Below are 57671 nucleotides of genomic sequence, written 5' to 3' on the forward strand. Positions count from 1 at the left end.
CAGGTGGCTCAACAACCGCGTCGAGAATTCGCACCTGCCGTTTCGACGAAGCGAAAGCGCCATGCAGCGTTTCAGGCGCATGCGAAGTTTACAGAAATTTGCCGCCGTCCATTCTTCCGTCTACAACCACTTCACTAGGAAAGATCGCTAGCCAACCGAGACACATTCAAGCTGACGCGCACCGCCGCTCTTGCCGAGTGGCGCATGCTTGGTACTGCATAAAGGACAGCTTTACTGGCCTAGTTGATACTAGTTCGAATTTGTCTGACAGCACCCCTTGTCGTCCGTCTGTAACTGGATTGCATGACTTGAATTGCCCGCTGAGTACGCAAAAGCGAAGCATAGCTTTGCGACATTTTTCAAAAGGTTTGTTCGATATTCTAAGATTATTCCACTTACTGGAAAAAGTTGAATGCTAGTCGTTCAGCGTAACTGTGCCAATACATCTTCCGCGGCCCTTAACCCTTCTAGGTGTGCGCCACTGACCGAGCATTGTTGGTTGGGATGCGTTGCTTCACCGGCGAAATGCACCCACTCGGCATGAGGCCGGCGTAGGACAGCGCGTTGGTTGTGGCCTCCTGGTCTGGCTCCAGCGTAAGAACCACGCACATAAGGTTCATTCCGCCAGGCGGTCGCGTACCCCTTGATGAAGTCCTTTCTGATAGCCGTACCAAAGAAGCCAACCAGAGTCTCGAGCGCGTGCTCTATGGCACTTTCAGGTCCTGCGTTCTGCAAGTCTTTGGAAAAGCTTCCAGAGCTTTCAAAGCTGGTTAGACCGGTGTTTGAGATGTCGCAAAGAAAACCGCCTCCGCGGGACACGCCCGAGGCGTCGGGCTCTAAGCGATATGTCAACCAAGTATCGGATTGCACAGGCAACACATTGGGTTGGAAAAGTAGCCCCGCGTGATTGTAATCGCCCATTGTGACAAGCTCGAGCGCTGCCCGCCGGTCGGATCCGAGCGGGGGATCAAAGCGAATGATGTCTTCGGCTAGAACCCCAACGGAAGCTGTTACGACTACGGTGCGAGCTTTAATGTTGCCCTTCGCCGTCGTTATGTGCACGCCATCCGCGAAAGATTTTATTTCTGTGACTGGTGTGTCCAGTCTGATTGGCAGACCCCGTGCAGTGCATGCAATGAGATGTCCAAACCCTTCACGGCAAAACCAGTCGTCACCGCCTTCCCAGGCACTGATGTCTCGCAACGATGTGTCCGGCAAATCTCTGGCAAGTGACAACGCAAATGTCATCGCTGCTGTAAAGGACCAAGGTCCTTTGTTTTCCCAAATATCAGCTAGGGATCGATCTGTTGGAATTCCGGTGCTTGCCTCAATTTCTGCATCGATGCGCGCCGCCTCATTTATCGCGTCATGAATTTCATCGACTTCGTCCCAAAGAACAGCATCATCCTCTAAGCCATAAGTCATCGCGCTGTCCGGGGCCGCATAGAGATCAAGACCAAGTGCGAGACCCGGGGCTTTCAGAGCGTTTACATGTTCGGTGTGCATCCAGTGCGCACCCATGTCGAACGGAACACCAAAGATTTCCGTATCCGTGTGTGTACGCCCTCCAACGCGGTTGGATGCCTCGACGCAGACAACCGAGAGACCTGCCGATTTGAGGGCGCGAGTAGCCGAGATTCCCGCAGCTCCGGCGCCAACGACAACGACGTCAAAATCATGAGCACTCAATGATTTCGCTCCAACAAATAAAGTGACTTGAGAGACAATTTCCGGAGTGAGCTTCCGCTTCTTCGGTTTCTTGAGACCTTACAGGGTTCTGAATTGTCTAAGAATTTTGTCATTTGCGCAGAAGCGGTCATGCGTTGATGCTTGAGCTTAATTCGCAAACAAATTTTGGAATTGAAACGCCCTCATATCTAGCCAAATCGAGCGGATCTTCCGTGTCAAACTTGCTGCACCTTCGGTATATTTCCAGCATCTCGGCAGAAAGCTTGCCGTTCTTAAAAAAATACATCGCTGCGGCATACCTTGTGGCGCCAGAATCAGGCGTTCCGATCGTCGTTGTCAGGAACTGCCTTTGAGTTTCTGCTTCCGACGTTTTGAAAACACCTTTAGTCACGATTTCGTCTCAGCCAACAATTCATCATTCAACGAGGCAACTTCATCCTCTCCCGGCGTTACTTCAGAGTTATAGATGGGTAGTATTTTTCTCAAATGGTCGTGATGGGAGCGCACGCCGTACTCAAGATCAGAAAGATAGAAGCCCTCAAAAGCCTCTGAAGCCATGGCTTCGTTTGACCATATCGTAAGCTGAATATCTTCTTCCACTGTTTCTCGATCAATCCGAGCGGCAAGGTACCGCGCCGCTTTTTGTTGGCGGTCTTCGTTTGGGTTTCGGTATGTTGCGCTTCGAAGGATGGACTTTTCTGTCGTGACTGGAAATTCCTGATAAAACAGGGTTGTCTCAGGCGTGACTGCTATTACTGCATTCGGAAAAATGCCGTAGTAGAGCCAAGTTTTGTGCAAATGCTCAGGTAGGTGAGGCTGTGGCTTTGTGAATTTCTTGTAATTGCGAACAGCCCACCTTCGGCCCTTCGTCGGAGTGAATTTTCCATCGGAGCGTGAGATGCCATCGACATATGGTTCGTCTGCATAAGTCGAGCCATATAAGTCCTGAAGGGCAGGGTGCGCGAGAGGGACATGATATCCTTCGTTGTCGACATCTCTGATTGATTTCCAGTTTACCGGAGTTTCCTCCGTCCATATTCCGTCCGTCGGAACATGTTCGGCCATTTTGTAGGCAGAGATTTCCTGTTCAATCGGGGCAAGAAGTTCCGCTACCGATGGCTGGGGGCCGGGTTTGAATCGGATAAAGACAAAGCCCTGCCAGATTTCCATTTCGATTTCTTTCAGGCCAAACTCGTGCTTGTCGAGATCGGGGAAGGACTCGGGGCGGGCGGCGCCACGCAGTGTTCCATCAAGATTGTAAACCCAGCCGTGAAATGGGCAGACCAGAGCGTTCGCACATTTTCCTTGTTCTTTGGACACGAGCCGAGAACCGCGATGACGACAAACGTTTAGAAACGCGCGGATGTCCGAATTGTTAGCTTTCAAAATCAGAGCGCGTTCGCCGCACATATCAAAACACAGGAAACTACCGGGTTCCGGAATATCCGAAATATGGCAGGCGATTTGCCAGTGAGTTTTGAAGAGTTCGCTCTTCTCTAGCTCAAGAAGAGCAGCGCTGTGGTAGCACCACCCGGGCAGCCCGCGCCGGTCCCAATTTGCGGGAATTTCGGTATTTCTGGCTTCGTCGCGCATCTGTGCAATCCGCTTAATTTTGACTTGGTCAGTCAGTGTTTCAACTGGGTAGGCGAGTTCAAGCATACAGTCTTGAATGTTCAACTTGACCAACCACCCTTCAAGTAACTGTAGGTTTCGCTCAGTTTGGGTTGTGCGTCAACATTTTCTGACTGAATGATCATTCAAAAAGAGATTCGAGATAAATCTCAAAGTCGTTTTGACATAGTCATTTTCACTGTATTTGCCTAAGTTTTGTACAGTTCTAACTGTTTGCGGGGATTTGATCAAAATTTTCTCGGCTGCGCTTGACAGTGAAGATTTCATCAGACTACCGTTCTGAATGACCAGTCAGATAAAAGTATGACGGCTGGAGGAGGATGGGGTGCATAATGATCGCGCCCGCGACGTAGGGCGCGATCATTCGAAATAGTGTCTAGCAGACAAGGCAAGCGAAATTGCTGCAGCCACCACTCAGGGAGAGGAAGCGAAATCATGAGCTCAATCAGGAAAGTTGCCGGGATTACAGTTTTAGCAGTGACGGCTACTGCAATTTCGGGATCGGCATTCGCGCAAGAGCGTGTGCTGAAGGTTACGAATTGGGGAGAGTACATCGCTGAAGACACAATTTCGAACTTCGAAAAAGAATACGGCATCAAGGTCATTTATGATCCGTATGACTCTGCCGAAGCAATCGATGCTAAGTTGTTGGCAGGAAACAGCGGGTATGACGTTGTCAGCCATGCCGGCAGTGATACAGCTCGGCTGATTAAGGCGGGTATCGTCGCTCCGCTTGATATGTCGAAGCTCGATAACATTAAGCACATTGATCCGGCCATTTTGGAACAGCTGGCCAGCGAGTGGGATCCAGGCAACCAGCACTTCATTCCGTATATGTGGGGAACGCACGGGGTCACATACAACGAAGAATTGGTGAAAGAGACTTATCCTGACGCCCCTATCGGATCGATGGATATGGTGTTCGACCCTGTGCACATGAAAGAGCTGTCCAAGTGTGGCGTTTCCTTCTTGGATTCCCCGGGCGACATCATTCCAATGGCTTTGGCGCATATGGGTTTGGATGCGAACTCCACAAACAAGGAAGACTACGAGAAAGTTGGCGAGATGCTGGCGGAAATTAGGCCGTACATCAAAACCTTCGATAACTATGCGTATCAGCGGATGCCTCAGAAAGAGTTCTGTGTCTCAACCACTTGGGGCCCGGATGGTCTTCTTGCGATGTCCGGTGCAGCTGAAGCCGATACTGGAGTTGTGCTAGACTTCTTTTTGCCTGAAGGTGATCGCACAGCACAGCTGTGGATTGATGGATGGCTGATCCCGCAAGACGCTGCCAACAAGGAAGACGCACATCTTTTCCTCAACTACATGATGCGACCCGAGGTTGGAGCCAATGATAGTAACTTCACTTGGTATGCGACTGCTAACTTGACGGCCAAACCAATGGTTGATGAAGCTGTCACGTCCAGCCCGGCCGCTTTCCCGACATCGGATCAGGTTGCCAAGATGTATACGACTGCCGTTCTTCCTCCCAAGGTCGAGCGTTTGCAGACGCGCACCTGGACTGACTTCAAGGCTGGAAATTGATCCACTCACACTGGCAAGTGCAGTAGCGGTTCTCACCGGATCGCTACTGCACCCTCCAATCCATACTGGCAGACTGCGAGGCCCAAATTGACTGTTTCCACAACTGTCAGTGCAGCACCTTGGCTTGAGCAAAAAGAGCAGCAACCCTTGGTTCAAATCAGAGGTGTGACCAAGAAATACGGCGAAGTGACTGCCGTTGATAACGTCGATCTTGATATCTACAAGGGAGAGTTGTTCTGCCTTCTGGGAGGATCGGGATGCGGAAAGTCTACACTGCTTCGAATGCTCGCTGGGTTTGAGGATTTGAACGCGGGCTCAATTACGATCGACGGTGTTGATATGGCCGATGTGCCCGCCTACGAACGTCCGACTAATATGATGTTCCAAAGCTATGCGTTGTTCCCGCATATGACGGTCGAAAAAAATGTGGCATTCGGGTTGGAGCAGGACCATGTCCCCAAGTTCGACATAGCTGACAGGGTTCACGACATCCTTAAGCTCGTTGAGCTGGAAGATTTCAAAAAGAGAAAACCCAAGCAATTGTCTGGCGGACAACGTCAGCGGGTCGCGTTGGCGCGGGCCTTAGTCAAACGCCCCAAGCTGCTGCTCTTGGATGAACCGTTGGCTGCGCTTGACAAAAAACTGCGTAAACAAACGCAGTTTGAGCTCGCAAACATTCAGGACAAGGTCGGTGTCACGTTCATCGTTGTGACCCACGATCAGGAAGAAGCAATGACCTTGTCCTCGAGAATGGCTGTCATGGACGCGGGTCGTTTCAAGCAGATTGGCACGCCAACAGAGATCTATGAGTTCCCTGAATCCCGCTTTGTCGCCGATTTTATCGGATCAGCAAATATTTTTGAGGGCAGGGTAACCGAGGACGGGGCGGATCATGTTCGGGTCGAAACCGCGTTCTGCGAAGTCTTTATCGATCACGGTCATTCAGTGAAGGTTGGCAGCAAAATCTGGGTCGCATTGAGGCCCGAGAAAATTCGACTTGAGAAGTCGGATGTGGCCCCTGAAGGCTCTAATCAGACATCGGCGGTCATCGACGACGTTGGCTATTTGGGAGAGACATCTATCTACAAGGTAAGGCTTCCCAATGACGAAGTCTTCGACGTCACCATGCCCAATCAATCTCGTCCGACGCATGCCACACAGCGAATAACTTGGGAAGACAAGGTGAATATTAGCTGGGATCCGTCTAGCGCCATGTTGCTCCACTCATGACCGATTTCACGGAGGATATCTCCGAACCGCTTGCGGTTGAACGACAGCCCATGCTCCGTTTGGTGATGCGGCGCATACAAAATAGGTGGCGTCAGATCGTTACCGTTGTGCCGTTCCTCTGGCTGCTCGTTTTCTTTCTAGCGCCGTTCTTTATTGTCGCCAAAATAAGCTTGGCCGAACTGGCGATTGCAAGCCCTCCATTCACTAGTTTGATTGAGTGGACGGGCGACGGGATCATGACGATCCGTCTGGTGTTCGACAATTTTATCTACATCTGGGAAGACAGCCTATACTTTGATACTTACGTCAATTCTCTCAAAATTTCAGTGACCTCCACGTTCTTGTGTCTCTTATTTGGTTACCCCATCGCCTACGCAATTGTACGATCGGGACCAGTCGCGAAGCCGCTATTGTTGTTTGCTATTATTCTTCCGTTTTGGACGTCCTTCTTATTGCGTGTCTACTCATGGATGGGCCTGCTTGCGGATCAAGGCACGATCAACAATCTTCTGATAGCGCTGGGTATAATCGACGAGCCAATCCGCATGCTGTACACGGAATTCGCCGTCTATATCGGGATCGTCTATACCTATATGCCATTCATGATCCTGCCGCTCTACGCGAATATGGAGAAGTTGGACAACAGTCTGAACGAAGCGGCTGCCGATCTTGGGTCCCGGCCAACGAACACGTTTTTCAAAATTACTTTGCCGCTGACGATGCCCGGTATTGTCGCTGGTTCACTGTTGGTCTTCATCCCTGCGACCGGGGAGTACGTTATCCCCGATCTGTTGGGGGGCGGAAACGTGCAAATGATTGGTCGCGTTCTCTACAACGAATTTTCTAGAAACAGTGACTGGCCTGTCGCTGCCGCTGTGGCGATTGTTCTGCTGTTCATTCTGGTGCTCCCCATCATGGTTTTTCAGCACTACCAAGGCAAAGCATCGGAGGAGCAATAAATGTACGGTAAACGCTCCCGCTTTTTAACCATTATGCTGACCTTGGGATTGGCATTCTTTTACATCCCGATGATCCTGTTGGTCATTTACTCATTCAACTACTCCAAACTCGTTCCTGTTTGGGGAGGATGGTCCTTGCGTTGGTACAAAGAGCTCTTCCAATCTGCCGAAGTCTGGAGTGCTGTTTCACTCAGTCTTCAGATTGCTGTTGTGAACGCGACTTTTGCGACAGCGCTCGGCACATTGGCAGGACTGGCTATGGTGCGCTTTGGGCGGTTCAAGGGGCGGACGTTGTTCGGTGGAATGTTGGTCGCTCCTTTGGTGATGCCCGAAGTGATAACCGGATTGTCCTTGTTGGTTTTCTTTATTTCCCTGAACCAACTGATCGGATGGCCGGCAGAACGTGGTTTTGCGACGATTACGATCGCGCATATTACCTTTTCAATGGCTTACGTGGCGGTGACAATTCAGGCGCGTTTGACTGGCGTTGGGCAAACTTTGGAAGAAGCGGCTGCCGATCTTGGAGCAAAACCGTTCAAAGTTCTGACAGCCATCACGATCCCACAGCTGACACCAGCCCTTATTTCCGGCTGGCTATTGGCGTTTACTCTGTCTCTCGATGACCTGGTCATAGCAAGTTTTGTTACTGGACCAGGCGCAAATACCTTGCCAATTTTGATCTTTTCGCGCATTCGACTAGGCCTCAGGCCGGATATTAACGCGCTGGCGACCATCATGATCCTTGTGATCGCCATTTGTGTCGCTATCGCAGCTATTGTTATGTTCCGGCAACAAAGGGCGGATTTGCTGGACAGGCAAATGGCTGAACGAGAGGAGAGTTAAATTGGAGACGCATGAGCTTCAGAAAAAACGACGCACCGAACCTCCTGAAGTTCGTCGCTTGCAGTTGATAATGGCGGCCATCGACTCGATCTCAAAGCGTGGATTTTCTGACACGACGCTTAAACATGTGACCGAAACTGCCAATCTGTCCCATGGCGTTGTGAACTATCACTTCGACAGCAAGGAAGCACTGTATGACGCTGCGCTGGGTTTCCTTGCACAAGAACACTATGAGAATTGGCTAAAATCTTACGACGCCGCGAAACCTACAGCCGCACATAGGCTGGCTGCCATCATTCGAGCGGATTTTGACAAAAGCATCTGCACCCACAAGCGCTTGGCTGTCTGGTTTGCTTTCTGGGGTCAAGCGAAGTATCGTCCCAATTATCTGAAAATACATAATAAATATGACAACGAAAGATACGATCGAATTCTGCAACTGTGTGGTGAATTGATCGCCGATGGTGGTTACGACGATCTCGATCCGGAAAAAACAGCCCGGGCTGTAGAGGCGATGTCTGATGGGGCCTGGCTCAGCTTGATGTTGTATCCCAAAGTGGCCGATCGCCGGGAATTCAGGGATGTTTGCATGCTTTCGCTGTCGCGGTTTTTTCCAAAACACTTTCCGGTTTGAAATACAGCACCGAACAATAATGCATCAGCACTTTATCTTGCGCATGTCGGGGTCATAAAGCGGCTTTAACGAGGCGGTAGCATCGTATTTCTCGTCGGCAATTTCGATCTGCCACTGCCCCGTTGCGACTACGTCTGCAGTCAACGGTTCGCAGATCTCTGCAAAACCAATACCGACAGCAGCTCCGAGAGCGTGCCCATATCCGCCAACCTGAATATATCCGACTTCCTTGCCGTTTAGATAAATCATCTCGTTGCCGTACATGAGAGGCTCTGGGTCTTTGAGCAGGAACTGCAACATTCGGTTTTTGGGCGTGCCTTTTGCTTTGATCGCGGCTAGCGCTTCCCTGCCGATGAAGCCACCTGGTTTGTCCAATTTAACGGCAAACCCAAGACCGGCTTCAATCGGGTTGTCTGTGTTGTCCACATCAATTCCGAAATCACGATAGGCTTTCTCCAGCCGCAGGGAGTTAAGGGTCTGCATTCCAGCATTGCGAACGCCCAAATCACGACCTGCATCCATAATCAGATCATAGGTCTGTACGGCCTGGGTGGCCGGTACGTGAAGTTCCCAGCCGAGTTCGCCAACAAAAGTTACGCGATAGGCCATAACTACGGCATACCCGATGTCGATTTCACGCGCCGTCATGAAGGGAAAACCTTCGTCCGACAAATCAGCACCGGATATTCTGCTCAATAGTTCACGCGACTTTGGGCCGTGAACGTTGATTTGGCAGCGCCCTGCGGTGATGTCAGTGATAACTACGTTCTCATCGTCCAGAATGTGCCGTCGCATGCGCATTTCTGTATGACCCGCCGAGTTTTCACCCACGATGACCCAGAATTTCTGATCGGATAGTCGGGTAACTGTGAGATCAGCCTCAAACCCACCTCGTTCGTTTACCCAGGCTGTGTAGACGACACGACCGGGTTCAACATCGACGTCATTGCAGGAAAGGCGAGACAGGAGGGCGCAGGCATCCGGTCCTTCGACGCTGAAACACGCCATTGATGTCATGTCCATTAAGATGACATCCTCGCGTGCTGCCCGGTGTTCTTCAGCGTGCCATTCAAACCAATTTTGGCGATACCAACTGTATTTCTCGACCTTGGCCTCTTCGGGCGTCGGAGCAAACCAATCAGCTTGTTCCCATCCATTTCCTTCGCCGAAAAAGGCTCCGGCCTGTTTGAGGCGGTCGTACAGCACTGAACGCTTCACGTTCCTTGCTGTTTTGTAGTTTTCGTTGTGGTAGTGCTGGCCGAAGAGCTTTCCCAGCAATTCAGGTGTCCTGTCGCGTCGAAAGGCCGGTGTCGCCATTTCACGGGAGAAACGATTGACGTTGATACCGGTGACATCGATTGGCGGCAAACCGTCCACCATCCAATGGGCTAGCACCATTCCTATGCCTGCACCGTTCAGGATGCCAAGTGAGTTCATCCCACATGCAACCCAAAGATTGCGCAGTTCGGGCGTTGGGCCAACAAGCGGCGCTAGATCAGGTGTAAAGCTTTCTGGCCCGCAGAAGAGCTTTTTGATGCCGTAGTTCATGGTGTCTGGCACGCGCGAATAGGCTTTCTCCAGGTCGGGCCCAACACGTTCCCAGTCCGGCTCGATCTCTCCAAATTGCCATTCATCCGGGATGCCATCGAGCTTCCAAGCCGCAGCGCCGGGTTCAAAAAGCCCCAACATCATCCCCCCGATTTCTTCACGGTAATATGTGTAAGTTGAAGGGTCTTCCAGAACCGGCAGATCGCGAGGTAGGCCCGGGATGCTTTCCGTTATCAGGTAGTAATGTTCAGCTGCCTGGAGGGGTAGATTTACACCGTGTTTTGCACTCAGTTGGCGAGACCACATGCCACCACAAATCACAACGTTTTCCGTTGCTATGGTGTGACCACTTGCGGTGCGGACCCCTGTCGCGGTGCCGTTACTGGCCAAAATCTCTTCAACCCGCACACCTTCGAAGAATCGTGCGCCTCTGTTTTTGGCTCCCTTGGTCAGAGACATTGTCACGTCCACCGGGTTGGCCCGACCGTCCTCCGGAATGAGGAATGCTCCAACGACGTCTGATAGGTCCCCTATAGGGAACATATCTTGCGCTTCCTTTACTGAGACTTCGTGGTTGTTTATCCCAAAACGCCGCATGAAGGCGGCGACGCGGCGCATCTCATGCAGGCGTTCTTTATTGGTTGCAATCTGCAGATATCCAACGTCGCGGAAACCTGTGGATATACCGGTTTCCTTCTCTAGGTTCGAATAAAGGTCTCGACCATGCGTGTAGATAGCGCACTCAGCTTCGGATTTGAGAAGGCCGGCTACGATCAGGCCGGCGGCATGCCAAGTGGTCCCTGATGTCAGTTGTCCCTGTTCCAGAACTGCAACATCGGTATGGCCGAGCTTAGTCAGGTGGTAGGCCGTGTTCGCGCCAATAGATCCCCCTCCAATAATCACGGTTTGGACATGCGCTGGTAGGGTGTTAGCCATTGCGAGAAAATCCTTTCTTGGCGTTCTTTTCCCCGAATATCAGTCAATACGATTAATGTCTACTGACTGAATGATCATTCAAAAAAAGTGATATCGCCGACCTTCGTTTTCGCAATAAAGCTTGTCTGAACTGGGAGAAAAGGCTTCACTACAGTGATTGACTGACAATCAGATGCGGGGAAATCCTATGTCAGAAGAAATCCTATATGACCGAGAGGCGATCAGCTTTCTGGAGGAGCTTTGGGGGGAGGGGTTTCTTTCACCGGGAGGCCACGAAGAAGTTGCTCGTGTTGTTGAAGGGATTGATCTGAAAGATAAGCAAATCCTTGATATAGGTTGTGGTTCTGGGGCTATAGCAGTATTGATGGCAAAAAGGTTCGGCGCCGCTAAAGTTACGGGAATTGATGTAGAGGCTCCAGTCTGCACGGCTGCTAAAGAGCGAGTTAGGCAGGCGAATCTGGAAGGAAAGGTCGAAATCCTGGAGGTCACCCCGGGTCCAATGCCATTCGAAGACAGTACTTTTGACGTCGTGTTTTCGAAGGACTCGATCATCCATATCCCCGACAAAGTAACGATGGCCGCGGAAGCGTATCGCGTGCTTAAACCGGGTGGTCATTTCGCGGCTTCTGACTGGTTGACCAATCACGACGGGGAAATGTCACCCGAGATGGCGCACTACGTAAAGATGGAAGCCTTGGAGTTTCAGATGGCGTCGCCCTCTAAGTACCGCGCTGCCATGGAGTTGGCGGGCTTTGAAGACGTAGAGTTGGTCAATCGCAACCCTTGGTATGCTCAGGTATCCGCTGCGGAACTTGAGGAATTGACCGGACCAAACCGCGCCGACTGGGAAGCCCGGCATGGAGCGGAGTTTATCGAGCACCAGATCGAGATCTGGGACGCTATGCAGCCCGTGCTAAAAACCGGAGAGCATTGCCCACATCACATCCGTGGTCGGAAACCAGCCTGATCTAACTGGCTCCTTGTCTTAGCGCGTTGACTGTTATGCGTCGTAGTCCTTGCTGACCTGCGCCATACCAGCCTCCATGATGTCGAACATTTCGTCTATCTGCGAGGGAGATATGATCAAAGGGGGCGAGAACACGGCCATGTTTCCAAACGGGCGCAAGAGCAATCCCATCTCCTCGCACGCATCGTCCAATTTCTGCCCAAACTTCACATGCGCTTCGTAACTCTCGACGTTCAGTCCGGGGCGACATTCTATGCTCCCGAGGAGCCCGTCACCGCGCACATCCCCAACTATTGGAAACTTTTCTTTAATTTGATGTAGGCGGTCTTTAAAATGCGGTGTAACGCGTTGAACGTGTCTCAGAATGTCCTCGCGCTCCATGATTTCGATGTTTTTGATTGCCGCCGCGCAGCTCACAGGGTGCCCGGAGTATGTGTAGCCGTTGTAGAAAACATCGTCGCCCGGTGCTTCGGCAATTCGTTTAATTACTGCGTCCGAGATTATGCAGGCGCCAAGTGGCAGATAGCCTGAGGTTAGGCCTTTTGCGCATGTAATGATGTCAGGGACGATGCCAAAGACGTCTTCTGAGGCGAACCAATGTCCCAATCTGCCAAAGCCAGTTACGACTTCATCCGAAATGTACAGAATGTCGTTTGCCCGGCAAATTTCGAGCGTGCGCTTGTGATAACCCGGAGGTGGAACGATCACACCACCGGAACACAGGATCGGTTCCGCGATAAAGGCGGCAATACGGTTGGCGCCTATGTCGGCAATAAGGTTCTCAAGGTCAGCAACTTTGGCGTCGCACCAGGCGTCAACACTCATCCCTTCTGGCCGGTGGTAAGGATTCACGTCGGGAAGGAAGCGCACCAGATCCTGAGCTTTTTCAAAGCTTGTTTCGAAACGCTCTTTCCCAGTGACAGTAGCGGCTAGAAAAGTGGATCCGTGGTAGCCTTTTTCCCGGCCGATCACGATTCTCTTTTCCGGTCGGCCAAGCCGTTTGTTCATGAAAAGCGCGGTCCGCAGGGCGGTATCAACGGCCGTGGACCCACCGGTTGTAAAGTGCACTGTGTTGAGATCACCTGGCGTGCGTTCTGCGATCATTCGTGCCAAAACGGCTGCGGGCTCAGTCGTAAACGACCAGGGCGATGCGTAAGGCATCTTCATAACCTGTTGGGAAATGGTATCGGCCATCTCCTGACGCCCGTATCCGATCTGTGTGCACCACATACCGCCGGGGCCATCGATATAGCGCTTTCCGGCAGCATCCCAAAGGTAGATACCATCCGCTGTATTCACCCGCATGTACTCGTCGGACCCAAAGCCCTCGGTTCCGGCCCAAGGATGTAGGTGATGGTCGCGATCCCAAGCGACCAGATCGCCGTCGGCTGGTGTATTCCATAGAGTATTCACGTCTGCTTCTCCTTTAGGTGCGGGCCGGTGGCGTGGCACGTGCGCGGGGCGGTGCGAAAAAGGCTTTGGTGACAGGTGTAAGGCGCGCCATCCTTGTGTCCCATTTGCCTTCTTGCAGAGTGTAAATTTCCGCCTTTAAGCCGGATGACCGTCCTGCATCCGGCATACGGACATGTGCCAACGCGATGTTGCGTTTGGCGGTCGGCGACCATATTCCGGATGTTATGTGCCCAACTTCTTTTTTGCGTCGATTGTAGATCAATGACCCTTCTGAGGGTTTGAATCCTTCGACATCGAAACGCATGAGGAGGCTTCTTGGACTCTCTCGTTTGGAAAGCAACTCTCGCCGGCCATTGAAATGACCTTTGTTGAAGTCGACTAGCCGGCCCAGACCGAGTTCGAAGGGTGTTTGTCCCCGATGCAATCGCTCGGTCGCATGAACTGGCTGAAAATCCACACCTGCGGTCAGAAACCCCGCTTCGATACGGGCCAAATTTACAGCTTCGTACCCGATCGCGCGCAGTCCTTGATGTGCGCCACCTTTCCAAACGCTGTCCCAAAGTTCTTCCGCCTTGTCCCAGTCGCACCAGAGCTCATAGCCTAAATCACCGGTAAAACCCGTCCGCGAAATCATGAGATCATGGTCAACTTTAGCAAGATCGAATGGCTTCAACTTGCTGACATCTAACCCGACGGCCTCCAAAACTGCATACGAGGTCGGACCTTGCAGCGAAAGTCCAGCAAAACTGTGAGTTTCGTCGACGACTGAAACGTCAAAACCCCATGCAGCATCGAGTAGCCATGTCAGCATTTGTTCCTGACAGCAAAGACGCCAATCGTTGTCGGCAAGGTGGAAAAGAGTCCCGTCATCGATGACCATACCCTCTTCATCACACCAGATTGCGTACCCCACGCGACCAACGCCGATTTTTCGGATGTCCCGTGTCACTAGGCGATTGAGCATCGTTGTCGTATCCGGCCCGGTCAATCGGTACTTGTGCATTGGTGAGATGTCGAACAAGGAGGCCTGATTGCGCAGCGCGAAGTACTCGAACTCGACACTGTCCAGCACACCCGGGGCGGCATAGCCCGCCCAATCGTACCAATTTTGCGCGCGATTTTGCTCTTCGAGTTTTTTGTGAAACGGGCCGGGAATCAAACCTAGTTTAGGATCGGTGAAGATGCTCATGGCCGAGCCTCCAGCGCTGCCAGAGCCGCATTGCGACCAGCGAGCCCCATGACATCACCGCCGGGGTGCGTTGCCGCACCACATTGGAACAGCCCCTTCGGCCCCATGGAATATCTGGCCATCCCGTTCGCGGGCCGAAGTGTCAGCAGTTGGTCTAATGACATTTCCGCATGGTGCCAGTGCCCCCCTGGTGCGCCGGTCGCGCCTTCGATTTGATCCGGAGTTATGACCTGTTTGCCTGAGATTTGATCGCTCAAGCCGGGCAGGGCATGGCTAAGAGTTTCAACTGTGATTTGCGCAAGCTGTTCCTTGGCAGTCTGAGTCCAACCGCCTTCAATGTCAGATGACGCATATTGCACTATGGTTGACAGCCAGTTTGCCCCATCGGCTGTCTGCATTTTAAAGGCTTCAATCACCGGTGCTTTAGACATTTGACGGTACTTAGCTGGATTGAACGCAGCTTCGACGTACTCCACAGAAGGGGCATAGATCAGTCGTTCGTGGGCTAGTTCGCTAGGCAGGCCGGGCAGGGCGGCGTCGTCTTTTAACCGTAGGTTGACCTTAGCCGCTGTTCCAAGAGCTCGAATACTTCGAACTCGCCGCATTGTTTCGATGTCAAAAGCAGAGGGTCCGGTCATTCGGCTTGTTAGTCTTGGAGCAAGGTTGCTGAGCACAATGGGTGCGGTCAAAGTTCGTCCATCGTTAGTTGCCACTCCGGAGACTGTGTCGTCGTGCAACATAATGCGAGACACCTTAGTTTCCGGCATCAGCACGCACCCCGCTTTTTGTGCTGCTTCAACCATCAAATCGGTCAGCGCGGACATCCCACCTGCTGGTTGTGTGATGTTACCTCCGTGACCCAGCCGATAGATCAGATTGAACACCGTGCCCGGAGATCTTGGACCGGTGGCTGACCCCCAGATTGCATCAGCAGCAAGCATTCCAGCCACCGGTCCTTCCGATAGGTCATCTAAAACAATGTCGTAGACATTAGATAAGACGACCTGCAGGAAACGCCGCATTTCAGATTTGCCCAGCTTTTTCAGGCCTCTGCCCAGTTTTGCCAGACGCAAAAACTCGTTGAGCCCACCCCGCGAAAGGATGGCTTTTTGACCGCCGGGTGGTGAGGCCTCGGCGAGTTGGCGCAAAAGGCCCCCATACGTAATCAACTGCTTTGTCAGATCGGACCAGGCGTCGGATTCCGGGTGTTTTGCCCCCTCGCTCCAAAAGACGCCTTCGCTATTGAAGACGATATGCCGCCCATCCTCAGACAAAGAAACCGTGGAGACGGGCTTGCCGGACAGGACAGGGTGTTGAGGATCTATGCCGATGTCACTCAAGGCCCGCGGACTCAGGTTATATAGAGAATGGGCCAGAGTCGGGCCGCCATCCACGGAATAAGACGCCATGCCGCCGAACCTGTTGGATTTCTCGATGATGCAGACATTCTTGCCGTGTCGACTAAGGAGTGTTCCGGCAACCAGACCGTTAACACCGCCGCCAATGACAATCGCATCAAATTGGCTCATGCGGCATACCCCTTCATTCGGCCATGCCGTGTTTCGTGCCTCAGGATTGCGCGGGCAGCGTTTGCACCAGGTGCTCCCATAACCCCTCCGCCCGGATGGGCGGACGAACCGCACAGATAAAGCCCTTTAACAGGTAGGCTGTACTGAGACCAACCCGGGACTGGCCGATTGAAGAAAAGCTGATCAAAAGTCAGTTCACCTTGGAAAATGTTGCCTTCTGTCAGACCGACCTCGCGTTCAATTTCCAATGGTGAACGCACTTCCATATGAACGATGCGCTCGCGAATGTCTGGGCACGCCACAGACATCTGGTCGAGTACAGTTTCTGCCATCGCACTGCGCTGCTTTTCGTCCCAATTCTCTGCTGATCTAACGCCGTCGACTTCCAAATCATAAGGAGCATATTGGACGAAAACCGTCATCATGTGGGCACCTGTCGGAGCCATAGTCGGATCAATCTGGCTGGGGATTAGCATGTCGATATAGGGCTTTTCAGACCAACGCCCGACTTTCCAATCATCATAAGCCTTTTCAAGTTCCAAGAGGCTCTGCGACACATGCAAGTCGCCCCTTAGGAAACTGGTGTGCTCGGGTGCAGCAGGGAAACTTGGAAAGCGATCAAGCGCGATGTTGAGTTTCGCCGAAGAGCCACGAATTTTGAAGTTCCGCACCGCCTTGGTGAAATCATCCGGCAACTCGGCCGCATCTAAATGGTGCAGAATTGTGCGTTTGATATCCATATTGGAGGCAACGACAGGGGCATAAATAACCTTGCCGTCCTCGAGAGTAACGCCTTCAACGCGTCCATCTTTGCTGAGGATTTTCTCAATGCCCGAACCTGTGTGGATGGTACCGCCGTGATCCTTGAAAGAGGCTGCAATGGCATTCGAAATTGCACCCATCCCCCCACGCGCGAAACCCCATGCTCCGATGCCGCCGTCAATGTCACCCATGTAGTGGTGCAGCAGCACATATGACGTGCCGGGTGAGTACACCCCAAGGCCGGTACCGATAATGCCGGAGCCAGCCAAATGGGCCTTGATCAGGTCGTTTTCGAAATGCTCATCCAGAAAGTCACCAATGGACATTGTCCAGAATTTCAGTGTTTCGCCGAGCTCCCGACTGCCCAGCCCGTGTGCTTTTTTTACGAGATAAGCCAGTTCGCCGAGATCACGTGGGTGGAGAGACGCAGGGTCCGGTGCATCTCGAAGCAGAAATGGACGGATAAATCGGCATTGCCGCATGATGGCTTGCGAGTAACCACGATAGGCGTCGGCATCTTTCGCAGAATGTCGCGCAATCTCGCGTTTAAGGGCGTTGTGATCGGAATAATAGGCGAAATAATCCCCATCGCGCGTAAAGCTCGCGCCACCTTCATACGGAATAACCTGAAGTCCGTATTTCGGTAACTCGAGGTCCCGGGCAATCTCGCGTCGCAGAAGAGAGCAAACGTACGAGCAATTCGAGTACGTCCAACCATCGTGCAGTGAGCGGCTGACTGCAGCGCCTCCAATCCAGTCGTTCTTTTCGACCACCAAAACACGCATGCCGGCACGTGCCAAGTAGGCGGCGGCAGTCAATCCGTTGTGACCAGCACCGGCCACAATAACGTCGTATCTGTTCTCAACCGTCAAATTTCTCCATCCCTTTCTCTCTCGTTTACAGATCAGGTTCGGGTTCGTAAAGTTTATTTGAGCGCTCAAATAATTTTCAAGCTATTGACGCATCTTTTTTGCGCGCTGTAGATGGCTGTATTCGTAGAAGGAGCGGCAATTGGTCGAAGCAGATCGTAAACGTCCCCGCAAAGAGCGGAAGGAGAACGCAGATCGTCGTCGCCGACAGCTGCTGGACGCGGCTTGCCGCTCTATATTGGCTCATGGGTTGGCAAAAACGACGCTCGCAACGGTCGCTTCTGAAGCTGAGCTTTCTCAGGGTGTTGCGGCGTTTTACTTCAAGTCAAAGCTTGGTCTTCTGACCGAAGCTTTGCGCGACCTTTACCAGCGCTACGAAGATCACTGGACAGCTTCTTTAGAGCGAGCAGGGGATAAGCCCGCCGAAAAGATAAGGGCCCTGATAAAAGCTGATTTCCACCCTGATGCATGTGGTCCGGAGGTCTTACCCCTTTGGTATGCGTTTTGGGGCGAGCTTCGCTTTCAACTGCAGTACGATGAAGTTGCCGAGCATTTCGAAACACGTCGGAGAGAGACCTTGCGTGTAATCTGGAACGAATTGCTGCCCGACGATGAGGTTACTTCACCAGATCAAATGGCTGAATGGATGGAGACATTGACGGATGGCTATTGGCAGCGATTGCATCTTGCTCCTCAAGGCCTGAGCCGAAAGCAGGCGGAACAGGCTGCCTGGGGTTGCCTTGTTCGCCTGGTCCCGGAATTACTTGGGGATACGGCTTAGTCAATTTCGACTGAAAGGCCCAACAACATGACGCGAGTGCGGATATCGCAGCAGCCTCGGCCATCTTGGGGTGTCATCTTAAATGAGGCGCGCTACCTTGCGCGGCTTGCTCTTCCGATAGTTATCTCTCTTGCTGCAGCTGCTTTGATTGGCGTCGTTGACACTGTGATGGTGGCCCCATTGGGTACAATTCCTCTGGCGGCGGTCTCGATCACAGCCTCGGTACTGATCATTTTCTACTCGGCGCTTTACGGCTTTGTGTCCGCAATTGGTGTGCGAATGGCTGAAGCCTTTGGGAAAACAAGTGAACGAGGGTTGGCTTCGGCAACAAGCGCTGGGCTTATCGTTTCACTGGTCGTTGGCGTCGTTGGCGCTGCTGTAATGATCTGCCTCAAGCCTGCCCTTTCTTTGATTGGGCAGCCTCCCGAAGTGGTCAGTCTGATTGGCGGCTACTGGATTGCGATGAGCCTCCTTTTGGTGCCCTTCACGGTTTTCTATGCTTTGAAAGCTCTCTTTGACGCAATGAATCGTCCGTGGATTGGGGTTGGCCTCGCGTTCCTTGCGGTCGGATTCAACATCCCTTCGAACTATGTTTTGATCCACGGAGTTGCTGGTTGGCCGGGTCTGGGACTCATCGGTGCCGGGATCGCAAGTCTGTTGTCTCAGATGGTGCCGTTAATTGTGGCATTCGTGATTTTGCGCGCGTGGAGAAAGAAGAAGGGTTTCCTAAAGGCCGCAGGTTTTGATTGGCCCGAGGTTAAGGCGCAGATCAAAGAAGGGTTCATTATTTCCGTTGGTTACCTAGGGGAGGGGGCAGCTTACGCAGTAGCTGGCCTTATGCTCGGTTGGTTCAGCGCAGCCGCGCTTGCCGCGCATCAAATCGTTTCTGCGGTCAGCGACGTCATTTACATGGTGCCATTGGGAGTTTCGATTGCAATTTCGATACGTGTAGCTCAGGCAGTTGGTGCCGATGAAAAAGAAAGGCTCAAGCCGATTGTGTTGGCGTCGCTGATGGTCGTCGTTGGTTGGATGGCTGTTGTCGTTACTGGTATTTTGATTGGCCGCGATCCTTTGGCCAATAGCCTTTCAGATGACCCAAAAGTCGTTTCTCTCGCGATATCGATGTTCCTTGTGATTGCAGCAATGCAGATTGCAGATGGTGTGCAGGGGACAATGCTGGGTGCTTTCCGAGGCATGATGGACAACCATTTCCCCGTTGCCATCACCTTGATTGCATATTGGGTCTTTGCATTGCCGCTTGGATATGCGCTGGGCTTTTGGCTTGGGTTCGGTCCCAACGGCGTTTGGATCGGGTACGGCTCAGGTCTCTCTTTGGCGGCTATCGCGTTGACCTATCGCTTCTTCTCCAAAAACCGCTAGTTGGCGCTGCTTGCGAGCTCACTAAAGACCCAACTTGTCCAAGAGTTTAAGGCGTAGGATTTCTGCTTCGACAAGAGTTTCTTTCGCGAACGAGAAGGGCAGTGGTTTGAGGGGGGTAACCGGAAATTCCAGCTCGTCCGCTTTGGTTCCTATCGCCCATTTGGCGAGGACGCGCCCCATTGCCGTGGCGATGGCAACGCCGCGCCCATTGTATCCCAGACCTGTCATAACCCCCGGAGTGAGTTCATGCAGGTGTGGATAGTGATCTCTTGTCAATGCAACAAAGCCGCCCCATTCGAATTCCCACTGAACTCCGGACAATTGGGGGAAAAGTTCGACAGAGATTCGCTTCAAACGTTCGATTTGTTTGAGAGTGGAGTTGTTGTTGTAGGTACCGCGACCTCCCATTAGAAAGCGACCTTCCGCGTCTTGCCTGAAGTACAGAAGCAGGCGTCGTGCGTCTGACAGAGCGTTGCCCTCTGGCAGAATTGTCCGACGGAGATTATCGGAAAGAGGCGACGAAGCAACCTGAACTGAACGAACGGGCAAAACTGACTGAGCCAACCGCGGATGTAGATCTCCGGAATAGGCGTTCGTGCAAATCAGTACCTTTTCTGAGATGACAGCTCCTTTGGGAGTTTCGACGCGAAAGCGGCCGGCTTCGGATTTAATCTGATTGGCAGGTGTTTCGCCGAAGATTTGCACGCCATTGCGGCGACCTGCTTCAGCCAGTCCAAGTGCATAATTCAGCGGGTGCAAAACACCACCGCGGCGATCCAGAACGCCACCAAGGTAAGCTTCGGTCCCTGTCAGACGCTGCATTTCGCTTTGATCAAGCTGTATCATGCCCCCGCCGTGGTTGCCCCAATCCTCGGCTAGCTTGTGTAATTCGCTGAGTGTTTTGTGAGTATGCGCAGCGCGCAGCCAGCCTGGACGTTTTGCGTCGCACTCAATGCCGTGCCGAGCGATTAAGTCGAACACAAGATCGGCGGCGTCACCGGCCATTCGGATCATTCTGGTTCCCCAGAGGTCACCAAATTTGGTTTTGATGCCTGTCGGTCCATCCTTGAGGCCCACATTGATCTGACCGCCATTGCGTCCAGAAGCTCCCCAGCCCGGATGCTGGGCATCGATAACAACAACTTTGACGCCTTGCTCGGCCAGACGAATTGCTGCCGAAAGTCCGGTGAACCCGGCGCCAATCACGGTCACGTCAGATTGCTGTTTGCCAACGAGCTGCGGGTATTCTGCAGAATAGCTTGCGGTTGCAGACCACAGGCTATTTGCGATGACTGGGTTTTCGTTACGGATCATCTAGTGGCCTCGCGCTTGCCTTGCGGGGGGAATTGCATAGGTTTGGCTGGTGACATCTTGCCGGACAGTATGTGAAGAATGCCAAGACTTTTGAACCAATTCGAATTGAAACCAACCGTCGAGCTCGACACGTTCGAGCAGGCTTGGAACGCGTTTGTCGAACATTTGGTCAAGACAGGTCTGGCCACAAAAGGGGCGCCTTTGTGTAAACGCATCCCCGCAAGTGGTTATGATACCGACGAGCAGCGAGATCATACGCTTATGGCTGTTATCGAATTCAAGGATCAATTGCAGGCCGACACGGCTTGGAACGCCATTGAAGATCGCATTGAGCCTCTGGGAGCTTTGCATCGCAGTGTTATTTCTATGGTGCATGACCCAGTTTTCACTTTTTGGTCGGAACTCTAGATCGATGATTGCGAACATCCGGGTTGCTTTCACACTATTTTCTCTTCATCATTGAATGATTATTCAATCAATGGCATATATCCTTTGGATGTCAAATGCGCACTCGCTGGAGAAGTTTGGCTGTGGGGGCAGGCAAGACCGATGAAGTGCTTTAGTAGATGGGATGCATTCGGGTGAGACAATCGCCAATCGAAAAAACAAAGCTTGAAGGGCGGCGGCGCACCGAGTCCAAAGAGGTGAGGCGTCAACAACTCATCGACGCAACAATCGACTCGATCGCCCAAAACGGAATTGGTGGAACGACCATGTCCACCGTGACCGAGATAGCCGGCTTGTCGCTGGGCATCGTCAACTTCCACTTCAAAAGCAAACAGAACTTGCTGGAGGAAACGCTGCTGTTTCTAGCAAAGGAACATCACGAGCAGTGGCTGGAAGCCTTTGACAATGCGGGATTGTCAGCGTCTGAAAAGCTATTGGCCATCGTCGATGCGCACTTTCACCCGCAGATTTGCACTCCAAAGAAGCTAGCCGTTTGGTTCGCGTTTTTTGGAGAGGCAGGGCGGCGCAAAGTTTACCGCAGCCTGATCAATGACATCGATCAGGAGCGCTACAACATTGCGCTACGCCTGTGTTCCGAAATTGCTGAGGACGGTGGATACGACGACATGCCGCCAAGGCAAGTCGCCAATGTCCTGGAAGCTCTTTACGACGGAATCTGGTTGGAGCTTTTGACATATCCGGAAAATTTTCGACGTCCCGAAGCCCGAGATCACATCGTCGCCTTCCTATCCAAGGTCTATCCGGATCACTTTCGAATGCCTGAGTTCAAACACGGTGGTTGAAACAGAGCGGGTAAAATTTCCGGTTATCCAGACAGGACGAGCCTGTGCACAGCGCAGCTAACTAAGGGCAGATAAATGAGCAGGGACCCACGCTACGAAATCCTTTTCGAGCCAGTGCAAATCGGACCAGTCACCGCACCAAATCGGTTCTATCAGGTTCCGCACTGTACCGGTATGGGTTGGCAATACCCCCGTACACTTGCCGCGATGCGCAAAGTGAAGGCGCAAGGTGGATGGGGTGTCATATGCACGGAATACAACTCAATTCACCCCTCTTCCGACGACCTGCCGCATCCCTACGCTTCGCTTTGGGATGACAGCGACGTTCGGACACACGCGCTGATGACTGACGCGGTGCACGAACACGGCAGCCTTGCAGGCGCTGAGCTATGGTACGGAGGTGCTAACTCGAACAACTTGTTTTCCCGGTTGCCGAGCATGGATGTCGACAGCCGACCAAACACGAAAGGACACCCCTTTCAGACCCGCGCAATGGACAAGCAGGACATCCGGGATCTACGCCGCTGGCACCGAAAGGCGGCTTTGAGGGCGCGAGACGCGGGATTTGACGTTGTCTATGTTTATGCAACGCACGGATACCTAATATCAAACTTTCTGCATCCGCGCGTGAACACACGTACTGACGAATATGGCGGCACGTTGGAAAACAGGGTGCGTCTGACCCGAGAACTGATTCAGGAAACCAAAGACGCCGTTGGGGATCGGTGCGCCGTGGCGGTCCGTTTCTCGGCAGACGAAGAGATCGGCGAGGATGGCCAGCCCATCTATGGTGAGCGACGAGAAATGTTTGAGATGCTCTCTGATCTTCCGGATTTGTGGGATATCAACATCGCAGATTACTCGGTCGAAATGGGTGTTTCCCGTTTTACCAAAGAGGCAGCTCTTGAACCCTACATGCATTGGGTCAAGTCCGTGACAGATAAGCCTGTCGTGACTGTTGGTCGCTTCACGTCACCTGATACAATGGCCTCGCAAGTCAGGCGGGGGATTACTGATTTCATTGGAGCAGCGCGCCCGTCGATTGCTGATCCTTACCTTCCAAAGAAGATCGAAGAAGGACGCTTGTCTGCGATCCGCGAATGTATTGGATGCAATGTCTGCTACGCCAGCGACTCGATTGGTGTACCTATTCGATGCACTCAGAACCCAACAATGGGAGAGGAGTGGCGCAAAGGCTGGCATCCTGAAATCATCCGAACGAAATCTTCAGACGCGCGCGTTCTGATCGTCGGGGCAGGGGCTGCTGGACTGGAGGCAGCGCGGGCACTTGGTGTGCGTAGATATGATGTCCTTTTAGCAGAAGCTTCTCGTGAGTTGGGTGGCAGGATATCGCGCGAAGCGGCTTTGCCTGGCATGAGCGAATACATTCGCGTCAAAGACTACCGCGAACAGCAATTGATTGAGATGCCCAACGTTGAAATCTACCGTGAAAGCCCTCTGACAGTAGACGATGTCTTAGCCGTTGAGGCTGACCACGTTGCAATCGCTACCGGCGCGACTTGGCGGAAGGAGTATTTTGACGAAGAACGTTTCGTCCCGATCGCAGAAGGAGCCGCTCTAACTCGCGTTTTTACCCCCGATGACATCATGGATGGAAAGCTTCCCGATGGACCAACGCTCGTTTTTGATGGCGATGGCTACTACATGGCCAGCGTTATTGCTGAAAAAATCAGAGCGCAGGGACATGTCGTCACGCTGGTCACACCGTCAGACAGTGTTTCTGATTGGGCGGGAAAAACGTCCGAACGTTGGCGAATCCGAACGCATTTGCTTCGCTTAGGGGTCGAGACCCTGCCGTCAAAGTCGATTAAACAGTTTGATGGCGAAATCGCGGAGTTAGAGTGTACCTATGGCGGGCCAAGTGTGACCGTACCCGTTGCCAACATTGTTATGGTTACTGCTCGTAAACCAAATGATTGCCTTTACAGAGGGTTGCTCGGCCGGGTCAGTTCTGAGGATTTGCAGTTCAGCTTTCGTCGCATAGGAGATTGTGATGCTCCGGCGATTATAGCAGCAGCGGTTTATGCAGGTCATCGATACGCCCAGGAATTGGGCGAAGCCGTGGATGAGGACATACCACTTAAACATGATCGAGTAGACGTCGGGTAGCAGCCCATTTGACCGAACTGCGCGATCTCAGTTGTAAGCAATCAAAGAAACGCTGGAGGAATCTTTCATGCCGGAAGGCTTAGTTATCCGCCCCCTCGAATTGAAAGATCACGAAGAGTGGCGCCGCTTATGGACGGCATATTTGGACTTCTACGAGACCTCTGTCTCAGAAGAAGTCTATGAGGTTTCGTTCAACAGGTTGTTGTCAACGGATGCAGGTGAATACAATTGTCTCATAGCTGAGTTAGAAGGGAAACCGGTCGGATTGGCGCACTACCTCTACCATAGGTTCATGTGGTCGGTTGAGGATACGTGTTATCTTATGGATCTTTTCGCTGATCCGCAGGTTAGAGGAAAAGGTGTTGGACGAGCTCTGATCGAATCTGTTTTTCAGATCGCCAAGCAGGACGGTGTTCCAACCACCTACTGGACAACTCAAGAATTTAACTACCCAGGTCGAGTTTTGTACGACAAAGTGGCCAAAAGAACTCCATTCATTGTCTATGAAAAAGACAAATGACCGGCGGCGTTTTGTCAATAAATCTTGTCTTGAGGCGGGCAGGTGACTCAAAAACCGCGTCGAGAATTCGCAACTGCAGTTTCGACGACGCGATCGCGCCATGCAACGTTTCAAACGCATGCGAAGTTTACAGAAATTCGCCTCCGTCCATTCCTCTGCATACAACCACTTCAACTGGGAAAGATCGCTAGCCAACCGAGACATCTTCAAGCTGACCCGCGCCGCCGCTCTTAGCGAGTGGCGTCAACTTTGTTCCGGATAGGTTCGCGGTTTCCGCGGCAAACTGAGACTGGTTCGCATTCGTCTGACAGCACCGCTAGACCACCCAACTAATTCAGCAGCTTGACCAAAGTCAGACCGAGCGGGTGATGCCTCCATCCACGCGGATATTCTGGCCAGTGATATACGCGCCACCGTCCGAAGCAAGAAAGGCTACGGTCGCGGCGATCTCATCATAGGCTTTGCCGTAGCGCTCCATCGGGATGCGGGCCTTCCATTCCGGGTTTTCGGGCAGGCTGTCGATGAACCCCGGCAGTACGTTGTTCATACGCACGTTGTCGGGCGCGTATTTGTCGGAAAAAAGCTTGGAATAGGCCGCGAGCCCTGCTCGCATCACGCCAGAGGTTGGGAAGACCGGATCGGGTTCAAACGCCGCAAAAGTTGAGATGTTGATGATCGCGCCGGATTTCTGGTCGATCATGATGGGCGCAACAATTCGCGTGGCGCGCACGGCGTTCAGGAAGTAAACCTCCATCCCTTCGTGCCAGTCTTCGTCACTGATCTCCAGAACCGGCGCGCGAGGACCATGACCGGCCGAGTTTACTAGCACGTCAATGCGACCCCATTTGGCCATGACCGAATCAACAAGCTTTTGCATGTCTGCGGTGGATTTGTTGGTGCCCGTTGCTCCAATTCCTCCTAGTTCAAACGCCAAGGCTTCGCCTTTGCCCGAAGATGACAGGATGGCGACATTGAATCCGTCTGCAGCCAGTCGGCGCGCGCTTTCTGCCCCCATACCACTGCCGCCGCCCATGATGATCGCGACTTTCTTATCGGTCATGTTTTTCTCCATTTAATGAGTGCTTTTGATCTGTGGCTAAGATGGGGTGTGATGGGGTGTTTGACCAATGAGTAAATCTGCCTTAACCCTGTAGAGAATCTATTGATTAGGTGAAGGGAAATGCGCAAACTTCCGCCCTTAAACGCGTTGAAGGCTTTTGAGGCCTCCGGGCGACATTTGAATTTTAGTCATGCCGCCGAAGAACTTGGTGTTACGCAGGGTGCCGTTGCCCAACATGTTCGGGCCCTTGAAGAATTGTTAAAAATCAAACTGTTTAGTCGAAGACCAAGAGGTTTGTCGCTGACGGATGAAGGTCGAAAATACCTTGCCCCGATCCGTCGTGCCTTTGATTTGATGGCGGAAGCAACGGCCAGTCTGTCGCCTCAGGACGTCGTGGTCACAATCAGCACAACACCGTCTTTTGCTACACGCTGGTTGGTGCCCAGGCTTGGGGCTTTCGCGCAAGATCATCCGGATATCCGTCTGCGTCTGGATGCGTCAAACGCGCCGGCAAATTTTCAGACCGATGGAGTTGATATCGCGGTGCGACAGGGGAAGCCGCCTTTTGGACCCGGTTTGATCTCTGAGCCTTTGTTTTCCGCCGAACTGATCGCAGTATGTCACCCGGACTTGGCTGTAGGTAACAATCCGATCCGGATTCCAGCAGATTTGCTTAGTCATATCCTGCTTGAAGATACGCATGGTCAGTGGCCCCTGTTTTTGGAAGCTGCGCTGGGAGAGGTGCCTTCAACCGGGTTGAAAACGATGGCGTTTAGCCAGACTTCTCTTGCCATTGATGCCGCTATTGCCGGTCAAGGGGTGGCGCTGGCCAATCGAGAGTTTGTCGCGGATGATCTTCAGGCTAAGCGCCTGTGCCGACCGGTTTCCTTTTCGACCGTGGTGCAAGAAGGATACCATATCGTTTCCCCACGCGAACCGAGAAATCCTCGGATCGTCGCCTCGGTTCGGGCTTGGCTCCTTGAGAACGTCTGAAGTTTGAAATTCACAACAATTTGCATGCAACTTTGATACGCGCCACAACTGGCCGAGAGGCTCAGTTAATACCTGCGACGGCACTCAAAAATTGTTTTCGAATTTAGGGCAACCCTCTGACATCAAATGTCTAACAGAGAATCCGGTCGCTAAACACGTGGATCAATGTTCTTTCATTTCGCTACCTGCTGCCGACAGCTTTTCGTGACTTTCGCCTCTTGTCCTGCGGTCTTCTGCCAAGGCCAATTGTAACGGAAATAATAACGCTTTATGTAGGGTGCTGATTTCAGAACTCGTGCCTTGGCAGGCGTGTGGTTGTTGCGCAAAGGACCCGGTGTATATGATTGACCTGAGTGGCGTCACTCCCTTGCGGGAAAGCCGCAATTACATGATTTTTCAACATCCGGAAATTGAAGGGGCGTTGTTGAAGGTTCGCACAGATGAGCCGGTCAGAAAGTACCTTCTGCCGCGCTATGCGGAATGGCGCTATGGCAACCTGCGGCAGTGGAACCGAGAGGCGAACGAATACCTTGCCGCGCTGAACCGGCAATGCCCGGAAATCGAGCGTCTGGCGGTGTTCATGGGTTATGCTCCGACTTCGCTGGGTCCTGCTATCGTGGTGGAAAAGTTGACCGGACCGGATGGGGAGCTTGCGCCGACTTTGAGGTCTGAACTGGCGGCGCTCAAGAAAGACCGGGCAGGGCGACAGCGGTTGTATGACGAGTTCATGGAATTGTTGAATGATCTTGAGCGGGGTCAGATCATCGTTGGTGACATGTGGGCGGAGAACGTCGTACGCGCGCAGGAGCGAGGCGGAAAGCTGGCCATTATCGATGGTCTGGGTGAAAGAGTGATGTTCCCGTTGACCCTTTTCAGTAACTGGGCTTTCCGAAGATCAATCGAACGCCGTCGGGAGCGTATGACCAAAGTGTTCAGGTTGGAGTCACCGTAACGCAGCGTTTGGCTTAGCCTGCGATGCGCAAAGGTTTGGCGCTTTCGACCTCTTTGCGGATCTCTTCGATCAGTGCCATCGCCGCAGGGTTTCGACGTTTCAGGTGCGTTCGCGCTATATAGGCTATGCTGGGCGGTTCGGGGAACAGGCCGTCAATGATTTCCATATCCGGAGTGACGTGCAGGCCGTTCAGCAGTGCAACGCCTAACCCCGAGCGCACCGCCGACTGAATGCCGGCTGCGCTGGGGCATTCCAGAACGCTGTCAAAACGATGGGGCCCATGACCCATGCCCCAATGTCGGTAAAAGCACTGGCTGTCGAAGGACAGGAACGGCACGGGTGCGGACAATTCGATACGAAAATCCGGCGATTTCACCCAATGCAACTCGTCCTCGAACAGGATCAGATCATCGTGCAGCACGTCCTGACGAAAGATCTGCATGACCGCTACGTCCAACTCCCCGTTCTTCAACCACGCTTGGACGTTCAGGCTTTGGCTGGTGCGCGTGCGGACGCGGACATCAGGGTATAGCCGCGTGAAACGACCCAGTATACGCGCAATATCGCTGGTGGTGGTGTCTTCGGTCATGCCCAGACGGATTGTCCCGGACAGAGGTTTTTTGCCCAACGAAGCCAGCGCCTCGTCATGCAATTCTGTAATCCGACGGGCATAGTCACACAGCCGTTGACCGGCATCAGTAAACAGTGGCCCTCCGGTTCGGCGGGCCAAAAGATCACAGTCCAGAGCTTGTTCCAACCGTCGAATTTTGTGGCTAACTGCGGATTGCGACAGCGCCAGATGTTCCGCTGCCCGCGTGACGCCGCCGTGGGCCGCGATGGCCAACAAGGCGCGAAGGGCATCGATTTCCAGACGTTCATTCATTTTTACGACCATGACAAGAACAGATTGAACGATGACAATCATTCATTTGTGTCACATCCTATCGCCGGTTTAGTCAACATGAAAGACAAATCACCGGAGATCATTCATGTCACATCTCGTCACCGACCACGCCCTGATCAACAACTCTCGTATAGCATATGGAATCCATGGCGTAGGCGAACCCGTCGTGCTGATCCACGGCACGCCATCCTCGTCTTACATCTGGCGCGACGTGCTGCCGGTACTGGTCGAGGCTGGTTACAAGGTCCATGTCTTCGATCTGCTGGGGTTTGGTCTTTCTGAACGTCCCTGGGACCCTTCGGTTGATACATCCGTATCCGCTCAGGTACCAATCCTCGAAGGGTTGCTGGATCTGTGGGGGCTGGATGACCTGCACGTGATCTCTCACGATATTGGCGGGGCCGTGGCACCGCGTTTTGCCATTCAGTCACCTGACCGGGTGCGGTCGCTGACAATGATCGACGTCGTCAGCTTTGACAGTTGGCCGTCCAAGCGCACCAAAGAACAGATGCAAGCGGGTCTTCAGCACCTGATCGATGCGCCGGATGCCCAACACAGCGAGCATTTTCGCGAGTGGCTTTTCTCGGCTGTACAGAACAAACAGCGTTTGGCCGATACAGCACTCGACACATATTTGGACTTTGTCAGTGGCCCCATCGGCCAGGGTAGCCTGTTCCAGCATCAGGTTCGGCACTATGATCCCAAACACACCAACAGCATCGAATATTCGAAACTGGGCGCATTGCCGGTCCAACTGATTTGGGGGGCTGATGACGCATGGCAGGTGGTCGACTGGGCGCACAAGCTGCATGAAGCTATTCCGGGATCCGAGCTGCATATTCTGGAAAACTGCGGTCACTTCGCGATGGAGGACCAGCCTGAACAGATATCGGACCTGCTGGTCGACTTCCTCAAACGGAAAGGATGAGACATGGCTAAGATCAACACTTCCCGCCGTGGTCTGACAACCGTGTTTGAAGTCACCGGATCGGTTTTGGCAATGGCTTATGCCCTTCTGATCGCTTCGAATACCGGTGCCGAGCTTCTTGGATTTGCGCTTTTGCTATTGTCGGCTGGCCTGTTTGCTGCCTGGGCAATGATCGACCGGCGCTGGACCTTCCTGTTGCTTCAGGGGTTTTATGCGACCTCGGCGATTATTGGGCTAATCCGTTGGGCATGAACTTTGAATAGGGCTGCGGAAGAGTTCCTGCTCAGAATGCCCAATACCTATGGAAAACAGGATCGAGACCATCTTTCTGTTGATTAACGGCTTTACGGTGGTTGTCTGCCTTCATTGATGGAGCCATTGCTGGCAGGCAACGCCGAGCGGTTGCCTACCACGCTAAACATCATGGTGACTAGAAAGCTGGAAAACCGCAGGAACGGTTCTTCTTCGTCAGAATCTACAATTCTGAGTCGATTGAAATCCCTCGAGTTTGAAGTTGCCTAAGTTGGATCAGGCTTGGTCTTGGGCCTTTTGGCGCTGAATGTCGGCGAACCACTGCACAAAGGCGTCGACCTCGGGCGAGCGTCGCTGCACCGCCAGAAAATACCCTTCACTGGCCGGGGCAGAGGCCTCACTTGCAAGCACAACCTGACCGGTTTGTATGGCGTGATCAGCGATCAGAGCGTTAACCAAAGCGACTCCGTTGCCGGTTGTGGCCAGTTGCAGGGCAAGCCCGTAGGAGTCGACATAAAATTCGGGGGTGCCAACCGGCATACCGGTTGCTTCAGCCCAGGACGCCCAATTGTCAGACGTACCAACTGTTCCGATAAGCGGTAGGTCTTGTAGGCCGCCCGAAAGGTGCGGCGCTTTGACTGCGATCAGATGGTTGGGTCGCAGTGCTGTCGCATCCCGCCCCACCTGCTTTTCCGACCCGAACCGAATCTCGACATCCGCTCGAGAGGCGGCGAATTCATCGGGCCAGATCGTGCTGACGAACCGCACGGAGGTATCGGGATTCTGTTGCTGAAACCGGGGCAGGGCTGGGGAGATCACCCATTCCAGAACACTGACCGAGGCCGCAACGGTGATATGCCGTGCCCGTTCCTCGGCCAGATAGGGCGAGGCGGCAGAGTGTAGCATCTCAAGTGCGGCTTCAACCTGCGGCAGCAGCTTGCGGCCTTCATCGGTCAGGGACAGCCCGCGTGCGTGGCGGTGAAACAGCACTACGCCCAGCCGCGTTTCCAGCGATCTGATCTGCTGGCTGACAGCGGATTGCGTCAGTCCGATTTCCTCGGCGGCGGCGGTCGAACTGAGCCGTCGGGCCGCGGCTTCGAACGATCTGAACCACGTCAGTGGGGGCAGGGATTTCGACATTGGTAACCTACATATTAGAGTCACTAATACCTAAGACTAAAGTTCTTTCGTTTGTCAAAGCGGTCCCCGAGCGAGGATAGTTTGGCAACGACAGAAAAGGGGGCGCTCGTGGAGCCAAATATTCGGAAAATCGTGACCTATGACGAAGAGGTTCTGGTCGAAGGATTTCGCAAGGCCGAGCGCCCGTGGCGAATGTTTGCTGTGGCAGCAGTGGTGTCGAACCCCTGGGCGGGACGTTATGTGGAAGATCTTCGCCCCGAAATTCTGAGCTTTGCCCCAATTCTGGGCGCGGAACTGACCAGCCGGATGATCGCTTTGGCGGGTAGCGGTGATGCTATCGAGGCGTATGGCAAGGCCGCCGTCGTCGGGTTGGACGGCGAAGTCGAGCACGCCTCGGGCCTGATCCACACGCTGCATTTCGGCAATCATTTCCGGCAGGCCGTGGCAGCGAAATCCTATCTGTCCTTCACTAATACACGCGGTCCTGCAAACGCGCCGATCATGGTGCCTTTGATGGACAAGAACGACGCAGGCCGTCGGTCTCACTATCTGACGTTACAGTTTTCAATCCCCGATGCCCCGCGCGCGGATGAAGTGGTGATTGTGCTGGGCGGCGCAACGTCGGGACGGCCTCACCATCGGATCGGAGACCGCTACCAGGATTTGAAGGATCTGGGTCATGACGTGGACAACCCGGCCTCGGTCTGAGTTCGGCGAACTGGCCGCAGTTGATGCGGGCGAGGGGCCTTTGGTCATTCTGCTTCACGGCGTTGGCTTACGTGCCGAAGCCTGGGGTGGGCAGATCAAGCCTCTGGTCTCTGCCGGATATCGCGTGCTGTGCCCGGATATGCCCGGGCATGGCGAAACCCCATTCGCTGCGGTTGATGGGCTGGACAGCTATGCCGCACCGGTGGCTGAACTGATACAAGAGCCAGCCGTATTGATCGGGCATTCGATGGGGGCGTTGATTGCGACCCATATTACAGCCTCGGGCAATCCGAATGTCAAAGGTATTGCCGCATTGAATGCCATTTTTCAACGGCCAGAAACGGCCCGTCAGGCCGTCTTGTCCCGAGCACATACATTGGATGAGACGAAACCCAACGACGCGTCGGTCACTCTACAACGATGGTTTGCCGAGGTTGTGTCCGCGGAACGCGATGCTTGTGCGCGCTGGCTAAATGAGGTCGATCCGTGCGCATACAAAGCCGCCTATACGGTATTTGCTGAAAGTGATGGGCCGACTAAGGCGCAACTAGCCGCAATTCATTGCCCGGCCTTGTTCTTGACCGGCGCGGATGAGCCGAACTCCACCCCCCAAATGTCGCGTGGCATGGCTGATTTGGCGCCACACGGAAGGGCTGAGATCATTCCAAACGCCGCGCATATGATGCCGATGACCCATGCGGATGTGGTCAACACCATCCTGTTGCGTTTTCTGCAGGAGTGTTTGCCATGACAACGCTTGACCCACGCGCTCTGCGCGACGCCTTTGGCAGCTTCATGACCGGTGTGACGGTGGTGACAACACGCGACGAGACCGGTGCGCCGGTCGGATTCACGGCCAATTCCTTTTCCTCCGTGTCCCTTGATCCGCCGTTGTTGCTGGTTTGTCCGGGCAAATTCCTGTCCAGTTACGAGGTCTTCACCGGTTGCCGACACTTCGCCGTCAATATCCTGGCCGAGGGTCAGCAGGAGGTGTCGAACACCTTTGCCGGATACAAGGGAGATCGGTTCGCGAAAGTTGCCCACCGGAACGGTGTGCACGACCTGCCGCTGATCGATGGAGCACTGGCGCAGTTCAGTTGCGAAACGCATCAGGCCATCCCGGCGGGCGACCACACCATTCTAATGGGGAGGGTGCTTGATTTCTCTCACGCTGCGGGCGACGGCCTTGGCTATGTTGGCGGCTCGTATTTCAGCCTGGGTCTGGAACGCGAGATGGACTCGAAAGTACCGACGCTTTGCGGGGCGATCATTTCGTCTGAGGACAAGGTTCTGCTGGAACAACGTGACGGTCGTTTCCGTCCGGTTCAGGTCGCGGGTGCAGAACCCGGTGGTCAGCGAAACAGGCTGGCGCAGGGATTGGCCGAACGGGGCATCGACGCGCGGATCGATCAGGTTTATTCCGCGTTCAACGACGCGGAAACCAAGCTGCACTACACGTTCTTTCTGGCTTCCACTGAACAGGCCGCCCCGCCCGATAATACCCGTTGGGTCGCAGTCGAAGACCTGCCCAACCTGACCTATGCCACCCCCGGCATTCACCACATGATGACCCGCTTTGCGCGTGAGGCCCAGACTGGCGATTTCGCCCTCTATTTGGGTGACGCCGAACGGGGCGACATTCATAGTTTTCGCTAAAGGAGCCGGATGATGGAGTTTTCTCTGTTTGCCCATATGGAGCGTTTGACGCCCGATCAGCCTCATGACGTTCTCTACGATGAATTTGTGGGTCTGGCCAAAATGGCCGATGAAGGGGGAATGCGCGCGGTCTGGACCGGTGAGCATCACGGGATGGAGTTCACCATTGCGCCCAACCCGTTCCTGCATTTGGTTGATCTTGCACATCACACGAAGAACATCCGTCTCGGCACCGGCACTGTAATCGCGCCGTTCTGGCACCCGATCAAACTGGCTGGTGAGGCTGCAGCGGCTGACCAGATCACCAAGGGCCGCATCGAGTTGGGGATCGCGCGCGGGGCCTATTCCTTTGAATACGAGCGTCTGGCCCCGGGCATGGATGCGTGGGAGGCCGGGCAAAAAATGCGCGAGTCCACGCCTCTCTTGCCAAAAATTTGGGAAGGCGACTGCGCGCATGAGGGCGAGTTCTATTCGTTCCCGGCAACCACTTCGGCCCCGAAACCAATGCAGGACGGCGGCCCGCCAATCTGGATCGCTGCGCGTGACCCAAACAGCCACGAATTCGGAGTTCATAACGGTTTCAACATTCAGGTCACGCCGCTGTGGCAGGGAATGGAAGAGATCGAAGCGCTGATGGGCCGCTTCAACGATGCCTGTGACAGCTATTCGGGGCCGCGCCCCAAAATCATGCTGCTGCACCACACCTATGTCGGCAAAGACGACGCGGACGTGGCCCAGGGGGTGCAGGATTTGCGGCGTTATTACAACTACTTCGGAGCGTGGTTCCTGAACAAACGACCCATTCAGCAGGGGCTGATCGAGCCGATCTCGCCCGAGGAAATGGACGCAAACCCGATGTACACGACCGAAAAGCTGGGCCGAGATCTGACCGTCGGGACGACGCAGCAGGTGATCGACCGTATCAAACGCTACGAAGATCTGGGCTATGATGAGTTTTCGTTTTGGGTCGACAGCGGCATGACCAACGAGCGCAAACGCGCCTCGCTGGCGCGGTTCATCGACGAAGTTATGCCAGCTTTTCAGTGAGGGCCACCATGGGAAATCTTCCGCATTTTCAGCTGTTCATTGATGGCGAATGGACCGAAGGGTCAGACGCTCAGGTCATGACCTCCGAAAACCCGGCAACCGGGCAGGGGTGGGCGACTTTTGCCTGCGCCTCGGCCGGGGATGTTGATCGCGCGATTGTCGCAGCCAAACGGGTTCTGGACGATCCTGCGTGGCGGGACATGACCCAGACGGCGCGGGGAAAGCTGCTCTACCGTCTGGCCGATCTCGTGGGTGAAAACGCGACGCGTCTCGGGGAGCTGGAAACCACAGACAGCGGTAAGCTGCTGGCTGAAACTTCGGCGCAGACGGGCTATGTGGCGGATTACTACCGCTACTTCGCCGGACTGGCGGACAAGGTCGAAGGCACGGTGCTGCCCATCGACAAGCCCGACATGCACGTATTCACCACGCGCGAACCGATTGGTGTTGTCGCAGCGATCGTGCCGTGGAACGCGCAGATGTTCCTTACGGCCACGAAACTGGGTCCGGCTTTGGCAGCGGGGTGTTCGGTGGTCTTGAAAGCCTCGGAAATTGCGCCTGCACCTATGTTGGAGTTTGCCCGCCTGATCGAACAGGCTGGGTTTCCGCCCGGCGTAGTCTCGGTCATCACCGGTGACGCCGAAAACTGCGCCATTCCGCTGACCCGCCACACCGATATCGACCGAATTGCCTTTACCGGAGGGCCGGAAACCGCACGGCACGTGGTGCGTAACTCAGCTGAGAACTTCGCGGTCACCTCGCTGGAACTGGGCGGAAAATCTCCGATCCTTGTATTCGATGACGCCGATCTGGACGGAGCGGCGAACGGGCTGATCGCGGGGAATTTTGGCGCGTCCGGTCAAAGCTGTGTGGCGGGGACGCGCGGGCTGGTGCATCGGTCCATTCTGGAGCCCTTGATCGAACGGATCGAACAGAAAGCCAGCGCCATTCGGCTGGGCGATCCGCTGCACTCTGATACGCATGTAGGGCCGCTCTGTACCGCCGCGCAGGTGCGCAAGATCGAAGCAACATTGGCGACGGCTCAGGGGCAGGGTGCGGCAATTCGATTTGGCGGTGCGCCTGCGGATCTTCCGGGCAACTACATGACGCCCACTCTGGTTCAATGTACCTCACCCGAGACCGAAACGTTGAAGGTCGAGATGTTCGGGCCGGTCATGTCTCTGCTGCCGTTTGATACTGAAGAAGAGGCCATCGCGCTGGCGAATAGCACGCCTTATGGGTTGGGTTCCGGCGTTTTCACGCAAAACCTGGCGCGGGCGCATCGGGTTTCGAAACGGGTCAGGGCGGGGATTTGCTGGGTGAATACCTACCGCGCGATCTCTCCGATTGCGCCCTTCGGCGGGTTCAATCAGTCGGGCTATGGGCGTGAGGCCGGGATTGAGGCAATCCTTGACTACACCCGAACAAAAACCACCTGGATCAACACCGCGCAAGAGCCGATGGCGAACCCGTTCGTAATGCGCTAAGCCTGTGTAAACGCAGGGGAGGGTGCTTATGAAACTGGAAAAACCGAATTTTGCGGCACCTGTGGATGCGGAAAAGCGTAAGGCCATTCCTCCGGTCATTTGCTACCCTCCCGAGACGTTGGAGCAACCGGACCTAGCTGCACTGGTCACGCTGAGGGCAGGGGCCAATAAGACGGCTGAGGCTATCGCAGCGCCTCGGGATGCGGCCTGCATCGATGTGCCTGCAGGGGCGTTTGTACGGGTGTTGTCGGTCGATGGCCCTCAGGTCGGTGACCTGAATATGTGGAACAAGCACGACCTGACCGAGCGGTTTTATTCTGGCAAGACCCGTGCGTTGCATGGAACCCACCTGTCGACCGGTGGCCGCATGTGGTCGAGCTTTCCCAATATGCGCCCAATGGCAACCATCGTGGATGACACGCTGGATTGGTACGGGTTCGACGCCTTTGGCGGTTCGGTTCATGACGTGATCGGCACGCGCTGTGATCCGTATACCGGGCGGTTGCTGTCCGGTGACGACTACCACTATTGCTGCCATTCCAACCTGACCCGCGCGCTGGCTGGCCATTGCGACCTGCCGCTGCGCGAGGCCGAGATGCTGGTGCATGACGTACTGAACGTTTTCATGTGCACCGGCTTCACACGCGACACCGGCCAGTATTTCATGAAGGCCAGTCCCGTGCGTCCGGGGGACTATTTGGAATTCTATGCCGAGATTGATCTGATCGTCGGTCTTTCAGCCTGTCCCGGAGGCGATTGTTCGTCCGAGCATTCCTCGGACGTGGCGGCCTGTTACCCTCTGGTGATGGAGGTCTACGATCCGGGCGAAGCTGCCCGCGCGGCACATGTGCAACCGGAGCGATCCGCTTATGACCGTACTCATGGTGCGGGCTAAGTGGTCAGACGGTGCCCCAAGCGGTTCAACATCCGGCAGCACAGGTCGAGCTGTTCGATCTCGACATACTCATCCGCCTTGTGCGCCTGAGTGATCGAACCCGGCCCGCAGACAATCGCGTGCACGCCCAGTTGCTGAAACAGGCCGGCCTCGGTGGCGAAGGCAACGACGCCGGTACCATTGGCGCCAGTCAATTCGGCTACCAATTCGCGGGCGGCGTTTTCGTCCATGGGCTCAAGCCCCTGAATCTCGGCGACGGCCTCCTGCGTGATGCTGGCCTCGGGGTGAACCGCCAGCATGTCGGGCAGCAGAGTGTGTTGCACATAGTCCGACAGGGTTTTGCGGACCAACTCGGCATCGCTGGACTGTACGGGGCGCATTTCCCATGCAACCTCCGCCTTGCTGGCGATGACGTTGTGGGCAACCCCGCCCGAGATGCGCCCGACATTGACCGTGGTCCACGGCGGTTCAAAGAGGCTGCCCTTGGGCGCGCGGGATTTCAGGATGTGGCGCAATTCCAGTAGCTTGCCGATATATCGCGCTGCGTATTCCGCCGCGTTTACACCATCGTCCGGGGCCGAGCTGTGCCCTTCGAGACCGACAAAGCTGGTGGTGTATTCGAAACAGCCTTTGTGCCCCTCGATCACCCGCATTTCGGTGGGCTCACCGATTATGGCGATGTCCGGTACGATGCCACGTTCGGACAGGTCCTCCACCAGGTTTTGCGCACCCAGACAGCCGGTTTCTTCGTCATAGGTAAAGGCGAAGTGCAGCGGTTGGGTCAGTTTGGTCGTATCGAGCGTCTCGGCAAAGGCCAGCGCGGCAGCGATGAAACCTTTCATGTCGCAAGTGCCGCGCCCATAAAGTTTACCGTCACGCTCGGCCATCTCAAACGGGTCCGTGGTCCAGTCCTGATCGGCCACCGGAACCACATCCGTATGGCCGGACAGCAGGATACCGCCCGGCTGATCCGGCCCCAGCGTGGCAAAGACATTCGCCTTGGCTCCGGTCGCATCCCGCGTCTCGATACACCGCGCACCTAGTGCCTCAAGCCGTTCGGTCAGATAGCGGATGATCTCAAGGTTACTGTCTGCAGAGACCGTTTCAAAGGCAATCAGGTCAGCAAGGATTTCGGTGGTTCTGAGCAGGGTCATGGTTTCACAAACAGTTTGCGGGGGCGGTCGCAGAAGCATTCGGCGGGACCGTTTTCGGTGATCAGGATCGACTCGGTGATCTCAAGGCCCCAGTCGTCCATCCAGAGGCCGGGCATAAAGTGGAAGGTCATGCCGGGCTCCAAAACGGTTTCATCCTCGGGGCGTAGGGATATAGTGCGTTCTCCCCAGTCCGGGGGATAGCTGAGCCCCACAGGATAGCCGCAGCGTGCACCGCGTTCGATCCCGGCGCGTTCCAGCGGAGCGGCCAGCGCCAGCGCGATGTCGCGTGCCTGATTGCCTGCTCGGGCGGCGTTCAACCCGGCCTCGAGTCCTTCGACCAGCGCAGCCTCGGCTCGCAACAGGTGATCGGGTGGCTGGCCCAGAAAAACCGACCGGCAGAAGGGCGTGTGATAGCGGCGATAACAGCCGGACAATTCGAAGAATGTGCACTCGCCGGATTTGAATGGCGCGCCATCCCATGTCAGATGTGGGGCGGCAGCGTCCGGACCCGAAGGCAGTAAAGGCACGATGGCGGCATAGTCCCCCCAATCGTCCCCAACACCCGAGATCGCATCATGGTAAATCTGGGCGACCAGCTCGTTTTTGCGCAGTCCCGGTTCGACCCGTTCCAGAACGCCGTCGATCACGTGCTCCGAGATGCGGGCAGCCTTGCGCATTAGGGCGATCTCTTCCCCCGATTTCACTGCGCGCTGCCAGTTCACCAGCGCGTTCGCATCGATCAATTCAGCCTGCGGCAATTCAGCCAGCAAGGTCAGATGGGCTTTGGCCGAGTAATAGTAGTTGTCCAATTCGACACCAATTCGGCCTATAGTCAGTCCGCAGCCTCGGATTAGAGCGGCAAGGTCCTGCATCGGATGACGGACGGTCGATTGCACATAATGGTCCGCATAGCCGTATATTCGGTCATCGGGCATCCAGACCGTGCGCCGTGCGCCATTGGCATCCTGATTGCGCCCCCACCAGATCGGATCGCGGTCATGCAGCACCAGAACGCCCTGATGTACGTAGAAAGACCAACCTTCATACCCAGTCAGCCACGCCATGTTTGACGGGTCCTCGACAAACAGCGCGTCCAGACCCGCAGCCGCCATGGCGTTGCGTGTCTTTGCTAGCCGACGGTCATATTCGGCCTGGCTGAAAGCCGGATCGGCATGGGCCATGGGCTACTCCTGCAATGACTGAGTTCTGTTGACAGAACTAGACGAATCCGATCACGTCAATGGGCAACACAGGGAAGACGCTCAGTTGAAAATCACATCCAACCCGTATCGCGCCGGTCAGAAATTGATCGAGGACGCGCCATTTCCATCCACGAATGTAGCGCGCGCCTCGGAATTGATCGCGCGTTGCCTGTCGGCGGATGAGACACCTTTGATCGACGTGCAGGGGCTGGCGGATGTCGCGCACCTGTGGGTCAAGGATGAGCGCGGACGGATGGGGCTGGGGTCGTTCAAGGCCTTGGGCGCGGCCTATGTCATAGCGCGCCATGCGGCAGAGGTTTCTGAGACGCCGGACAGCACAACATTGACCGGTCGCACCTATGTTACGGCCAGCGCGGGGAATCACGGGCTTAGCGTGGCCTCTGGTGCGCGAAGGTTCGGGGCCGACGCGGTGGTCTATATCGCCGACACGGTGCCCGAGAGCTTTGCCGAACGCCTGCGCGAACAAGGCGCGAAGGTCGTGCGCGAAGGCGCGGATTACGCGGCCAGCATGGATGCCGCCAGCAAAGCTGCACGGGCTAACAACTGGATTCTGCTCTCGGACAGTTCGTGGGAGGGGTACTACGACCTGCCGCATACACTGATGGAGGGGTACTTGCAGATGGCGGCTGAGGCCACCCGGCAATGCCCACAGGTGCCGACACATATCATGCTGCAGGCCGGTGTTGGCGGGATGGCAGGGGCCGTTGCGGCATATGCGCGGACCGTTTGGGGGGATGCGCCGCAGATCATCGTGGTCGAACCCGAAGCGGCCCCGGCGTTGCAGGCCAGCATTGAGGCTGGCGCCAGCATTTTCGCCGACGGCCCCGACAGTGTGATGGGGCGATTAGATTGCAAGGAGCCTTCGTTGATTGCACTGAACGGTCTTGCGCGCGATGCAGACAGGTTCCTGACCCTTTCCGATGAGCAAGTAACCGAGCATCTTCCGGCCATGGCCGCAGCGGGTATCGCCACCACCGCGTCTGGGGGGGCAGGGGTTGCCGCTTTTATGAATGCCAACGTACGCGATGCCCTGGATATCGGTCCTGACGCTCGTGTTCTGTGTTTCCTGTCCGAGATCGCTGAATGAGGGGCTTTGAAACGTCCGAATTCCGTGCGCGAACGGAACGCGCGCAGCGCCGGATGGAGCAGGCGGGTCTGTCGGCGTTGTTGCTGACGACCGAGCCAGAAGTCCGATATTTCACCGGCTACCTGACCCGATTCTGGGAAAGCCCGACGCGTCCTTGGTTTCTGATCCTTCCCGCCGCAGGCAAACCGATTGCCGTGATTCCATCAATTGGGGCGGCCTTGATGGCGCAGACTTGGGTGGATGACGTTCGCACATGGAGCGCGCCCGACCTGAGCAACGACGGTGTCAGCCTGCTGGCCGATACTTTGTGTGAGATTTGCCCTGAGGATGCGGTCATTGGCTTGCCAGATGGGCACGAAACGCATGTCCGTATGCCGTTGGCTGACTTGAACCGATTACAGCAGGGGCTTGGTGTGCGTCGTTTGGGCAGCGACAAGGGGATTATCCGCGCTCTTCGGATGGTCAAATCCCCGGCCGAGATTGCCAAGATCGAAACCGCCTGTGCTATTGCCGGTCGGGCTTTTGAACGCGTGCCGGAGATTGCGCAAGAAGGTGTAGCTTTGGATGAGGTATTCCGCCGGTTTCAGATGGTGTGCCTGGACGAGGGCGCGGACTGGGTGCCGTACCTTGCAGGCGGGGCCGAGCAGGGCGGGTATACCGATGTGATCTCTCCGGCCCGCGCCGTGGCGCTGACACCCGGTGATGTTCTGATGCTGGATACAGGGCTGGTTTGGGACGGGTATTTTTGCGACTTCGACCGCAACTGGTCGATTGGAGCAGCTAGTCCGCAGGTGCGCGACGCCTATGCAACGCTGATCGAAGCCTCAGACACCGCATTTGAAACTGCGCGCCCCGGTGCAACAGCGGCAGAGCTGTTTTACGCCATGAACAAGGTGCTGTCCCGCACCTCGGGCGAGACTGGCGCAGGGCGGTTGGGGCATGGATTGGGGATGTCCCTGACAGAATGGCCGTCTTTGATACCCACCGATCACACGGTACTTGAACCGGGAATGGTTCTGACGCTGGAACCCGGCATAGCGGTCGGCGACAAAATTCTCGTTCACGAGGAAAACATAGTGATCACTGAAGGGGCGCCGCGCTTTATCAGCCCCAGAACCGGCCCGGAGTTGCCCGAGATATGAGTTATCTGCCCTACACGCTGGACAGGGACGATCCCGACGCCACACCGATGGGTTTGATCGTTTTGCAAACTGACGAGACGATCGAGCCCGAGTTCAATGCTTATTTCGCTGATAGGCCCGCGCCTATCTACGTCTCGCGTATTCCCAGCGGGGCTGAGGTGACGAAAGACACGCTGGCAGAAATGGAAAAAGCCTTGCCCGCTGCAGCGGATCTGTTGCCCAAAATTCGCCCCTACAAGGTGGTCGGGTACGGATGCACGTCGGCCAGTTCGGTTATCGGGTCCGACCAGATCGAACGGATGGTCCGAAAAACCTGCAATACGGTCGTGGTCACGAACCCTCTGCGTGCAGCGTCCGCCTGTGCGGAGCATTTAGGGGTTTCGAAATTTGCATTGTTATCCCCGTATATCGAAGAAGTGAACGATCCGCTGCGCCGAGCGTTTGCTGAAAACGGGGTTTTCATGGATGTGTTTGGCTCGTTCGGAGAGTCGGAAGAATCAAAAGTTGTGCGTATTTCGCGGCGTTCCGTTGTTGATGCGGCGCTGAAACTCGGGGCTGATCCATCAGTTGAAGCTATCTTTATAAGCTGTACGAATTTAAGAACTTTTGATGCTATCCCTGAGATCGAAAATCGCCTGAAAAAGCCGGTTTTGTCCAGCAATCAAAGCCTTGCATGGCATATGCGCGAACTGAATTCCGCTTAATGGTGATGCAGGCGTAATCGAAAATGTCTGACCTTTGTCACATTTTGGTTGCACGCCGCGTCTCGCATGTCCTTTAATGAGGCCAATAGGTCTTTGAGACCCGGATAAACCGGGCAAACAACAGACCGCACAGGGAGCCAAGTCGGTATATGTCCAATGACGCAGCGTTCGTCGAGTTTCAGCGTGTCCAGAAGTCTTATGATGGCGAAGTACTCGTTGTAAAAGATCTAAACCTCTCAATGCCAAAAGGTGAGTTTCTGACAATGCTGGGCCCGTCTGGGTCCGGTAAGACTACTTGCCTGATGATGCTGGCTGGGTTTGAAACCGCCACACACGGCGAAATCATGTTGGATGGGAAGCCGATCAACAACATCCCGCCTCACAAGCGCGGGATCGGGATGGTATTCCAGAACTACGCCCTGTTCCCGCATATGACTGTGGCCGAGAACCTCTCGTTCCCGTTGGAAGTGCGGAAGATGGGCAAGGAGCAGCGCGAGGAAAAGGTAAAACGCGCGCTGGATATGGTGCAGATGGGAGCCTTTGGCAGCCGTCGTCCGGCGCAACTGTCAGGTGGTCAGCAACAGCGGATCGCTCTGGCGCGGGCGCTGGTGTTCGAACCCGAATTGGTTCTGATGGACGAACCTCTGGGCGCACTGGACAAACAGCTGCGTGAGCATATGCAGTTCGAAATCACTCGTCTGGCGCATGAGCTGGGGATTACCACCGTTTACGTGACCCACGACCAGACTGAAGCGCTGACGATGTCTGATCGTGTTGCCGTGTTCGATGATGGCCGTATCCAGCAGCTGGCTCCGCCGGACCTTCTGTATGAAGAGCCTGAAAATAGCTTTGTCGCGCAATTCATCGGGGAAAACAACACGTTGGAAGGTGTTGTTAAATCAATCGACGGCGACTCATGCGTGGTGGTTCTGGATGACGGGTCCGAGATTGATGCAAAACCGGTAAACGTCCACAACGCGGGCGATCGCACCAAGGTTTCGATCCGCCCCGAGCGTGTTGAATTCAACAAGGACCGGCTGCATGCTGATGCGCATACGCTGAAGGCAACGGTGAAAGAGTTCATCTATATGGGTGACGTTTTCCGCTTCCGCCTGTCCGTGGCGGGCAATGATGATTTCATCATCAAGACCCGGAACGCGCCGGATGCAGTCAGGTTGCGCCCTGGCGAAGAGGTCGAGATCGGTTGGCTGGCTCACGACTGCCGGGCGCTGGACGCCTGATACAGGAAATCCCCGTGTGATCCGCCCGGGTGCGCGGGACATCAGATGATCGGGTTGCCCCGTGATCCGGTCTTCAAAGTTAAAATTAACGGGTATAACAGGGAGTTAACTATGAAAGTTACCAAAACCACTCTGATGGCGAGTGCGCTTGCCGCGGTTGCCGGTGGCGCAATGGCCCAAGAGATGACGATCGTCTCGTGGGGCGGCGCATACTCCAAATCGCAGCTGAAAGCTTATCACGAGCCCTATTCGGAAAAGACCGGTATCACCATCCTGAATGACGACAGCTCGAACGAAGCAGTTGCCAAGCTGCGCGCCATGAACGAAGCTGGCAACATCACTTGGGATGTAGTTGACGTTGTGGCCTCGGACGCGATCCGCTTGTGCGACGAAGGTCTGGCGATGGAAATCGATCATGACGCAATGCTGGAGCCTGCGCCCGATGGCACGCCGGCTTCCGAGGATTTCGGTGAACTGATTGTCAGCGATTGCTACATCCCGAGCATCGTGTATTCGACCACCTTCGGCTATCGCACCGATCTGGTTGGCGACACGCCTCCGACTGAAATCTGCGCGGTGTTTGATCTGGAAACCTATCCGGGTAAGCGCTCGCTGGAAAAACGCCCGATCAACAATATGGAGTGGGCACTGCTGTGTGACGGCGTCGCCAAGGACGATGTATACGACGTGCTTGCAACCCCGGAAGGGCAGGACCAGGCGCTGGCCAAGCTGGACACCATCAAGGACAGCGTCGTCTGGTGGTCTGCAGGTGCCGATACGCCGCAGCTGCTGGCCGATGGCGAGGTTATCATGGGTTCGACCTATAACGGTCGTCTGTTCAGCGTGATCGAAGAGCAGAACCAGCCGGTTGCAATGCTGTGGGACGCGCAGGTGTTTGACATCGATGGTTGGATTATTCCCGCCGGTCTGGATGACGAACGCAAGCAGCGTGCGCTGGATTACCTGAAGTTTGCAACCGACACGCAACGTCTGGCGGATCAGGCCAAGTACATCTCGTACGGTCCGGCCCGTGCCTCGTCGGCACCGCTGGTTGGTCAGCACGCAGATCTGGGCATCGATATGGCACCGCACATGCCGACTGATCCGGAAAACGCCAAGAACACGTTCCTGTACAACTACGAGTTCTGGGCTGATTACCGCGACGATATCGACGCCAAGTTCCAGGCATGGCTGGCACAATAAGCCTGTCTTGAAACGCAAGGTCGGGGCCGCCAATGGCCCCGATCCACCAAAGACCAAGGGACGCAGATGACTGACGCTACTCAATCCGGTCCGATGCTGGCCGCAGATGGCACGCCACTGAAGAAATCACTGGCGCGATCCCTGCGCCGCCGCAAGCTTAGGGCACTGGCCCTCGTTGCCCCCTTGTTGCTGTTTGTAATGCTCTCGTTTGTGATCCCGATCGTGTCAATGCTGTTACGGTCGGTTGAGAACAGCATCGTCGCAGAAACGCTCCCGCTGACTGTGGTTGAGCTGAAAAATTGGGACGCCGAAGGTGGAGAGCTACCCGATGAAGCCCTGTATGCAGCCTTCACGAAAGACATGGTTGCAGCCGTTGAGGCGAAAACACACACAAGACTTGGTACGCGTCTGAACTATGAACAGACCGGCATGTCTTCGATGTTCCGCAAATCAGGTCGTAAAATCAAACGCTTGGATCCAGAATCCGATGCGCCTTTCAAGGAAAAGCTGATTGAGATTCATGACGGCTGGGGCGATGTTGAGACTTGGCGCACGATCAAAACCCATGCGGTTCCGATCACCAACGGCTATTTCCTTAACGCCGTTGACATGCGCCGTACACCCGAAGGCGCTCAGGCGCAGCCCGAGGACAAGCAGATCCTGATCAAGCTGTTCGGGCGCACGCTGTTCATGTCGCTAATAATTACCGGGTCCTGCATCTTACTGGCTTATCCGGTCTCGTACCTACTGGCGACGCTGCCGATGCGGGTTTCGAACCTACTGATGATCCTGGTGTTGTTGCCCTTCTGGACGTCGCTTCTGGTGCGGACATCTGCGTGGAAAGTGATGCTGCAACAGCAAGGCGTAATCAACGAAACGCTGGTCTGGCTGGGGCTTGTGGCGGATGACGCACGACTTGTGATCATCAACAACCAGTTTGGCACGATTATCGCGATGACGCATATCCTGCTGCCGTTCATGATCCTGCCGATGTATTCGGTGATGCAGACGATCCCGCCATCCTACACTCGGGCGGCCAAGTCGATGGGCGCGACCAACTGGACGACGTTCTGGCGGATCTACTTCCCGCAATCCATACCGGGTATCGGGGCGGGGTCGATCCTCGTGTTCATTCTGGCCATCGGTTACTACATCACGCCCGAGATTGTGGGCGGCACCAAGGGTGTCTTCATCTCGAACCGGATTGCCTACCATATCTCGTCTTCGCTGAACTGGGGATTGGCGGCGGCGTTGGGGACGATCCTGCTGGCGGTCGTTCTGTTGCTCTACTGGTGCTACGACAAGATCGTGGGCATTGATAACGTGAAACTGGGATAAAGATCATGGCAGCACTTACACCTATATCCCGAAAACCGTTGTCGGTCGTTCTGCCCGCAGTCGCCATAGCCGGAGGGTTTGTCGGAATGTTCGTCGGAGCCGGGCAGGGCAATGTCCTGCTGGGCATCCTGATCGGTGCCGCGCTGATGGCGGCGCTGGCCTGGGTCTATATCACCGTTCTCGACAACGAACGTCTCGCGCGCTGGATCACCATTCTAGGGCTTGCTGCCATCGGGTTCTTCTTTGCCGGTATGACCGGACTAATCGTCGGGCTGTTGGCCGGCTGGTTCTTTGCCTTCTTCATCTTCTGGCTCTACGAGGGGCGTTATCGGCAAAAGCTGTTGCCCTATCTGACAGGTCGGCAGGTGTTCGAGCATTACCTGTTCCGCGTGATTTGCGGTGCCATCTTTGTATTCCTGATCACGCCGATCCTTGTGGTTCTGCCGCTGTCGTTCAATGCACAGGACTTCTTTACCTTCACGCCCGAAATGCTGCGGCTGGACCCTGAGGGGTATTCGCTGAAGCATTACCGCGACTTCTTCACCAACAATGAATGGCAGCGCAGCTTCAAGAACTCGCTGATCATTGCGCCGATTGCGACGATCATCTCGGTGTCTTTGGGGACGCTGGCCGCCATCGGCCTCAGCCAATCGCATGTGCCGGGGCGTCGGGCCATTATGGGTATCCTGATTTCGCCCATGATCGTGCCGCTGATTATCTCGGCGACCGGTATGTTCTTTTTCTACAGCGATATCGGCCGGTTCCTTGAGGGCACGCTGGGAATGGACAAGAACTTTGTGGGTTATGTGAAGGTCATTCTGGCGCACGCGGTTCTGGGTATTCCTTTTGTGATCATCACGGTGACGGCAACATTGGTCGGGTTCGATCAGTCGTTGACGCGGGCGGCTGCGAATATGGGGGCAGGGCCGGTGCGAACCTTCTTCAAGATCCAGATGCCGCTGATCCTGCCGGGCGTGATCTCGGGTGGCCTGTTCGCTTTCATCACCTCGTTCGATGAAGTTGTCGTGGTTCTGTTTGTTGGTTCTGCCAGCCAGAAAACGCTGCCTTGGCAGATGTTTACCGGCCTGCGGGAACAGATCAGCCCGACCATTCTGGCAGTTGCTACGATCCTCGTGGTCATCTCGATTGCTTTGCTGACCACGGTTGAACTGCTACGGAGGCGGTCGGAACGCCTGCGGGGGCTTAGCCCGGCTTGACGCGACTCGAAAGCTGATTTAGCGATTTCACCATGCACTCCGGTCACGATGGCGTCGTGACGTAAGGCGGGGTGCATGGCTCTCGGTTCCCGAGGCCGCTTGTCCTGAACGCCGGGACTTGTGGCCGGGCGGTGCCTGTCCGGCATTGAGGAGAGACCAAATGACTGACCTGCAAAATCGCCCCGAGTTCTTCACCAGCCACAATGGCGACAAGGCCCCGCTGCCCTTCAGCAAGGCGGAATATGCCCGGCGTCTGGGCAGCCTGCGCGCAACAATGGCGGCGCGCGACATCCCGGCGGTGCTGCTGACGTCTATGCACAACATCGCTTATTACTCGGGTTTTCTGTATTGCTCGTTCGGCCGCCCGTATGGCTGCGTTGTGACGCAGGACGCATGTACAACCGTGTCGGCGAATATCGATGCGGGTCAACCGTGGCGACGCTCGGTCGAGGAAAACGTGATCTATACTGACTGGAAGCGGAACAACTTCTGGCGCGCGGTTGCCAGCCTGATTGGCACGGTAGGTCGGATCGGTATCGAAGGCGATCACATGACGCTGGCAATGCGTGACACCGCGCTGGATATGCTTGGCGGACCGGAACTGGTCGATATCGCCCCCGACACGATGGCAGCGCGGATGGTGAAATCCGCCGAAGAAATCGAACTGATCAAGGGTGGCGCGCGCACGGCGGATGTCGGCGGAGCCACAATTCATGCCGCCATCCGTGAAGGCGCAACCGAGATCGAAATCGCTATGGCCGGACGTGACGCGATGGAGGTTGAAATCGCGCGCGCCTATCCGGATGCGGAATACCGCGACACTTGGGTCTGGTTTCAGTCCGGTCTGAACACCGACGGTGCGCACAACCCGGTCACCAAACGCGCCCTTCAAAAGGGCGATATCCTGTCCTTGAACACCTTCCCGATGATCTCGGGCTATTACACCGCGTTGGAGCGTACCCTGTTCCTCGGCGAACCCGACTCGGAAAGCCTGCGCATCTGGAAGGCCAATGTTACCGCGCATGAACTAGGGCTGAGCCTGATCAAACCTGGCGCGACATGTTCGGGCATCTGCGATGAGATCAACCGGTTCTTCGCAGATGAGGGTTTGCTGCAATACCGATCCTTCGGTTATGGCCACTCATTCGGCATTCTCAGCCACTACTATGGCCGCGAAGCCGGTCTGGAACTACGCGAAGATATCGACACGGTTCTGGAGCCCGGTATGGTCGTCTCGATCGAGCCTATGCTGTGGATTCCCGAAGGCCAAAAGGGCGCGGGCGGGTATCGCGAGCATGACATTCTGGTGGTTGAAGAAGACGGCGCAGAAAACATTACCGGCTTCCCGTATGGGCCCGAACACAATACGATCAACGCCTGATCTGATCGGCAGAAGGGTAATTATCCCTTCTGCCGACCTCCCTATAAGCGTTAACAAAACTGTCAATGTGATATAAGATTGCAGTGTTGTTTCTAGTTAATGCTTGGGTGTGTGGTGTGGGTCAGACAATCTATGAAAGATATGGCGGGTTCAAAACGATCAGTCGGATCGTAATGACATTCTATGAAATGGCCTTGGAGTCCGATCAGATTGGCGGCCATTTCGAAGACATCGAAATGCCGCGCCTCATCGACCATCAGACTAAGTTTGTTTCTTCTCTGGTTGGTGGACCGGCTTCCTTTAGTGATGATCGAATAGAAGCTGTTCACAGGAATCTGAACATCTCTCATGCTGATTTCGATGAAATGGCCGAGTTGTTTGCCGAGGCGCTTTCAATGCACGGAATGCGGGACGATCATATAAAGATTGCCTTGCAAGCCATTGAATCAAAGCGTGCCATTATTGTTGCACGAGACGCGGCATGAGCATTCTGGCAATAAACGAACAGTTGCTGCGGGCTATCGGAGTCGGCGTGGCTGTCGTGCGCGCGTCGGATCTGACCTTTGTTTTTCACAACGGACCTTTCGCTGAATGGTTTGGTACTCCGTCCGACGGGCAGACTTTGCTGGATATTCTGCCCTCATTGGATCAACGCGAATTGGATGACGTCAAGCAATCGGGGCTTCGCTATACCGTCGAACTGCAAATCAAACCAAAACGCAGAACGCTGATGTTCGCGACGGCTGTGTCGTTGGCAAACGGTTTGTCCGAGCAAGTTTTGGTCGTCGAATGCCAGAATATTACGCGCATTCGAGAGCTCGAGAGTATGATCGACAGCTATTCGACTATGGTCGAGCGGAATACACGAGAATTGGAGCGCGAGAAGGAGCGGGTTGAAAGACTGTTACTGAATGTGATGCCGAAAGCTGTGTACGAAGAGTTCAAAGCTTTCGGCGTTGTTACGCCGCAGCTCTATGATCAGGTATCCGTGGTGATGTTGGATTTCGTCGGATTCACGGATTTCGCAGCCAAAACAGACCCTACCGTCACATTGAGTGAGTTAAACGACATCTTCACCGCCTTTGATCGCATCGTCGAACAATTCGGTTGCGAGCGGATTAAAACCATTGGGGACGCCTATTTGGCGGTGTCTGGTATGCCGGATCCGACACCGGATCACGCGACTGCCGTAGCCCATTGTGCGGTGCGTTTTCTGCGTTACCTGGAGAGGCGCAATGAAAGCCATCCGCACAAATGGCAGGCTCGCATTGGGTTGGGGACGGGGGCTGCGGTTGGGTCTGTAGTTGGAATTCAAAAATACGTTTATGATGTATTTGGCCCGGCGGTGAATATCGCATCGCGTCTGCAAGTGTTTGCTAACCCGATGAAAATCGTTGCTCCGGAAGAAATGAAATATGCTTTGATCGACGAATTTCAGGTCTCGAATCTGGGGCGGGTGGATATCAAAGGCATGGGGGAAATGGAGCTTATCAATGTGACTTCTGGGCTGAGTGCGCCGCAGCCATTGTCCCGGTTCTGATCTTCAATCGTCTTGCGGAACAAGTCCCAGACCGCGCATGTAAATACCAATTCCAGACTCCAGCAAATCCTCTGGCGGGAAGGGCGAACTTGCACCGGTGTTGCGCGCGAACAGTTCAACTACACCGTGGCTCATCGCCCAGATATGTGCGCTGAACATCGATGCGGGCGGGCGTTTTTCCGGCGGGATGTGCTGCGACAGATCCGAGGCCGCTTTTTCGAGCACTGCTTTCGCGCGGTTCGCCGCCAGCGCCAATTCGGGTGTGCGGTTGATGGAAATTCCGCTTTCGAACATCGCGATGTAGTGTCCCGGGTGCTTGCGCGCAAAGGCCAGATAAGCGCGGCCTGTGGCCTCGAACGCGGCTAGGGCCGAGGGCTGGCCCTTGTCATAGGCGTATTGCATCAGGTCCGCGAACATCTCATACCCTTGCCGCGCCGCTTCGGCGATCAGATCTTCACGCCCATGGAAATGCCGGTAAACCGCAGCCGGGGTGACCCCAGCGGTTTTGGCTGCTTCGGACAAGGTGAAGCCGGTCGGGCCTTTTTCCTCGATCAGAGACAGTGCAGCCTCGATCAAAGCCTGTTTCAGGTTGCCGTGGTGATACCCGCGTTTTGTCATCCCTGTTTCAGGTGCCTTTGTTGTTTAAGCCGCAGAAATACATGACATAATCCGTGCAGGGGTGTTCGTCCACTATTGGTTACGCATCCCAGATTTCCGGCCCGCCGCAGATTTTGGGATCATTGTCGCCGATGGCTTTCTCGTCCTTTTCATCATAGTCCAGCGCGTGCAACACAGTGCGAATGGCGGCCAACCTTGCGCGTTTCTTGTCGTCGGACCGAACGATGGTCCACGGGCAATGCTCTGAATGGCTGCGGGTCAGGGTTTCCGAGATCGACTCGCTGTATTCATCCCATTTGTTCAGGCCTGCAACGTCGATTGGGCTGAGCTTCCATTGCTTCAAAGGATCAGTCTCACGCGCTAAAAACCGGTTCAGCTGCTCGGCGCGGCCGACATTCAGCCAGAACTTGAACAGCGTAATCCCATCATTCACCAGCCCGGTTTCCAACGGCAACACCTGCCGGAAGAACCGCTCCCGCTCTTCCGCGGTACAGAAACCAAAAACGTTTTCGACGACGCCGCGATTGTACCAGCTGCGGTCGAAGAACACGATCTCACCGGCTGCGGGAAGGTGCTGGACGTAGCGTTGAAAATACCATTGGCTGCGCTCGGTGTCCGAAGGTTTGCTGAGCGCGACGTTGCGCGCGCCCCGAGGATTCAGATTCTCGCGGAACCGCTTGATCGTGCCACCCTTGCCAGCCGCATCCCGACCCTCGAAAATCAGCGCCACTCGTTGATCGGTTTCCTTGACCCAGGACTGCATCTTGACCAGTTCAATCTGCAGGTTCTCCATTTCCTTGTCGTAATCCTTACGCTTCATGCGTTCATCGTAAGGGTAGCTCGGGTTTAGAATGTCGCCCTTGCCGGATTTTTCGATCGCCGAGCGGACCTCTTTTGGAGCGTCTTTCTTGAAGTATTTTTCGATGGAACCTTTTTCGGAACGGGCCATGTGTCACCTCGCCATAAAATCCATATCCTACTATGGATTAGCAGCGAGCTTAACGCAAACCCGCACGTTGCGCGGCGCGGTCGATGGCGGCAGCGACTTCGGGCGCGGCCACAACCTGCGGCATATGCCCTATACCCGGCAGTTCAATCAGTTCCGCCCCCGGAATTTCATCGAGCAACCGGTGCGAATGCCATTCGAGGCCAACTGTGTCATCGGCGGTGCCGTGAACGATTTCGGTCGGGACGTCGATCTCTCCATACCGTGGTCGCAGAGCGCGGATTTCTTCCAGCAGGTTGGCACGCTGTTTGGCGTTGGCATGCATAGAGGCGCGACGCATGGTTAGACCTGGCCCAAAGTGATCTGCATAACCGTCAGGCGTGGTTTGAGGTGCAAACACCTGGTCCAGAGTTTTTTCAACAAACCACTCGGGCACAAAAGCGGTTACCAAGGGCAGGGCCGCGACATTGCCAACTGATGTCGATGCTATTTGATTGAAACCGTCCAGCGGGGTTTCCCACGGTACAGCTGCGGGCGCGATCAGGACCAGCGCCGAAATATTGTCAGGCCGTGTCACCGCCCAAGCAAGAGAGACGGACCCGCCATAGCTTTGGCCAGCCACGATAGGTTTGTCGGCACCAATCTGGGCCGCAGCCTTTTGCAGGATTTCCGCCTGCTCCGTAATGGTTTCTCCGTTCGGGTTGAAGCTGTCACTAAAGCCCAACCCAGGCCTGTCAAAAACGATCACGCGGTAGTTTTCGGCCAAAATCGGGGCCAGCGCAAACGTCATGTCGCGCGTGTTGCCGCTGGAGCCGTGGAGCAGCACCACGTCCGGTCCCTCGCCCATCACAACGGCATGGACAGCGATTCCATCGACTTCGACGATCTGACCTTCGGGGGGGAAGGCCGCCTCAGCGCGGGCTTCGCTCCGGGCCGCGCGCCAGATTGCGAAGGCCCATAGCGCGACCATCAAGGTCAGGACTATGATACCGACGCGGAGCACTGGATCAGGCCCTCAGATCGGTTTGTTCGACACCGATTCGGCTAATGTCATAAGGGGTGGTGCCGTAAATCTCGCTGATCCAGTTGCCGTAAAGCAGGTGCGCGTGGCTGCGCCATCTGTTCTGCGGAGTCTGGGCCGGGTTGTCATCCGGATAGTAGTTCATCGGCACGTTGATCGGCGTGCCATTTGTGACGTCGCGGTCATACTCCTGCTTCAGGGTATCGCTGTCATACTCGAAATGGTTGAAGATATAGAGCGCCCGATGCGCCCGATCTTCGACCAGACAGGGACCGACATCATCACTGCCCAGTAAGGTCACCAAACCGTTCGCGGCATCAATCTCGGCCTGCTTCATCTCAGTCCAGCGGCTGACCGGGATCACGCAATCATCCGAGAATCCGCGTAGGAACGGCGACGCCGGGTTGAGGTTAGAGTGACGGAAACAGCCGAACGCCTTGGCGTCCAGCATGTGTTTTTGCACGCCATGGAAGTGGTTGATCATTGCCATCCCGCCCCAGCAGACGCCAAAGGTGGAATGCACGTTCGTCTGTGTCCATTCAAAGACTTCGCGCATTTCATCCCAATAGGTGACATCGACAAAATCCAGATGTTCGATTGGGGCACCGGTGATGATCAGGCCGTCGAATTTCTCGTTCCTGACGTCCTGAAAGGGGCGGTAAAACTCGGCCATATGTTCGGCAGCGGTATTTCTGGTGCGATGCTCGGTCATGCGGATCAAAGTTAGGTCGATCTGCAGCGGAGTCGCGCCGATTAAGCGCGCGAACTGGTTTTCGGTCTGAATTTTCTTGGGCATAAGGTTCAGCAACCCGATGCGCAGGGGGCGAATATCCTGACGCATCGCCTGATCCTCGGCCATGACCGAGACGCCCTCTTTAGTGAGGACGTCAAATGCAGGAAGGTCGGCGGGAATCTTGATCGGCATCAGGTGCAAGCCTTTGGAGTTTCAGTATAGAAGCGGTAGTTAAGCGCGGTTTGCGCGGGTCTCAAGGGTGCGTTCGATCAACTCATCGAAATCAGCAGCGTCGCGCACCTTGTGCATGTCGTCGGCGGTGACGGCTACACCCCAATTCTCGGCCATCGCCTGATAGCGCGGCTGACGGTGCGCCAGCGCCTGCGCATAAGTCCAGCGGATAAAGGCGTCGGGGTCCACGTCCTCGGCCTGGCACTCGTTCTGGGTCAGGTAGTCGTTCCAGACGCGGGTCAGAAATTCGGGTTGGTAGGACATCGGCTTGGGGGCCTTGTCAAAACGGCGGATCAGTTCGGCGGTGTGGTCTTCATCGCCCTGAATCCAGATCATCAAAGTTTGACGAGACAGTTCGGACAGCACGTGGTCGGCTGTGTCGTTGGAATCCACCCATTCACAAATCGACCCACCCGTATCGCAAATGAAATGCGGGTATTGGTAGAGGCGTTGTGCGCGGTCGATGAAATACTCGGTATCCAACAGGGCGTGGATTTCTGCCAGACGGAACTGTTCCTGCCGACGGCGGTATTCGTGCAGCTCCATGCCGCCCAAAGCCGGATTGCCCGGCTTACCCAGATAGGCGGCCACCGGTGTCAGGTTTTCAAATGTTATATTCGAGCCGATATAGATCGAATCCGACAACAGAAGATCGCGCAGAAACGGGACCTTCATAGCCTCGGCCTTGGCATTGTCGGCGATGTATTCGCCCATGTAGCGCGTTCCGATGCGGTAATCGATGGAATAGTGGAACCAGTCACCGGAGTCGCGCAGGACGTTGGACACATAGGTTTTGCCCAGCCCCGACATGCCGAAAAACAGCACCTTTTTCCGCGCCGCGTCGCGCCAGTCTTTTGCCGAGCCGTAGATCATCGTCCGCTGTCCCTTTTTCTGACCTAGCTAAAACGGCCAGCGGGCGGCGTCAATCGCGTGCGCCTGCGCGGTTGAGGATCAGCAACCCAATCGCAAGGATGGCAAAGCCCAGAAAGGCTTGCGGGGGCAGGGCCTCATCGCGCACAACCGCGCCCAGTACGATGGCAACTGGAGGGATGACCAAAGTGACCAGCAATAGATTACCCGCACCTGCCATGGCTAATACTCGGTAATACAAAAGGTAAGCTCCCGCAGTTGCGACCAAGGCATAATATCCAATCGCAGCCCATGTAATCAGTGGCAGATCCAGACTTGGCACACCATCGACCACCAGCGTGATCGGAAGGATCAGCAGGGTCGACCCAGTCAACATACCGGCTGCTGCGACGACAGGAGGCAGGTCAGACAAGGTAACCCGCGCCCAAGCACCGGCCAGCGCATAGGAAACCGTGCCCGCGATGATGGCCAACTGCGCCATGCTCTGCAGATCGAAACTGGCGAAGTTGCGCAGCCCGATAGCAATCGTGACCCCAAGAAACCCCAGCCCGACACCAATCGCGCGGGTTCGGCTAAGACGTTCGTCCTTGAAAAACATCGCTGCGACGATGACACCGAAAATGGCCGTCATCGCATTCAAGATCGAGGTGAGGCCGGTCTCGATGTAAAGCTGCCCCCAGGACATCAAGGAAAACGGGATTGCATTATTGAGCAACCCCATAACCAGAAATGCCAGCCAAATGCGAGGACTGGACGGAACAGCTAGCCGCTGAACCCGAACCACTATCCAAAGTACCAACATTGCCCAGAAAACCCGATGAAACACAGAGGTCATCACCGGGATCGTGTCCAGTGCGATACGGATTGAAAGGAACGAAGCGCCCCAGATCAGGCCCAGCAAAAGTAGCTCGGCCCATGCTTTAGGAGAAAGGTGTTTTTGCTTTGTCATGGTTCTTTGTCGCAGTTGGGTTACTTTCGTGCGACCCGGAACTTGCGCAAAGAAAAACCCCGCCAAGACAGCGGGGTTTTACATGAAAGAGTATTGTCGCTTAGCTCAGCGAGTAGGTGATCTGGAAGCCAACGCTCCAGGCGCTATTGCCTGAGAATGTAGCGCGGTTGTCAGGACCAGCACCATTTGCGGTTGCGTCACCGATGTCGGTGTATTGTACACCGCCCGAGATTTTCGCACGTTCCAGCGAGTAGGTGCCGCCAACGCCAATGCTCCAGAACCCATCTGTCGGGCCGAGGTTGGACACAGGATTACCCTGTGAACTCTCGTAGCCCACTGTAACTGCACCCGAAAACTCTTCGGAGAACTGATAGCCTAGGCCGAGCGAGTAGGTCCAAGTGGCCTCTTCGTAGTCGACGAGGTTAATACCTGTCAGACCGGTATATACCGGTGGAGCATATACGGTTTGCGGCCAGTCAACCCAACGAACAGAACCGAACAGCAAGGTTTTGGGCGCAACGCCAGTCTGAAAGTCGAGGTTGACGGATTGCGGTGTAACCACTTCGGACGTTGAGTCCGCGCTGGTTCTTGCGATTTCCGGGAACGGAGTAAAGGCCAGCGAGTCATTTGCCTCTGTCTGCGAAAGATCATGTGTGATTTTCGAGTTATAAGTCAAAGAAACCCGGGCCGCGATGTCAGGCCGTTCCCAAGCAACACCAACAACATAGCCAAAGTCGATTTCAGCATCTGTTTCAACTCGGTATCCACCGGATGGGATCGGTTGAAGGCCGGCACCCGCAAGGGGAACAGAGACGCTTGCTTTCAGGCGTTGGGCGCGAACGCCACCGATGGCGCTCCACCCGCCTTCGAATTTATACCGCAGCAGTGCTGTTACGGCATCTGTGTCAGCCTTCGCGCGCAAGACGTCCTGGTTCGCACCAGGGGGGAATGGAGGGGAAAACCCGAGCACATTCTGTGAGATCGGATAATCAGAGGAATACTCAACATCAGCACCAAAGGGCTGATCGTAAACCAGTGCGAAATCGAGGTTGTCGGTCAGCGCGGCTTTGTACGCGAGATGTGGCGTGAAAAAGTCGTTCGCGATGTTACCCGAGTCAACTCTTTCGCCAAAGGTTGAGCTGCCGGGTATCTGGTCGATCATCGACCCGCTGACATCCGGTGATGTGTAACCCAGACGGAATTGAGCCACAGAGCCTTCTTCGAACAGAATGTTCACACCCTGTCCACTTCGGTCTAGACCGCCAGCATAAGCACCGGTTGCCCCTACGCTCAGTACGCACGCCTGTAATAGCGCTTTTTTCATTGTGTCCTCCCTAAAGGTGTTATTCAGGTCTGATCCAAGTTTGGAGTGGTTGCGACCGACCTGCCTTATGGTGCTCGATACTTTCTTTACCCGTGTTTAACCGTCAACCGGTGACGGTGCGTTACTACTTATGAGAGTGCCGGGATTCTGTTGCCAAACTGTTACGATTTTCGGCCTGAACGTTCAAAAATATACCAGAGAATATCACTGCAGCGCCCAAAAGGGTCCAAAGATCCAGTGGTTCTTGATACAGAATCGTTCCCACCACCGCGATCGTAGGCAGACGGGCAAAATCGAACGGAACCACGACAGTGGCGGGGGCGATGGCCAAGGCGTTTGTGATGCAATAGTGGGCCAGCAAGCCTGCAAACCCTACAAGCAAAAGGAAAGGTGCAGTGGCCGGAGTGGGCAGGGTAATTTGCCCGTCGATGCCCGCCGCGATCAGTCCCAAAAATGCCTGCATGACGGTCAGCCAGAACATGATGCAGCCAATGCTGGCAAACCGCGTCAAAGTCTTGGTGGAGATGGTTGTCAGAGCGAAGAAAACCGCCGAAAGAGCAGCCATAATAACGCCGGTGCTTATTGGTACTGCTCCGGGGCGCGCGAC

54 protein-coding genes and 2 pseudogenes (1 of these 56 running past the window's edge) are annotated in these 57671 nt (G+C 55.0%); 34 read left to right on the forward strand and 22 right to left on the reverse strand.

Features of this window, described 5'->3' with window-relative positions:
* A pseudogene (locus GOW98_RS04415) lies at positions 1-222 on the forward strand (DDE-type integrase/transposase/recombinase); the annotation flags it as partial.
* Between the two features lie 201 nt (positions 223-423).
* Here GOW98_RS04415 and GOW98_RS04420 read toward each other — a convergent pair.
* From GOW98_RS04420 to GOW98_RS04430, 3 genes are all read right to left on the reverse strand, one after another.
* Positions 424-1689 (reverse strand): flavin monoamine oxidase family protein, encoded by a 1266-nt coding sequence (locus tag GOW98_RS04420; RefSeq protein WP_254437898.1) that lies wholly within the window; start codon positions 1687-1689, stop codon positions 424-426.
* 127 nt (positions 1690-1816) lie between these two features.
* On the reverse strand, positions 1817-2080 hold the full coding sequence (locus GOW98_RS04425) for a hypothetical protein (protein WP_170329869.1): 264 nt from the start codon (positions 2078-2080) through the stop codon (positions 1817-1819).
* A complete protein-coding gene (locus GOW98_RS04430; RefSeq protein ID WP_254437899.1) occupies positions 2077-3348 on the reverse strand; it encodes an aromatic ring-hydroxylating oxygenase subunit alpha in 1272 nt (423 codons plus the stop codon). Before GOW98_RS04430 ends, GOW98_RS04425 begins: the two co-directional genes overlap by 4 nt.
* Positions 3349-3756: 408 nt before the next feature.
* Between GOW98_RS04430 and GOW98_RS04435 the strand changes: the two genes are divergently transcribed.
* The 5 genes from GOW98_RS04435 (at position 3757) to GOW98_RS04455 (ending at position 8532) form a co-directional block, all read left to right on the forward strand.
* Positions 3757-4866: an extracellular solute-binding protein gene (locus GOW98_RS04435; protein ID WP_170329870.1), complete on the forward strand. Its 1110-nt coding sequence runs from the start codon at positions 3757-3759 to the stop codon at positions 4864-4866.
* Between the two features lie 87 nt (positions 4867-4953).
* On the forward strand, positions 4954-6096 hold the full coding sequence (locus tag GOW98_RS04440) for an ABC transporter ATP-binding protein (RefSeq protein WP_170329871.1): 1143 nt from the start codon (positions 4954-4956) through the stop codon (positions 6094-6096).
* Between the two features lie 50 nt (positions 6097-6146).
* The gene (locus GOW98_RS04445) at positions 6147-7055 is read left to right on the forward strand and encodes an ABC transporter permease subunit (protein WP_437436848.1); all 909 of its coding nucleotides are present in this window, start codon (positions 6147-6149) and stop codon (positions 7053-7055) included.
* Positions 7056-7898: an ABC transporter permease subunit gene (locus GOW98_RS04450; RefSeq protein ID WP_170329873.1), complete on the forward strand. Its 843-nt coding sequence runs from the start codon at positions 7056-7058 to the stop codon at positions 7896-7898.
* 1 nt (position 7899) lies between these two features.
* Complete coding sequence (locus tag GOW98_RS04455) at positions 7900-8532, forward strand: TetR/AcrR family transcriptional regulator (RefSeq protein WP_170329874.1); 633 nt, start codon at positions 7900-7902, stop codon at positions 8530-8532.
* Between the two features lie 24 nt (positions 8533-8556).
* Here GOW98_RS04455 and GOW98_RS04460 read toward each other — a convergent pair whose 3' ends face one another.
* Positions 8557-11016, reverse strand: a complete 2460-nt coding sequence (locus GOW98_RS04460; RefSeq protein WP_170329875.1) for a GcvT family protein — start codon at positions 11014-11016, stop codon at positions 8557-8559.
* A gap of 187 nt (positions 11017-11203) precedes the next feature.
* Here GOW98_RS04460 and GOW98_RS04465 point away from each other — a divergent pair, with 187 nt between their 5' ends.
* Positions 11204-11983, forward strand: a complete 780-nt coding sequence (locus tag GOW98_RS04465; protein WP_170329876.1) for a class I SAM-dependent methyltransferase — start codon at positions 11204-11206, stop codon at positions 11981-11983.
* A 33-nt stretch (positions 11984-12016) separates the two neighbouring features.
* On the opposite strand, the gene GOW98_RS04470 is transcribed toward GOW98_RS04465, so the two are convergent.
* The 4 genes from GOW98_RS04470 to GOW98_RS04485 are packed head-to-tail and all read right to left on the reverse strand — an operon-like array spanning position 12017 to position 17748.
* Positions 12017-13396 carry an aminotransferase gene (locus GOW98_RS04470; RefSeq protein ID WP_170329877.1) on the reverse strand — a complete coding sequence of 460 codons (1380 nt, stop codon included), beginning with the start codon at positions 13394-13396 and terminating at the stop codon, positions 12017-12019.
* A gap of 13 nt (positions 13397-13409) precedes the next feature.
* Positions 13410-14585, reverse strand: a complete 1176-nt coding sequence (locus GOW98_RS04475; RefSeq protein ID WP_170329878.1) for an aminomethyltransferase family protein — start codon at positions 14583-14585, stop codon at positions 13410-13412.
* Positions 14582-16114 carry a phytoene desaturase family protein gene (locus tag GOW98_RS04480; RefSeq protein ID WP_170329879.1) on the reverse strand — a complete coding sequence of 511 codons (1533 nt, stop codon included), beginning with the start codon at positions 16112-16114 and terminating at the stop codon, positions 14582-14584. The genes GOW98_RS04475 and GOW98_RS04480 overlap by 4 nt, the downstream gene beginning before the upstream one ends.
* Positions 16111-17748 (reverse strand): phytoene desaturase family protein, encoded by a 1638-nt coding sequence (locus GOW98_RS04485; RefSeq protein WP_170329880.1) that lies wholly within the window; start codon positions 17746-17748, stop codon positions 16111-16113. The genes GOW98_RS04480 and GOW98_RS04485 overlap by 4 nt, the downstream gene beginning before the upstream one ends.
* A 139-nt stretch (positions 17749-17887) precedes the next feature.
* Between GOW98_RS04485 and GOW98_RS04490 the strand changes: the two genes are divergently transcribed.
* Together GOW98_RS04490 and GOW98_RS04495 are read left to right on the forward strand one after the other, a co-directional pair.
* Positions 17888-18526 carry a TetR family transcriptional regulator C-terminal domain-containing protein gene (locus GOW98_RS04490; RefSeq protein ID WP_170329881.1) on the forward strand — a complete coding sequence of 213 codons (639 nt, stop codon included), beginning with the start codon at positions 17888-17890 and terminating at the stop codon, positions 18524-18526.
* Positions 18527-18553: 27 nt separating this feature from the next.
* Positions 18554-19906: an MATE family efflux transporter gene (locus tag GOW98_RS04495; protein WP_170329882.1), complete on the forward strand. Its 1353-nt coding sequence runs from the start codon at positions 18554-18556 to the stop codon at positions 19904-19906.
* A 21-nt stretch (positions 19907-19927) separates the two neighbouring features.
* Here the strand turns inward: GOW98_RS04495 and GOW98_RS04500 are convergent, their stop codons facing one another.
* Complete coding sequence (locus GOW98_RS04500; RefSeq protein WP_170329883.1) at positions 19928-21220, reverse strand: NAD(P)/FAD-dependent oxidoreductase; 1293 nt, start codon at positions 21218-21220, stop codon at positions 19928-19930.
* Between the two features lie 105 nt (positions 21221-21325).
* On the opposite strand from GOW98_RS04500, the gene GOW98_RS04505 reads away from it, so the two are divergent.
* The 5 genes and pseudogenes from GOW98_RS04505 to GOW98_RS25680 all read left to right on the forward strand — a co-directional run.
* The gene (locus GOW98_RS04505; RefSeq protein ID WP_170329884.1) at positions 21326-21628 is read left to right on the forward strand and encodes a hypothetical protein; all 303 of its coding nucleotides are present in this window, start codon (positions 21326-21328) and stop codon (positions 21626-21628) included.
* Between the two features lie 173 nt (positions 21629-21801).
* On the forward strand, positions 21802-22470 hold the full coding sequence (locus tag GOW98_RS04510; RefSeq protein WP_367646802.1) for a TetR family transcriptional regulator C-terminal domain-containing protein: 669 nt from the start codon (positions 21802-21804) through the stop codon (positions 22468-22470).
* A 75-nt stretch (positions 22471-22545) separates the two neighbouring features.
* Positions 22546-24600 carry an FAD-dependent oxidoreductase gene (locus GOW98_RS04515; protein ID WP_170329886.1) on the forward strand — a complete coding sequence of 685 codons (2055 nt, stop codon included), beginning with the start codon at positions 22546-22548 and terminating at the stop codon, positions 24598-24600.
* Positions 24601-24667: 67 nt separating this feature from the next.
* Positions 24668-25120, forward strand: coding sequence for a GNAT family N-acetyltransferase (locus GOW98_RS04520; RefSeq protein ID WP_170329887.1), 453 nt, complete (start codon positions 24668-24670; stop codon positions 25118-25120).
* A 46-nt stretch (positions 25121-25166) separates the two neighbouring features.
* A pseudogene (locus GOW98_RS25680) lies at positions 25167-25382 on the forward strand (IS6 family transposase); the annotation flags it as partial.
* A gap of 90 nt (positions 25383-25472) precedes the next feature.
* Here the strand turns inward: GOW98_RS25680 and GOW98_RS04525 are convergent.
* A complete protein-coding gene (locus GOW98_RS04525; RefSeq protein WP_170329888.1) occupies positions 25473-26180 on the reverse strand; it encodes an SDR family oxidoreductase in 708 nt (235 codons plus the stop codon).
* 120 nt (positions 26181-26300) lie between these two features.
* Between GOW98_RS04525 and GOW98_RS04530 the strand changes: the two genes are divergently transcribed.
* On the forward strand, positions 26301-27173 hold the full coding sequence (locus tag GOW98_RS04530) for a LysR substrate-binding domain-containing protein (RefSeq protein WP_170329889.1): 873 nt from the start codon (positions 26301-26303) through the stop codon (positions 27171-27173).
* A gap of 340 nt (positions 27174-27513) precedes the next feature.
* Positions 27514-28125 carry a YrbL family protein gene (locus GOW98_RS04535; protein WP_170329890.1) on the forward strand — a complete coding sequence of 204 codons (612 nt, stop codon included), beginning with the start codon at positions 27514-27516 and terminating at the stop codon, positions 28123-28125.
* Between the two features lie 13 nt (positions 28126-28138).
* Here the strand turns inward: GOW98_RS04535 and GOW98_RS04540 are convergent, their stop codons facing one another.
* Entirely contained in the window at positions 28139-29050 is a 912-nt protein-coding gene (locus tag GOW98_RS04540) for a LysR family transcriptional regulator (RefSeq protein WP_254437900.1), read from the reverse strand.
* A gap of 64 nt (positions 29051-29114) precedes the next feature.
* Here GOW98_RS04540 and GOW98_RS04545 point away from each other — a divergent pair, with 64 nt between their 5' ends.
* Together GOW98_RS04545 and GOW98_RS04550 are read left to right on the forward strand one after the other, a co-directional pair.
* A complete protein-coding gene (locus GOW98_RS04545) occupies positions 29115-29957 on the forward strand; it encodes an alpha/beta fold hydrolase (protein ID WP_170329891.1) in 843 nt (280 codons plus the stop codon).
* Between the two features lie 3 nt (positions 29958-29960).
* Complete coding sequence (locus tag GOW98_RS04550) at positions 29961-30209, forward strand: hypothetical protein (protein WP_170329892.1); 249 nt, start codon at positions 29961-29963, stop codon at positions 30207-30209.
* Positions 30210-30485: 276 nt separating this feature from the next.
* Here GOW98_RS04550 and GOW98_RS04555 read toward each other — a convergent pair whose 3' ends face one another.
* A complete protein-coding gene (locus tag GOW98_RS04555) occupies positions 30486-31349 on the reverse strand; it encodes a LysR family transcriptional regulator (protein ID WP_170329893.1) in 864 nt (287 codons plus the stop codon).
* Between the two features lie 108 nt (positions 31350-31457).
* Here GOW98_RS04555 and GOW98_RS04560 point away from each other — a divergent pair, with 108 nt between their 5' ends.
* From GOW98_RS04560 to GOW98_RS04585, 6 genes are read left to right on the forward strand one after another with little or no spacing between them, the layout of a single operon-like run.
* Positions 31458-32057 carry an amino acid synthesis family protein gene (locus GOW98_RS04560; protein WP_170329894.1) on the forward strand — a complete coding sequence of 200 codons (600 nt, stop codon included), beginning with the start codon at positions 31458-31460 and terminating at the stop codon, positions 32055-32057.
* Positions 32029-32808, forward strand: a complete 780-nt coding sequence (locus GOW98_RS04565) for an alpha/beta fold hydrolase (RefSeq protein WP_170329895.1) — start codon at positions 32029-32031, stop codon at positions 32806-32808. The genes GOW98_RS04560 and GOW98_RS04565 overlap by 29 nt, the downstream gene beginning before the upstream one ends.
* Positions 32805-33713: a flavin reductase gene (locus GOW98_RS04570; RefSeq protein WP_170329896.1), complete on the forward strand. Its 909-nt coding sequence runs from the start codon at positions 32805-32807 to the stop codon at positions 33711-33713. The genes GOW98_RS04565 and GOW98_RS04570 overlap by 4 nt, the downstream gene beginning before the upstream one ends.
* A 12-nt stretch (positions 33714-33725) precedes the next feature.
* A complete protein-coding gene (locus GOW98_RS04575; RefSeq protein ID WP_170329897.1) occupies positions 33726-34760 on the forward strand; it encodes an LLM class flavin-dependent oxidoreductase in 1035 nt (344 codons plus the stop codon).
* A gap of 8 nt (positions 34761-34768) precedes the next feature.
* Positions 34769-36247, forward strand: coding sequence for an aldehyde dehydrogenase (locus tag GOW98_RS04580; RefSeq protein ID WP_170329898.1), 1479 nt, complete (start codon positions 34769-34771; stop codon positions 36245-36247).
* 28 nt (positions 36248-36275) lie between these two features.
* Positions 36276-37142 carry an urea carboxylase-associated family protein gene (locus GOW98_RS04585; protein WP_170329899.1) on the forward strand — a complete coding sequence of 289 codons (867 nt, stop codon included), beginning with the start codon at positions 36276-36278 and terminating at the stop codon, positions 37140-37142.
* Here GOW98_RS04585 and argE read toward each other — a convergent pair.
* On the reverse strand, positions 37139-38296 hold the full coding sequence (gene argE, locus GOW98_RS04590; RefSeq protein WP_170329900.1) for an acetylornithine deacetylase: 1158 nt from the start codon (positions 38294-38296) through the stop codon (positions 37139-37141). The genes GOW98_RS04585 and argE overlap by 4 nt on opposite strands.
* On the reverse strand, positions 38293-39477 hold the full coding sequence (locus GOW98_RS04595; protein ID WP_170329901.1) for a M24 family metallopeptidase: 1185 nt from the start codon (positions 39475-39477) through the stop codon (positions 38293-38295). Before GOW98_RS04595 ends, argE begins: the two co-directional genes overlap by 4 nt.
* Before the next feature lie 85 nt (positions 39478-39562).
* Between GOW98_RS04595 and GOW98_RS04600 the strand changes: the two genes are divergently transcribed.
* The 10 genes from GOW98_RS04600 (at position 39563) to GOW98_RS04645 (ending at position 50372) form a co-directional block, all read left to right on the forward strand.
* Positions 39563-40606: a pyridoxal-phosphate dependent enzyme gene (locus GOW98_RS04600; protein WP_170330214.1), complete on the forward strand. Its 1044-nt coding sequence runs from the start codon at positions 39563-39565 to the stop codon at positions 40604-40606.
* The gene (locus tag GOW98_RS04605; RefSeq protein WP_170329902.1) at positions 40603-41748 is read left to right on the forward strand and encodes a M24 family metallopeptidase; all 1146 of its coding nucleotides are present in this window, start codon (positions 40603-40605) and stop codon (positions 41746-41748) included. The genes GOW98_RS04600 and GOW98_RS04605 overlap by 4 nt, the downstream gene beginning before the upstream one ends.
* Positions 41745-42452: a maleate cis-trans isomerase family protein gene (locus GOW98_RS04610; protein ID WP_170329903.1), complete on the forward strand. Its 708-nt coding sequence runs from the start codon at positions 41745-41747 to the stop codon at positions 42450-42452. Before GOW98_RS04605 ends, GOW98_RS04610 begins: the two co-directional genes overlap by 4 nt.
* 149 nt (positions 42453-42601) lie before the next feature.
* A complete protein-coding gene (locus GOW98_RS04615; protein WP_170329904.1) occupies positions 42602-43693 on the forward strand; it encodes an ABC transporter ATP-binding protein in 1092 nt (363 codons plus the stop codon).
* Positions 43694-43804: 111 nt separating this feature from the next.
* Positions 43805-44896: an extracellular solute-binding protein gene (locus GOW98_RS04620; RefSeq protein ID WP_170329905.1), complete on the forward strand. Its 1092-nt coding sequence runs from the start codon at positions 43805-43807 to the stop codon at positions 44894-44896.
* A 66-nt stretch (positions 44897-44962) separates the two neighbouring features.
* The gene (locus GOW98_RS04625) at positions 44963-46234 is read left to right on the forward strand and encodes an ABC transporter permease (protein WP_170329906.1); all 1272 of its coding nucleotides are present in this window, start codon (positions 44963-44965) and stop codon (positions 46232-46234) included.
* A 5-nt stretch (positions 46235-46239) separates the two neighbouring features.
* Positions 46240-47451: an ABC transporter permease gene (locus GOW98_RS04630; protein ID WP_170329907.1), complete on the forward strand. Its 1212-nt coding sequence runs from the start codon at positions 46240-46242 to the stop codon at positions 47449-47451.
* Positions 47452-47611: 160 nt separating this feature from the next.
* The gene (locus GOW98_RS04635) at positions 47612-48832 is read left to right on the forward strand and encodes an aminopeptidase P family protein (protein WP_170329908.1); all 1221 of its coding nucleotides are present in this window, start codon (positions 47612-47614) and stop codon (positions 48830-48832) included.
* A gap of 116 nt (positions 48833-48948) precedes the next feature.
* Entirely contained in the window at positions 48949-49317 is a 369-nt protein-coding gene (locus GOW98_RS04640) for a group I truncated hemoglobin (protein WP_170329909.1), read from the forward strand.
* Positions 49318-49454: 137 nt separating this feature from the next.
* A complete protein-coding gene (locus GOW98_RS04645; RefSeq protein WP_254437902.1) occupies positions 49455-50372 on the forward strand; it encodes an adenylate/guanylate cyclase domain-containing protein in 918 nt (305 codons plus the stop codon).
* Positions 50373-50375: 3 nt separating this feature from the next.
* Here the strand turns inward: GOW98_RS04645 and GOW98_RS04650 are convergent, their stop codons facing one another.
* The 8 genes from GOW98_RS04650 to GOW98_RS04685 form a co-directional block, all read right to left on the reverse strand.
* The gene (locus GOW98_RS04650; RefSeq protein ID WP_170329911.1) at positions 50376-50990 is read right to left on the reverse strand and encodes a TetR/AcrR family transcriptional regulator; all 615 of its coding nucleotides are present in this window, start codon (positions 50988-50990) and stop codon (positions 50376-50378) included.
* Between the two features lie 79 nt (positions 50991-51069).
* On the reverse strand, positions 51070-51939 hold the full coding sequence (gene ppk2 / locus GOW98_RS04655; protein ID WP_170329912.1) for a polyphosphate kinase 2: 870 nt from the start codon (positions 51937-51939) through the stop codon (positions 51070-51072).
* A 49-nt stretch (positions 51940-51988) separates the two neighbouring features.
* Positions 51989-52906 carry an alpha/beta fold hydrolase gene (locus GOW98_RS04660; protein ID WP_170330215.1) on the reverse strand — a complete coding sequence of 306 codons (918 nt, stop codon included), beginning with the start codon at positions 52904-52906 and terminating at the stop codon, positions 51989-51991.
* 37 nt (positions 52907-52943) lie between these two features.
* Positions 52944-53882: a homoserine O-acetyltransferase MetA gene (gene metA / locus GOW98_RS04665; protein ID WP_170329913.1), complete on the reverse strand. Its 939-nt coding sequence runs from the start codon at positions 53880-53882 to the stop codon at positions 52944-52946.
* Positions 53883-53921: 39 nt separating this feature from the next.
* The gene (locus tag GOW98_RS04670) at positions 53922-54794 is read right to left on the reverse strand and encodes an ATPase (RefSeq protein WP_170329914.1); all 873 of its coding nucleotides are present in this window, start codon (positions 54792-54794) and stop codon (positions 53922-53924) included.
* 49 nt (positions 54795-54843) lie between these two features.
* Complete coding sequence (locus GOW98_RS04675) at positions 54844-55740, reverse strand: DMT family transporter (RefSeq protein WP_170329915.1); 897 nt, start codon at positions 55738-55740, stop codon at positions 54844-54846.
* Between the two features lie 100 nt (positions 55741-55840).
* Complete coding sequence (locus tag GOW98_RS04680; RefSeq protein ID WP_170329916.1) at positions 55841-57064, reverse strand: OmpP1/FadL family transporter; 1224 nt, start codon at positions 57062-57064, stop codon at positions 55841-55843.
* A 124-nt stretch (positions 57065-57188) separates the two neighbouring features.
* A protein-coding gene (locus GOW98_RS04685) for a DMT family transporter (RefSeq protein ID WP_170329917.1) crosses the window boundary here: on the reverse strand, positions 57189-57671 show its 3' portion. It continues 420 nt past the right edge of the window; 483 of the gene's 903 nt are visible here — the last part of the coding sequence; its start codon lies beyond the right edge, outside the window; the stop codon is at positions 57189-57191.

The organism is Ruegeria arenilitoris (assembly GCF_013032445.1).
In the GTDB taxonomy this organism is placed as follows: domain Bacteria; phylum Pseudomonadota; class Alphaproteobacteria; order Rhodobacterales; family Rhodobacteraceae; genus Ruegeria; species Ruegeria arenilitoris_F.

Excerpts from the sequence above, each read along its gene's own strand:
- GOW98_RS04430 (WP_254437899.1), bottom strand. The coding sequence starts at position 3,348 with ATGCTTGAACTCGCCTACCCAGTTGAAACACTGACTGACCAAGTCAAA.
- GOW98_RS04435 (WP_170329870.1), top strand. The coding sequence starts at position 3,757 with ATGAGCTCAATCAGGAAAGTTGCCGGGATTACAGTTTTAGCAGTGACG.
- GOW98_RS04445 (WP_437436848.1), top strand. The coding sequence starts at position 6,147 with ATGCTCCGTTTGGTGATGCGGCGCATACAAAATAGGTGGCGTCAGATC.
- GOW98_RS04450 (WP_170329873.1), top strand. The coding sequence starts at position 7,056 with ATGTACGGTAAACGCTCCCGCTTTTTAACCATTATGCTGACCTTGGGA.
- GOW98_RS04460 (WP_170329875.1), bottom strand. The coding sequence starts at position 11,016 with ATGGCTAACACCCTACCAGCGCATGTCCAAACCGTGATTATTGGAGGG.
- GOW98_RS04465 (WP_170329876.1), top strand. The coding sequence starts at position 11,204 with ATGTCAGAAGAAATCCTATATGACCGAGAGGCGATCAGCTTTCTGGAG.
- GOW98_RS04475 (WP_170329878.1), bottom strand. The coding sequence starts at position 14,585 with ATGAGCATCTTCACCGATCCTAAACTAGGTTTGATTCCCGGCCCGTTT.
- GOW98_RS04480 (WP_170329879.1), bottom strand. The coding sequence starts at position 16,114 with ATGAGCCAATTTGATGCGATTGTCATTGGCGGCGGTGTTAACGGTCTG.
- GOW98_RS04495 (WP_170329882.1), top strand. The coding sequence starts at position 18,554 with ATGACGCGAGTGCGGATATCGCAGCAGCCTCGGCCATCTTGGGGTGTC.
- GOW98_RS04500 (WP_170329883.1), bottom strand. The coding sequence starts at position 21,220 with ATGATCCGTAACGAAAACCCAGTCATCGCAAATAGCCTGTGGTCTGCA.
- GOW98_RS04515 (WP_170329886.1), top strand. The coding sequence starts at position 22,546 with ATGAGCAGGGACCCACGCTACGAAATCCTTTTCGAGCCAGTGCAAATC.
- GOW98_RS04520 (WP_170329887.1), top strand. The coding sequence starts at position 24,668 with ATGCCGGAAGGCTTAGTTATCCGCCCCCTCGAATTGAAAGATCACGAA.
- GOW98_RS04525 (WP_170329888.1), bottom strand. The coding sequence starts at position 26,180 with ATGACCGATAAGAAAGTCGCGATCATCATGGGCGGCGGCAGTGGTATG.
- GOW98_RS04530 (WP_170329889.1), top strand. The coding sequence starts at position 26,301 with ATGCGCAAACTTCCGCCCTTAAACGCGTTGAAGGCTTTTGAGGCCTCC.
- GOW98_RS04535 (WP_170329890.1), top strand. The coding sequence starts at position 27,514 with ATGATTGACCTGAGTGGCGTCACTCCCTTGCGGGAAAGCCGCAATTAC.
- GOW98_RS04540 (WP_254437900.1), bottom strand. The coding sequence starts at position 29,050 with ATGATTGTCATCGTTCAATCTGTTCTTGTCATGGTCGTAAAAATGAAT.
- GOW98_RS04545 (WP_170329891.1), top strand. The coding sequence starts at position 29,115 with ATGTCACATCTCGTCACCGACCACGCCCTGATCAACAACTCTCGTATA.
- GOW98_RS04550 (WP_170329892.1), top strand. The coding sequence starts at position 29,961 with ATGGCTAAGATCAACACTTCCCGCCGTGGTCTGACAACCGTGTTTGAA.
- GOW98_RS04555 (WP_170329893.1), bottom strand. The coding sequence starts at position 31,349 with ATGTCGAAATCCCTGCCCCCACTGACGTGGTTCAGATCGTTCGAAGCC.
- GOW98_RS04565 (WP_170329895.1), top strand. The coding sequence starts at position 32,029 with ATGACGTGGACAACCCGGCCTCGGTCTGAGTTCGGCGAACTGGCCGCA.
- GOW98_RS04570 (WP_170329896.1), top strand. The coding sequence starts at position 32,805 with ATGACAACGCTTGACCCACGCGCTCTGCGCGACGCCTTTGGCAGCTTC.
- GOW98_RS04575 (WP_170329897.1), top strand. The coding sequence starts at position 33,726 with ATGGAGTTTTCTCTGTTTGCCCATATGGAGCGTTTGACGCCCGATCAG.
- GOW98_RS04580 (WP_170329898.1), top strand. The coding sequence starts at position 34,769 with ATGGGAAATCTTCCGCATTTTCAGCTGTTCATTGATGGCGAATGGACC.
- GOW98_RS04585 (WP_170329899.1), top strand. The coding sequence starts at position 36,276 with ATGAAACTGGAAAAACCGAATTTTGCGGCACCTGTGGATGCGGAAAAG.
- argE (WP_170329900.1), bottom strand. The coding sequence starts at position 38,296 with ATGACCCTGCTCAGAACCACCGAAATCCTTGCTGACCTGATTGCCTTT.
- GOW98_RS04595 (WP_170329901.1), bottom strand. The coding sequence starts at position 39,477 with ATGGCCCATGCCGATCCGGCTTTCAGCCAGGCCGAATATGACCGTCGG.
- GOW98_RS04605 (WP_170329902.1), top strand. The coding sequence starts at position 40,603 with ATGAGGGGCTTTGAAACGTCCGAATTCCGTGCGCGAACGGAACGCGCG.
- GOW98_RS04610 (WP_170329903.1), top strand. The coding sequence starts at position 41,745 with ATGAGTTATCTGCCCTACACGCTGGACAGGGACGATCCCGACGCCACA.
- GOW98_RS04615 (WP_170329904.1), top strand. The coding sequence starts at position 42,602 with ATGTCCAATGACGCAGCGTTCGTCGAGTTTCAGCGTGTCCAGAAGTCT.
- GOW98_RS04620 (WP_170329905.1), top strand. The coding sequence starts at position 43,805 with ATGAAAGTTACCAAAACCACTCTGATGGCGAGTGCGCTTGCCGCGGTT.
- GOW98_RS04625 (WP_170329906.1), top strand. The coding sequence starts at position 44,963 with ATGACTGACGCTACTCAATCCGGTCCGATGCTGGCCGCAGATGGCACG.
- GOW98_RS04630 (WP_170329907.1), top strand. The coding sequence starts at position 46,240 with ATGGCAGCACTTACACCTATATCCCGAAAACCGTTGTCGGTCGTTCTG.
- GOW98_RS04635 (WP_170329908.1), top strand. The coding sequence starts at position 47,612 with ATGACTGACCTGCAAAATCGCCCCGAGTTCTTCACCAGCCACAATGGC.
- GOW98_RS04650 (WP_170329911.1), bottom strand. The coding sequence starts at position 50,990 with ATGACAAAACGCGGGTATCACCACGGCAACCTGAAACAGGCTTTGATC.
- ppk2 (WP_170329912.1), bottom strand. The coding sequence starts at position 51,939 with ATGGCCCGTTCCGAAAAAGGTTCCATCGAAAAATACTTCAAGAAAGAC.
- GOW98_RS04660 (WP_170330215.1), bottom strand. The coding sequence starts at position 52,906 with ATGGTCGCGCTATGGGCCTTCGCAATCTGGCGCGCGGCCCGGAGCGAA.
- metA (WP_170329913.1), bottom strand. The coding sequence starts at position 53,882 with ATGCCGATCAAGATTCCCGCCGACCTTCCTGCATTTGACGTCCTCACT.
- GOW98_RS04670 (WP_170329914.1), bottom strand. The coding sequence starts at position 54,794 with ATGATCTACGGCTCGGCAAAAGACTGGCGCGACGCGGCGCGGAAAAAG.
- GOW98_RS04675 (WP_170329915.1), bottom strand. The coding sequence starts at position 55,740 with ATGACAAAGCAAAAACACCTTTCTCCTAAAGCATGGGCCGAGCTACTT.
- GOW98_RS04680 (WP_170329916.1), bottom strand. The coding sequence starts at position 57,064 with ATGAAAAAAGCGCTATTACAGGCGTGCGTACTGAGCGTAGGGGCAACC.